Source organism: Pseudomonas sp. Irchel 3F6 (assembly GCF_900187595.1).
GTDB classification, from domain to species: Bacteria; Pseudomonadota; Gammaproteobacteria; order Pseudomonadales; family Pseudomonadaceae; genus Aquipseudomonas; species Aquipseudomonas siliginis.
Genome location: NZ_FYDP01000001.1, coordinates 644,020 through 700,478 on the forward strand (window position 1 = coordinate 644,020; position 56,459 = coordinate 700,478).

Sequence of the window (56,459 nt, forward strand, 5' to 3'; positions counted from 1 at the left end):
ACCGAGACCCTGAACCAGTTGACGAATGCCGCGGCAGCTGCGCAGCAGGTCGAGCAGGACAAGCGCATGGCGCTCGAGCAGCGGCTGGCGGCCAGTGAGAAAACCCACTTCGAGAAAATGACCAATGCACAAAACGATCAGGCTCGCCTGCGCGATCGCCTTGCCACTGCTGATCTGCGGCTGTCAGTCCTCATCGACGCAAATTCAGCCGGTAGCTGTGACGTGCCAAAAGCCACCGGCGCCGGCGGCGTGGATCATGCAGCCGTACGAGCCCGACTTGACCCAGCGCATGCTCAACGAATTATCGCCATCACCGACACCGGTGACCGCGGACTGATCGCGCTGCAGGCGTGCCAGGACTATGTGCGAAACTTGCAACATTGATGGCCCTCCGCCACGCTTGCAGGGCCTTTGGTCTTGAACCATCATTCCTTTTTGATGATGGCGATATGTACGTGGACAAGCGACTCGCAGGGCTTTCGTTTTTGATGACCCTCGTTTGGGTTACGGTCGTCCTGGCGGTGATGTATTGGATGTCGCAGTGAATACAAAGGGTGAATCGTTGTGGAAGGCGTAGTGATGGGCGACAAAATGCAGCGAGAGGCCGATCGCCTGCTGGCGCAGATCGTCCGGACGGATTCGATGATCACGGCGGTAAAGGCGGGAGCACGGGCAGAAGGCTTCGTGCTTGGGCTGGAAACCGCCGGCGCCCTGCGCGCTGGCGATGCTGAAAGGCTCTATATCATTTTCGAATCTGCGCTGGTGGAGCACCTGAAGACACTTTCTCAGCATTAAATCATTCAGCTTTTTCATCAATCGGATTGATCAATCCGCTTTGTTGATTGCGTACATTGCCCACGGCGCGATCGACCTTGAACCATTCGAAAGCCTCTGATGGCTCGCCCTCATGCAGCACCATCTGTTCGGCGCGCTCTTTGGGCGTGGCTGGGTCCAACCATTCCCGCGCGAGCTCTGGCGGAAGAGCGACCGGGCGGCGGTCGTGGATGTCGACCATGCCGCCGGCGCTGTAGGCGGTGATGATTACAAAGCCGTCGTGCTCGCCGGGGCCGTGCTCTTCGTTCCGGTACTGGCCGATCGCGGCGCAGAGGATCGGGGACTGGTCGCGATGCCTGATCAGGTAGGGCTGCTTCTTCGGCCCACCTTCGTCTACCCACTCGAACCAGTTGTTGATCGCGATGATTGCCCGGTGCGGCCAGATCGCGCGGAAGAACGGTCCGTGGGCGACTTTCTCCACGCGGGCGTTAATTGGCGCGGCGCGGTCTTTCGCCCAATGCGGGCGCCATCCCCAGCGAACCATGTCCGCGTGCAGAAACTCGCCTTCCTGGTGGAAGAGGGCCAATTGAGTGGTCGGCGCGGCGTTGTACCGCTCAAAGGGCTGCTCGCCGGTCGAGTTGATTAGCGCGTTCGGCATGCTGAGCGCTGCCACGAAGTCGTGGATTCCGCTGTACTGGGAAAGTCGTCCGCACATTGCGCCTTAACAATTCCACGACGCTTTCGAGTTCTGCAGGTTATTTAATTTCCAGTTCTGTTTTCTTTCCGCCAGGTTATCGGTCGAGTAGCGGTACCGGGCAATCTGGATCGAACCACTGGAATCTTTTCTGGGCTGGGTCCGGGATGTAGGTTTGGGTGGATAGATCGAACACCGGCACGATCCAATACACCGCCTCGGATGAGCGCATCAAGGAGGAAATCAATTACGTTCAAGACACCTCGACCTTTCGCTAGTCGAGTCCTTGAGGCCTGTTACTTACAGATTCTCACAGCGTGGGCCGGTTTCTCAGTCGAGCGTAAAACGAGGGTTCATCGCTCAGGACGTGATGCTTTCGGATTCTTCATTGGTAACGGGTGAGATCATCGAGGGCGAAACGAAGGATAACATTACGTCAATTCTCTCCCTTGATTCGCTCGGTCTCGTTTCTTACTTGGTTGGCGCGGTTCAAGAGCTTTCATCGAAAAACCATCAGCTCGAAAGCCGAATCAGGGCGCTTGAACAAGTCCAATAGATTACCGTTTTGATACGCCCGCCATCAACGAGCAGGTCGAAGTGATACGGGGATGGGCGGCAGCTTGAGTGGGTTATTAGGCCATATGTACCGCCGCCCCTCACCTGAAAATAGAAATGACAACAAAATATTGGGCGAGTACCATCCACTGAATTTGAAATCAGGGATTGAGCATGGACACAAGAAGCAGACAATTTTCCGTAGGCTTAGATATAGCTCGAGTGGTAGCTTGCATACTGGTTGTAGTTGTACATATATCCGCAAATGATTTTTTTGTGTTCAGTGAAAAATGGTTTTCGGCCAATTTCTTTGATTCTCTGGCTAGGGCTTCTGTACCCATATTCTTCATGATTACAGGAGCATTGCTCGTATCGAGAGATGAGGGGGTATTTCCATTTTATAAGAGTCGGGTTGGTAGGGTTCTTCAACCATTGATATTCTGGTCAGTCATTTATGCTGCGGTATATTGGAAAGAATATCCAGGGATTTTCGGCAGCATTAAGTTGCTACTGACTGCGCCTTCGTATGGGCATCTTTGGTATTTTTACTCTCTTCTCGGCATTTACGTATTACTGCCTTTCTTGGGGAAGATATTTAGAAATTCAACTAATAATGAGCGGTTGATGTTTCTCGGTGCTTGGGTCCTGTGTAACTGTGTTTGGGGTACGTTAGGGCAGTTTGTAGTCCCCGGATTCGATCCCATAGAGCTATATTCGCTGTTCAGCTTTACTGGGTATTTCGGTTTTGTCTTCCTCGGAGCCTATCTCTTTGACAGAAACCAAAACAAAGGCGGCATGGGATGGCTGGCACTAAACATCTTCCTAGCTTTTGTTGGGTCCGCAGGCACGTGCTATCTGACATATCTCGTTTCCGTACGAGCCGGTCACCCTTTGCAAACCTTCTATGTTTACCAGTCACCACTCATAGTCCTCGCGGCTTGCGCTGTTTTTAATATTGCTTTGATGATTCGATCGGTTCCTGCTTTCATTAGGCCGATCGTTTCTGCGATCTCTGCTTGTTCACTTGGGATATATGCATTTCACCCGCTCGTGATGGACGTCCTAATACGATATTTCGATCTCAACAATCCTGATGTTTCCGGATGGATAACGATCCCGGGATTGGTTTTCCTTACAATGGCAATTTCGCTTGTTATTGTGTGGGGGTTCCGAAAAATATCAGTTTTTAGAAGAGTCTTTTAACGACTGAATTAACGTTTGAGTACCCGCCATCGAGCGGGTATTTTTTTGCCCGGAGAAAAGTTATGCCAGTAACCGAGAAAGACCGCGACATCCTCGCCCGCACGATTTGGGGCGAGGCGCGAGGCGCGAGGCGCGAGGCGAAGGCACGGCCGGCCAGATCGCCGTGGCCTGGACGATCCGCAACCGCGTGTTCGACGGCAAGGAGAAGTCGTGGTGGGGCGAGGGCTACGCCGGCGTTTGCCAAAAGCCGTGGCAGTTCAGCTGCTGGAACAAGACCGACCCGAACTATCAGTTCCTGATCGGCGTGAAGCAGATCCCGTTCCGCGAGCTGGCGCAATGTCGAATCGCTGCTGACCAGGTGATCGACGGCAAGGTGCCGGACCCAACCGGCGGCGCCACGCACTATTATGCCACCAGCATCAAGGCTCCGGCCTGGGCGGCGAAGGCCAAGCAGACACTCAAGCTCGGGCACCACGTCTTCTTTAAGGATGTGCCGTAGCCCGAATCTGGCTCACTCTTCCTCCTCGCTCTCGCGAAGCTTCCTGAGCAGGCGCTGGTTTTCATTGAACAGATGGTTTCTGCTGTGCTCGACGTCGGCGAATCTTCGCCTTTCGCTCAGCAAATCCCCCTCGGCGTACTGAAGCTTGGCCTTGAGAGAATCCCTATCCTGCCTGAGTGCATCATTGTCTCCGACCAAGCCTTCGATATTCGCCAACGCTCGCTCCAGCTTGAGAGTGAGTGCTTCGAATTCGTTCTCGTACATCCGCAGCTGGTGTCGGCAGGTTTCGAGCGGGGTCGGGTTGCCGAGCCAATCGTCGGTGTCTTCTATATAGAGCGGGTCCACGGTGGCGCCTTACTGAATACTGTTCGTATATACAGTAATCGAGGCTGTGCCAGCGGGCGAGGGTAAGGCGACGAGCTGTCAGTCGGGCGTCATCAAAACAGCCAAGGTCATTCTGATGAATTCTTCATTCCGATCGAGCGCGGCCAGAGAGCTTCGGACATTTTCGGCGACATCGGCTGATCCGCGCTGCTCGACCCAGAGGGTGAGCTCCATGATGGCGGCTTCAAGGGCGAGCTGGTTTTCATTTATTTTGAAGAGTAGGGAAGGGAGCAGATCAGAGTTTGGCATTGGTTTCCTCCTTGGACGAAACCAGAGTAGCAGGGGGATTCAATGTCGGCAGAACGCCGGAGAAGGGCAAAGCGCTGGATTATGCAAAGTCGGCATAGTGCCAGCTACTCAGTGTCCGATAGGGTTTCAATTTTTACGTGAAATTAAGGCCCTTTTTTTGGGCCGCAATCATTTTTCGGTATGCGAAAACATTGGGGCGAATCTCAGTCTTTCGACTCTAATTGCGGCCCAAAAAAACGCATCAAAGCCGCAGCCCGCTTGATTCTGGCGCGGGACTTAAAATCCCCCGCTCGTAAGGGCGTGCCGGTTCGATTCCGGCTTCGGGCACCATAAATATCAAGGGCTTGCATGACATATGTCATGCAAGCCCTTATTTTTTGTGCCGTGGGAATGTTTTCCACGCTCCTGACTGGCCATTCCGTCGCCGTCTGGTGCCTGAAGTTCCACTCCTTTCTTCAGCGTCGACTGCATCCATCAGCGAGTAAGTGTTTCCGGCGCTACCACCCATACGCTACAGGGCATTTTGTACAACAGATGCTCGACCGTGCTGCCAACCAGTCTGCCTATTCCTCGATGAGTGACGCGGCCCATTACGATCACATCGATGTCGTAAGCATCGGCATAGCTGGAAAGCACCTTGGCGGGATCGCCCACAATCATGTGCTGGTTTTCTGCCGGAATGTTGTTGCGTGCAGCCAGCGCCTGGAAAGCTTCGCCTTGGGCGTCGAACAGTTTCTTGGCTGCGCTGGAAGAAAAGATCGCGGACGCGTTATTGAAGCCGAATTCGGCAGCGCTGATCGATGACAGGTCATGAGCATAAATTACGTCCAGGCTGCCATTGCAGATACCGGCCAGTCTTGCTGCTTCGCGCAGGATCCGGTCGTTGAGGCCCTGGTATTGGCCATCACGATGGAAGGGGTCGACCGCCGCGACGATTCGGCGTGGCAGTGCGTTTTGAGCGTGGCTGACAAAATGCAGCGGCACCGGGCATTCGCGCAACAGGTGGATATCCAGCGGCGTGAACATCAGCCGCGACAGAAATGATTCGTGCTCCAGAGCCTTTACAAGCGCGGCCATCGGCTGTTCCTTCAAATGGATGAGGATCTCCTTCAAAGGATTGTCCACCCAGACGACCTCGGTGGTGACGGTCACTCCGATCTTGCGCAGCGGCCGGGCCTGGTCTTCGAGCCATTGATGATGGCGTTCGACATAGCCCAGACGCATCTGCTCCAGGGCTTGCTCGTTGACCATTCCTGCGGTCGCCAGGCCCTCCAGATAATCAAACGCGACAATATGCAGTGCGGCATCCGACGCTTTGGCCAGTGCGGCGGCGCGGTCGAATGCGGGACTGTTTTTCATCAGCGGCGACACGACCAGCATGAAACGCGATTGCTCAGACATGACAGAACTCCCGAGGTAGTCACCCAAGCATTGCGCTGCATGCCAGGAGTGAGTAGTGGCGCATGCGCTTATCCTGGAGCGAGCCAGCAGGGCGGGGTTGATATTTATCAACCATACATCAGCGCGTGGTCGTGAGCGGATGTACGGTCGAGCAAGACCACTGATCCTCGGATAGTTGACCATTATCAACTACGACCCTGTCGCCGCGGCTCAAGCTCTGCTCTGCACTCACCTGTCGGCGGAGGGAAAGTCATCATGGCCACCATGAAAGCCGCAATATTCGTTGAAAAAAACCGCATCGTGCTCGATGACAAGCCGATTCCCGAGGTCGGGCCGCTGGATGCGTTGATCCGCGTGACCACCACCACCATTTGCGGCACCGACGTACATATCCTGCGCGGCGAATATCCAGTGGCCAAAGGGCTGACCATCGGGCACGAACCGGTCGGCATCATTGAGCGATTGGGCTCGCAAGTACGCGGTTTTATCGAAGGGCAGCGAGTGATCGCCGGTGCCATCACCCCAAGCGGGCACAGTTACGCGTGCCTGTGTGGCTGCGGCTCGCAGGACGGCCCCGACACCCGGCACGGCTTCAAGGCCATTGGCGGCTGGAAGTTTGGCAACACGATCGACGGTTGCCAGGCCGAGTACGTATTGGTGCCGGATGCACAGGCCAACCTGTGCCCGATCCCCGATGAGTTGAGCGATGAGCAGGTCCTGATGTGCCCGGACATCATGTCCACCGGGTTCTCGGGGGCGGAGCGGGGCGAGATCGCCATCGGCGACGCTGTCGCAGTATTTGCATTGGGTCCCATCGGCCTCTGCGCCGTGGCCGGAGCGCGCCTGAAGGGCGCCACCACGATTATCGGTGTCGACGCGGTGCCCGAACGCATGGCCATGGCGCGCCAACTGGGCGCGACCCATACCGTCAATTTCAAGGACGGCAATGTGGTGGAGCAGATCATGGCGTTGACCGATGGCCGTGGCGTGGATGTGTCCATCGAAGCGCTGGGCACCCAAGGCACGTTCGAGTCGGCATTGCGGGTGCTGCGCCCGGGTGGGCGCTTGTCCAGCCTCGGGGTGTATTCCAGCGATCTGCACATCCCGCTCGGCGCGTTTGCCGCCGGATTGGGCGATTACAGCATCGTTTCCACCCTGTGCCCCGGCGGCAAGGAGCGCATGCGGCGCCTGATGGCGGTGGTGCAGAGCGGCGCCGTCGATCTGTCACCGCTGGTGACTCACCGTTTCAGGCTGAACGACATCGAGCAGGCGTATGAGTTGTTCGCTCATCAACGCGACGGGGTCATGAAAGTCGCAATCACTCCTTGAAAGCACCTTGGCGTGCCGCTGAAACCGGGGTTTGCATGAACATCAAGATCGCTGAAAAACACGCTCCCCATGGCTGGGTCGTGCACATGGATGACTGGGATGTGGGCTTCAGGAGCCTTAAGGCTGCGCAGGAATTTGTCGAGGTGCTTGAGGCCCGTATCAACGCCCCTCACGAGTGGCCGAATGCGTTTGCCCAGCCGTTGCCAGCGAGGCCGGCAACGGCTCGCCGCATCAGCGCAAGTGCTGAATGCTCGCCATAAGCCAAGTGCAGAGCAGGGTGCGCAAACCCTGCGGGACGCTACCCATCATGAATGAGGTTTTTGATCTGTCCGGCGCCGCTGCGGCGTTGGGGATCGGCATGCTCATCGGTCTTGAGCGTGAACGGCACAAGGGCACCGGCGATGCGCGACACTGCGCCGGTTTGCGCACGTTCGCCATTACCGCGCTGTTGGGGTATGTCGCGCTACAGGTCGGCGGTGGCCTGCTGCTGGGGATCGTCGCCGGCTGTGTCACATTGCTGACCAGTGTCGCCTACTGGCGCAGTCAGAGCGACGATCCCGGGGTGACCAGCGAGGTGGCGTTGATCGCGGTGCTGATCCTGGGCGCGTTGTGCGCAACTGCGCCGGCGCTGGCCATTGCCCTTGGCGTGGTGATTGCGGGCCTTTTGGCGTATCGCCAGACGCTGCATCACTTTGCCAACAGCCAGTTGTCCGACACGGAAATGCGTGATGGCCTGATCTTGCTGATCGCCGCGCTGGTAATACTGCCATTGGCACCGGACCGATATATCGGCCCGTACGCCGCGATCAATCTGCGCACCATTTGTACCGTGACGGTGTTGCTGATGCTGGTCGGCGCGTTCGGCCACGTTGCCGTGCGCGCTTTGGGCTCGCGCTATGGCTACGTCATCAGCGCGATTGCATCCGGCTTCGCCTCCAGTACCGTGACGATCGCGACCATGGGCCAACGCCTTGCCCATGAGCCGGGCAATATCCGCATCCTCAGCGCGGCCGCGATTTTCTCCAATCTGGCAACGGTGATACAGGTCGGACTGATCCTCATGATGGTTGATCCGAATCTGCTGAACAGTATATGGACGCCTCTGCTTTTCGGCCTGATCGCTACGTTGTTGTACGGCGCCTGCCTGATGTTTCCCGACCCCACGCGAGGGAGCCGCAGCAAACCGGTCGATACGGCAGGGGCGTTCAATCTGAAACTCGCGGTCATCGTGACATTGACGCTTACCGGCATCACATTCGTCTCCTCGGCCATGCTCAGCAACTTTGGTCAGGCAGGCTTGTGGCTTACCGCAATGCTTTCGGGCTTTGCCGATGCGCACTCTGCCACAGCGTCCATCGCAAGCCTGGCCAAGGCGGGCCAGGTGCCTTATGACTCGATAGTCGTGCCAGCGCTGATTGCCGTCAGCAGTAACTCGTTGAGCAAATGCGTGGTGGCGTGGGTCAGCGGCGGCAGGCGTTTCGCTGCCTGCGTGATCCCGGGCCAGGTATTGCTGACCTTGGCCATGTGGGCGGGCACTGTGCTGTTTTGAGCGCAATCGGTGCTCTTGCTGACAAAGATCAAGCTGCCAATGGACACAGCATTCACCCTGAAGACTGTTTGTTCTGGCTGGCCGCATGCCGAGGTATCCCATGTCACAGACTCCGCGTTTACTGTTGATCACTCCTTCAGCCATGGAGCACACGCCAGCGTTCGAGCGCGCGGCTGCGCTGGCCCAGGCCATGCAGTTGCCGCTGCACATCGTGGCCTTCGATTACTTGCAGGCGCTGGCAGTGGCAGGGCTGTTTGCCCCCGAGCAGATCCGCCTCGCCCGCGATGGTTATCTGCGCACTCACCGGCAGTGGCTCACAGAGCAGGCGTCGTTGCTGGCAAGGCATCAGATCATGGTCACCAGCGAGGTGATGTGGGTTCAGGATCCCTTCGCCGAGATCCTGCAGTTCATCAACGAGATGCCGTTGCTATTGATCATCAAGGATGTGCAGCACGAGTCCGTGCTGGAGCGTATTTTCTACACCCCGCTGGACTGGCAACTGTTACGCGATTGCCCGGTGCCGGTGCATCTGGTGACCGACGACACCCATCCGCGCCCACGCCGTGTGCTGGCCATCGTCGATGTCTTGCGCAGCGAAGAGCAGGACTGCGTGTTCAACGATCAGATCATCGATGCCGCCGCCCAACTGGCCGCGCAGTGCGATGCCAGTCTTGATGTGGTGCATGTTTACGACTGGACGGCGGTTTACGCCACGGACATGGGGTTCGGCGCATTGCCGTTGGCCACCGGGATTCATGAAGCGCTGGGCACTGCGCAGCATGAGGCATTTACGGCCCTGGCCGAGCGCCACGGCGTGCCGGTCTCACGCCGGCACTTCATCGAGGGCGCACCGGTGCGCAGTATCTGCGAGTTCGCCATCAACAAGCAGATCGACGTCATTGTCATGGGCACAGTGCAGCACCACGGCTTGAGCAAGTTGTTAGGCACCACCGCCGAACAGCTGCTGCATCGGGCACCTTGCAGTGTGCTGGCGATCAAGCCGCAACCCACACTGCAATCCTGAAACACGAACGCCCCGAGGTGAATCGTTGGCCGACTCACCTCGGGGCGATTCATTTACAGGTCAAGACGATGAATGACCTGGCGTGCGTCGTCCGGATCATTGTGGGTCTCGAAGCCCAGGCTTTTGGCCAGATCGCGCATCGCCGAGTTACTGGCGGCATCGACCGAGTACATCTGGCGGAATCCGTTGTGGCGGGCTGCCTTGATCAAGTGTTCCATCAGCAACGTGCCCAAGCCCAGGTGCTGCCATTCATCGGCGACCGTCACCGCGCACTCGCATTGATGGGCGCCTGTGCCGGCGTAGCGGCTGATGCCGATTTCGATCAACTTGCCGTTCTCGTGAACCAGTGCAATGAAGGCGGTGCGCTGTTTGTTATCGGTGTCCATCAACTGGTCGAGCAGAGCGGTGCCGGGTTCGCCGATCTGGGCGAGAAAACGCATGTGCCTGGATTCGGGGGACAGGCGCTTGATGAAGTCGTATTCGCGCATGCGATCCTTCTCCGTGAGCGGCCGGATCAATACATGGCGACCGTCCTTGAGCGCCTCAATCCAGTATTGACCGGAAACCGCTGCATAAGCGGCCACGGCCTGATCGTTGTGGTCTTTGACGGTGAGCATGGTCATTCTCCATCCGGTTCGAGAGGCTGGCGGGCGGTTGGAAAACCGTCCGCTTGCCTCCCTTCTACGCGGTTGCCCATGGCGACATCTGATCTACATCAGACAGCTGCCATGCGCCTCGTTGATTGACCCGGGTTTGATGTAAATCAACGCCCGGCCAGGGCGAGCGGGCGCAGTCTTGAAGCCTGCCGGCCCACCGCGCCGGTGCCGAGCGGAGGTGTGTGATGGGCCAATATGAACGTCTGTTGCTGGTCGCCGACCAGACGCTGCATCAATCGGCTGCGATGCTGCGTGCCATCGCGCTGGCCAAGGCGAGCGGGGCGGCACTGGATGTGCGGGCCTTCGTCGAGCCGGTGCCGATCACCCATCTGTGGGAGGAAAAAATCGATGACGTGGATGCTCAGCGCTATCAGCGGCGCTACCGTCGCTGGGTGGCCGATGAGCTCGAGCAGCTCAGCAACCAGGGGCTGGACGGCACCGTTGATGTGGTCTTCTCCAGCCATCCGCTGCTGGACATCCTCAAGACCGTCCATGTGCTCAAACCCGACCTGTTGATCAAGGATGTGCGACTGGAACCGGCGCTCAAGCGCGTGTTCATCACGCCGCTCGATTGTCACCTGCTGCGTGAGTGTCCGATCCCCGTGCATCTGGTCAATCAGATTCGCTATGCGTTGCCGCATCGTGTCGTCGCGGCCGTTGATCCGTTTGATCCAGATACCCAAATCAATGGCTTGAACGACGTCATCATACGATCGGCGAACGCTTTGGCGTTGCAATGCGACGTGCCGTTGCACCTGCTCTGCGCCTACGATTTGTCCGCCGCTTTCAACGGCGATGCACCAATGATCAACGGTGGCTGGAACGAAGATCTGGCGAACGAGCTGCGTCAGACACTGCATCAGGCTTTTGTCGCCCTTGCCGATCGTCACGGTGTGCCACCTGAGCGTCGACACTTCGTCATGGGCCATCCAGTGCAGGTCATCAATGAGTTCGTCGAGCAGTACCTGGCCGACGTGGTGGTGATGGGCACGGTTCATCGCGTGGGCATCGAACGCGTGATCGGCAGCACCACCGAGCGCGCCTTGTATTCGGTGCCGGGGAGCATTCTGGCGGTGACGAAAGAGCCTGTGCGTTGAGCATGATCGCAGCGTAGCGAGCCAGCCTGTTCGCTGGCTCGCTAGGGTATTGCATAGATCTTGAACAGCTTCCTGGCCGCATCGCCGGCGCCGCCCAGATGTTTGTCGAATGCCTGTTCAATTTCGCCGGATTGGTACATTTCACTCAGCGCCGTGTCGACCAGCAGACGGAAATCCTCATCCTCTCGATCCACTGCCATCGCCGTCGGTGCGTACTCGAAAATCCGCTCCACCAGCACCAGGTTGCCCGATGGATAATTTCTGGTCAGCAGATGCTTGAGCATCATGCGTTCAGCGAAAAACGCATCGGCTTTGCCATTGGCAACCAGATTCAGACCGGCTTCTGCGTTCTCTACGGTGACCAGCGTGGCGACCACACCCAGCAATCGCATCTGCTGTTGTATCCACGTCTCGGTGACCCCGCCGGCGATGGCGGCATACGTCTGATTGGCCAGACCACGGTTCACCGTGGCTCGCCACGTTGGCCCGGTATGGGCCACTTTGCCGTTCAGCACATTGAGCAAGGTTTCGGAAGCATCCTGGCGCACCACGGCCGAGAGACCGGCGGTGTAAATCGGCACCGAGTAGCTGACGACCCTGCGCCGCGCCAGCGTGGGTGGGGTCGGCGTACAAAGAATGTCGATCTTGCCGGAACTGACGGCGCTCATCTCGTCGTTGAGCGAGACCGGTTGGTAATTGATTTTCAACGCCGGCAGATTCAGATCGATCCTGACCTTCTCGGCTATTTTCAGACAGAGATCGATGGCATAGCCGCTGGCTTTATCGGCGGCCTGATCACTGAAAGGCATGAAGTCAGGCACGTAGCCAAGGGTGATCGCTTGACTGGCCCGGATGCGCTCCAGCGTGTTGCCATGGGCGATTACCGGTAGCAGCGTAAGCATGCAGACGAGCAGCAGGTGGTGGGCTCTGGTCAGTTTCACGTTCATGCGCGCGGTTCCTCGAATTCAGATTTCTGTGCTGTACCGAAGACTTCGATCAAGGGTTATCAGGCCGGGGGCCGACAGGCGCAGGGGCATCGACAAAACGTTTGGCAAGGAAACCGTAAAGCAGGTAGCCGAAAACCAGGACCAGGATGCCGCCGAATACCGCGTCCTTGCCGCAGGCATACAGCGCATACAAGGAATAGACCACGGCAACCACTAACAGCAGGGTATTGCGCGTGTATACGGCTGCGCTGACTCTGGCTTTGTACATCATCACCAGCAGCCCGGTGGCTGCCGTCACGTAGGGAATCAGGTTGGTCACCGCGGCGAGGCTGACAAGTTTTCCAAACTGCGCGCTCGCGTTCGGCGAAATGGTCGACAGCGCCATCAAGGTCTGCAATACGCCGCAGACCAGCATCCCGACGATGGGGGCGTTGCGTGCGCTGACCTTGCTGAACAGTTTTGGAAACATGCCCTGATCAGCGGTCACTTTGGCCGTTTGCGCCAAGGTGAACTGCCAGCCCAGCAGCGAGCCGACACAGGCCATCACCGCGAGCGCCATGATGATGTTGCCGACCAGGGGATTGAACATGTGCGCATAAACGAGCGCGAAAGGCGCAGATGAGTTGGCCAGTTCGGCGTTGGGAATAATGCCCTGAATGACCGTCGTCGATAGCACATAGACCACCGCTGCCCCCAGTGTCCCGAACAGACAGGCCAGCGGTACGGTGCGCTTGGGGTTTTCCACCGCATCTGAGGCCTGGGCTGCCGACTCCATGCCGAGAAACGCCCAGAGCGTCAGGGGAATCGCTTTGCTGATGGCCTCGGATATCGGCAGTTGATTCGGGTTCCAGGCGGCGATGATCAGATCGGGTTTGAACCAGAACCAACCGATGATGCTCAAGCCCGCTACAGGAATGATTACCCCCCACACCGTAACCGCACCAATCCTGCCGGTGATGCCTGGGCCGCCGAAATTCGCCACGGTGGTCAGCCAGAGCAGACCGACCGTTCCAACGAATAAAGGAATGGCGCCGCTTCCCAGCCAAGGCATGAACGATGTCATGTATCCCACTGCGGAAATGGCCACCGCCACGTTGGCGATGGCCAGCGACAGGAAGTACAGGTAAGAGCACAGAAAAAAGCCTGACTTTGCATGCGCCTCTTCGGTGTAGGCAGATAACCCGCCAGAGCGCAGGCAGAAGATGCCGCACTGGGAAAAGCAATACGCGATGGCCATGGAGCCGACAGCGGTGACGATCCATGACAACAATGAAACAGCCCCGAGTTGGGCCATGCTCGTCGGCAACATGATGATGCCTGAGCCCATCATGTTCACCGTCACCAGTGTGGTGAGCCCCATGAGGCTCATTTTCTTGCTTGAGTCGGCCATCGGAGTTCCCTCGATTTGCGCAACGCATCACCGCTCAGCCGACGCACGAGGTTTTGCCGGCATCGGCAGTACGCAGCTTTTCAAGCGACGTTCAACGGTTAGAAAGACAGGTGATTTCAAGTGCATCGAAACAGCGCGCCCATCGCTTCGATATGGCTTGCCCGAGGGATGGCGAAGGCATGGCAGGAACTCATGGACGGGCTCAATGCTGCTGGCGGTTGCAGCCCGACACCATCTGCTTGAGGCCGTCCATGTTGCGGATTTTTACGTCGCGTGCGGTGATTTCCACCAAACCCTGATCGCGCAAGTGGGCAATGCCGCGGCAAATGGTTTCGAGACGCAGCCCAAGGTAGGAGCCGATTTCTTCACGGCGCATTTTCAGCACGAACTCTTTCGAGGAATAGCCACGGGAGCTGAGGCGTTGTGAAAGGTTGACCAGGAAAGCCGCGAGGCGCTCATCTGAGTTCATGTTGCCCATGAGCATCAACATGCTGTGATCGCGCACAATTTCCCGGCTCAGCAGTTTATTCAGATTGTGCTGCAGCGATGGCAGGCTTTGCGCGAGTTTTTCCAGCTGTGCGAAGTGAATCGGACAGACCTCGCTGTCCTCCAGCGCATACGCAGTACACGCGTGTTGATCGATACTGATGGCGTCGAGCCCGAGCATTTCGCCGGGAATATGAAAACCGGTCACTTGCTCGCGGCCGTCGACGGAGACCACGCTGGTCTTGAACGAGCCTATTCGCACGGCGTACAGCGAGCGTAGCGGGTCCCCCGTCCTGTAGAGAGCAGCGCCTTTCTTCACCTTGTATCGCTGCACGATCAGTGTGTCGAGTCGATCAACCTCCGGGCCAGTCAGACCGAGCGGCAGGCATAACTCCACCACACTGCAATTGGAACAGGCAGTTTTAAGAATCGGCGGGGGCGAGTGGGCTTCAAGCATGGATAAGCAGCCTCCAGTGAGTGTGATAAGCATAGAAGTCTTCGCAGCGCACGTGCCTTTCGTTTGGCGTGCCAGCGTGATTACGGACGAACGGCGGGGAGGGGAATCACAAAGGCAACGGCCTCTGCGCCGCTCTTGTGTCGCAGGCTTGATGGGGAGACTTGATGCATATCAAGCGTGGCGGTTGGCAGAGTTGCAGAATCGTCCAATGGCGCTGACTGGAAATACACGTGATGTTCAGGCTCAAACGCATTCTGTTGATCGCACCCGCCGAAATGACCCGCACCCCGGCGTTTGATCGCGCCCGGGCGCTCGCTCGGGCCAGTGGCGCGTTGTTGCACATCGTAGCGTTCGATCATGTCCAGTCCCTGGCGTTGGCCGGCCTGATCGACCACGACGCCATGGCGCAAGCGCGTGAAGGCTATTTGCAGATGCATCGCCAGTGGCTGGAGCAGCAGGCCCGGTTTCAACGTGGCGCCGGCGTGCAAGTCAGCACCGAAGTGGTCTGGGCCAGGGCCACCCCGGCGCATGTGCTTGAGTACATCAATGACATTCATGTCGATCTGGTGATCAAGGATGCTCACCATGTTTCAGCGCTCAATCAAACGTTTCATCCGCCATTGGACTGGCTATTGGTACGAGATTGTCCCGCCTGCGTGCATCTGGTCACCGAGGCCGCACATCCGAAACCCTTGAAGATCCTGGCGGCCATTGACCTGTCGCATCTCGAGGATCTGACCCAAGGGCTCAATGACCGGATACTTGGCGTTGCATCGACATTGGCAGCTAAATGCGATGCATCGTTGCACTTGTTGAACGTCGCCAATTGGTCAGTGGTGGGTGATGCGGCGATGAGTGTGCCGAACTTGAGTCTGGATCACAGTTTGCGCGATGCGATCAACGACACTCAGCAGGAAGCCTTCGATACGCTGGCCGAGCGCTATGGTCTCGATGAAGAGCATAGCCACCTGCTCTCAGGTGTCCCGTACCGGGTGATCGAAGACTTCGCCCGGCAGCACGCGTTCGACCTGCTGGTGCTCGGTATCTGTCACCATCAAGCGCTCGACGGCTTCATCGGCGGCACGGCCGAATGCCTGATGAACCGGGCTTCTTGCAGTTTGTTGATGGTCAAGGCAATGCCTGCCACAGCCTGCCCGGTCATCGCAGCAGTTGATGGTAATCGGTTGGGGATAATCCATCAGTGACTGCGCCCGCCGTGTGCGTATTGCCATTGTTGCCAGGCGTGCCGATATTTCTCATCGGCGCGTTTCCTCGCTTCAGTGAACTTGTGCATGGTGTCTGTAGAAAACGGCTCTTCAAGGACGGCATAGGCCCGTTCGCTGGGCCGATCGGCTTCGTGAAACAGTGCGCCACTGTCATCGATCGCGTCGGGGACATTGGCGGTTGTCATGGCTGAATCATTGATGACCATATCGTGAACCTCGCAAAGCAAGAATGAGGGTGGGTTGCGGACCTGCCACCCTGTGGCCGCATCTGTAACTTTCACGCGTTCGAGCAGCTTGTGACTGTCCCTGATCCGAGATGCGGGCGCAGCCGAGTCATGAATCTATTTCGATCCAGTTTGTCGTCGCAGCGATTGATCCAGATCAATGTCGCTCGCCAGTTTCATCGCCGCTTTGTCGGTTTTCCAGGCGCTTTCGCAAGGGTGGTGGACAAGCCTCGATATTCAGGTTTTTCACTGTACCAGGACCCCTGCAGCGTACTGGCGGTCTAGCGCAAACGCTGGTGCACCTTACAAAGTCAGCGTTCCGGCCCACAACATCCGGCCAGCGTAAATCGCGGCGGCCCAGATGATGATCAACACACCCGTTTCCGGACCGCTGAGCGGCTGACCCTGACGTGTTTTCAGCGTGCCCAGGTAAATCAACGAGCCAGGCGCGTAGAGCAGAGCGCTGAGCAGCAGGTATTTGGGGCCGGCGGCATACAGCTGAATCAATCGGATGATTATTCCCCTGCCGGAATCGATAACGTCGCCCTCAAACCTCCCTCTGCGCGGTTTGTCAGTTCAATCCGTCCGTTCAGTCGCATAGCGATGGTGTTGACAATGGTCAACCCCAACCCGGCTCCATGCGCCGTGCCACGGCTGTAGAAACGCTCGAACAATCGCTCTCTGTCCGATTCATCGATTCCCGGCCCTTGATCGTCGACCGTCAAATGACAGAAGCCATCGGACTCGCTCAGGTGCACGGTGATCGCACCGTGTTCGGGGGAGAAATTCGCCGCGTTGGTGATCAGGTTATTCAGCGCAATGTCGATGGCGGCGGGGTCGGCGAGGACATGAAACGGTTGGTCGCTGACCTCGAAGATCAATTCAAGGTGTTTGCTCAGCAACCATGGTGTCAATTGCACCAGGCTGTTGCGTACTGTTTCGCTGAGATCAATGCGTTGCAGTGGCGGCGGGTTGGGTTTGGGTTCAAGACGCGCCATGGTCAGCAGCTGATTGACCAGTCGGCTCGTGCGGTCGACTCCGGAGATCAGAAACTCAAGTGACTCACGACGCTCCTCTTCGGTACCGGCCTCCTGCAGATTTTGTGCATGCACCCGCAGCACCGCCAGCGGCGTGCGCATTTCGTGCGCGGCATCGGCGATAAAGCGACGCTCCCGGCCGAGCACTTCCTGAATCTGCGCGAGCATGCGATTGAGCGCTGCCTGCATGGGCTCCAGCTCACTGGGCAGGGGCGTCAGTTGCAGCGGCTCAAGTGAACCACTGTGACGGGCGCGCAGAGTCGCCGCCATGTCTGCCAGGGGCTTGAGTCCCCAGCCTATGGCCAGCCAGACCATGGCGGCGAGGATCAGGCTGCCGAGCATGTTCGGCCACAGCGTGTGGCGTACGATGCGGTCGACCAGGTCGGTGCGCACATCGTCGCGCTCGCCGACCCAGATGCGCAGGCCGTTCTGCTTGTCTTCCAGCATGAACGCTCGCCATTGCCGACCTTTCAGATCGACGACGTCGCTGAAGCCCGTTCTCGTCGGCGGCGCAGTGAAGGAGGGCGCACTGGCGGTGTGTACCAGCACCTCGCCTTGCGGGTTCCACACCTGGAAGGCGATTTTGCTTTCGTAAGGATGTCCGTCAACCCGGGGCTTGGCTTCCCCGAGAGCCTGATTGAAGGCCTGATACAACTGCGCGTGCTCGGTACTCGCCATCGGCATACGCATCACGCCCTGCAGCAGGCGTGCGTTCTGCGCCAATTGCGCGTCGTAGACCTCGGCGATTTCGTGGTTGCTGTCATGCACGTTGAAGAGGCTGAGTATCGCCAGGCCGGCCAGTAACAGGCCGATGATCAGGGTCAGCGTGCGCCGGCGGATCGAGGTCATCGACGCTCCTCCACCAGATAACCCACGCCGCGGATGGTGCGGATCAGGTCGGTGGAGAACTTCTTGCGCAGGTGATGAATGTGCACTTCCAGGGTGTTGCTTTCCGCTTCTTCGTTCCAGCCGTAGAGCAACTGGATCAATTGATCGCGAGTCATCACCCGCCCCGGCGGCGACAGCAGTTCGTGCAGCAGCTGATATTCCTTGGGGGTGAGCGCGACCGGCTGGCCTTGATAACTGACCTGCTGGGTGCCGGGGTTGAGGCTGATGCCGGCGTGTTCGATCAGCGCCTGGGCGCGCCCGGCACTGCGGCGCAATAAGGCGCGCAGGCGGGCTTTGAGTTCGGCGAGGTCGAACGGCTTGACCAGGTAATCGTCAGCACCGGCGTCGAGTCCGGCAATGCGGTCTTCGGTGGCATCGCGAGCGGTGAGAATCAACACCGGCAGGTTCGAACCGCTGTCGCGCAGGCGGCGCAACACTTCGAGGCCATCCATGCGTGGCAGGCCGAGGTCCAGCACGGCGACGTCAAACGTTTCGCTGAGCAGCGCGTGCAAGGCGCTGCTGCCGTCCTTGAGCCAGTCGACGGTGTATCCCTCACGGCCCAGCGCCTGATAGATGCCTTCACCCAGCGCCACGTCATCCTCGATCAGTAATAAACGCACGCGCACTCCTTTCAGTCGAGTTTCTTGTTCACGTCCACCAGCAAGGCGTCGATCTCTTTACGACGCCCGGCATCGGCACTTTCGCGGCCCGCACGGGGTGCGGCTTGTCTGGCCTTGATCAGCGCTGCCTTGGCTTCAGCGTAGCGCTTCTGACGGTAGAGATGGTCGCCCCAGAAGTACAGACTGTCGATGCCATCGGGGTTGAGCTGCAGGGCTTGTTTGAGCAATTGCTCGGCCTTGTCGCTGTCGCCGAAGCCGATCGGCCAGCCCGGTACCCGATCGTACAATGCAGCGAGGCTGGTGTATGCCGAGCCTTGCAGGGCTTTAGGGTCAAGCGTCAGGGATTTTTCCAGGTCCGCTTTGGCGTCCTTGGCTTTGCCCAGGGCACCGAGCCCGCCCTCGGCACCGGCCCAACTGCTGGTGACGATGCCTTTCCAGATCCAGGCTTCGGCCACATTCGGACGTTGCGTGGTGAACGCGTTGGCTTCGCTGGCCAATTGCTCGAACGCCGCGGCGCGCTGCTTTTCCGCGACCTCGTATTGAATGTGCGCCCAGTTCTGCTGGATGCCGGTGAGACGTTGCTGATCAGCCGGCTCAAGCGCCCAGACACTTTGACTGAGGGCGGCAAACAGCAGGCATGTGGAGAGTTTTTTCATGGCTTTGAAGCCTCGTTGTCAGGTTTTTCACTGAGACGGCGGATCAGTGGCAATTGCTTGCGCAGACCGCGATCCACCAGATGCGGAAGTAAGCTGTTCAAACGGACGAAAAATCGCTCCGGCCAGCCTAGGTAGAGATCACGACGGTCGCCGGCAATCGCATGCATCACTGCCGACGCCACGGTCTGCGGATCGTCAACGCTGGCCTTGAGGGCATCGTTCAAGGCTTGCGCAGCGGCGCTGTTCATCGAGGTGCGGGTGGCCCGGGGCGCGACATACAACACGCTGACCCGCGTGTCGGCCAGCTCGCGGCGCAACGCCTCGGAGAATCCGCGCAGGGCAAATTTGCTCGCGCAATAGCTGGCGTAACCGGGGTAGCCGATCGAGCCATAGGTCGAGCCGACGTTGACCACCATCGCACTGTCAGCCTGCTTGAGCAGCGGCAACAGCATTTTGGTCAGGCAGATTGGCGCGCTGATGTTCACCGCCAGCATCGCGTTGATGTCACTGTCATCGAGCTGTTCGAGCATGGCGAAGTGATTGACCCCGGCGGCGTTGATCAGCAGGTTGATGCCGCCGATGGCGTCGGCGGCGGCCAACACTTTGCGCCGATCGCTGAGGAAGGTCAGGTCGGCGGCGACCCAGCACAGGTTCTGCGGATACCGCTCAAGCAGCGGCAACAGCGCCTCCTGATGCCGCGCCACGGCCAATACCCTGGCACCGGCGGCGCACAAGGCACTGGCGATGGCCAGGCCGATGCCGCCACTGGCACCTGTCAGCACCACGCGGGCTTCATGCAGCTGCATATTGGGCCTCAGCGTCGCGGGGCAGATCACGGAACATGTCGGTGTAGAGCCGATAGACGACTTTCGAAGCATGAATGACCGCCGCTTGATCGTCAGGGTCTTCCAGCTGATTCATCAACCGCCGATAGGTCTGCATGTGCTCGATGTCGAGCGCGCCGTGGGAGCTCAGATAGCTGAATGCCGTTTCCGGCAGCGCCAGGCGATCGCGAATGCTCCCCGCCGCGTGGGTCGCCAGGGCAATGCTGGTGCCTTCGAGCACGTTCACCATGCCGAACAGACCCACCGGATTGCCCCGGGCGATCAGGTCGTAGAGAAAACTGACCATCAGCTCGATTGACAATGACGGCTGGCCATCGCGCACGGCGTCGCGATCACCACCACAGGCGGCAATGTCGTTGAGCACCCATTGTTCGTGGCCGTATTCATCCTCAATGTACTCGCACACCGCTTTGCGCAGCCATTCCAGGCGCGTCGGCAGGCGTGCACCGCAAGCCATCATCAGCGGCACGGTGTGGCGCACGTGGTAGTAAGCCTGGGCAAGAAAAGCCCGATAGCTGTCGAGGCTGACCTTGCCTTGCAACGCATCGACGATGATCGGCAGGTTGAACAGCTCGTGGCGTTCGCGTTGCGTGGCTTCTTGCAGAGTGTCGAAAAAACTCATTATGCGGATTCCTCGGAAGTGGCGGATTCGGTCAGTTGCGTGCGGTACTGCGCGATGATGGCGTCGCGGCGCGGCCGGCCATTGGCGGTGAGCAGGCCGTTGGCGGCGGTGAAGGGCTGCGCCAGGCGCGTCCACTGATGCACCTGGGCGTAATCGGGCAACGCCTCGTTCGCTTCGGCGACGGCAGCGGCCAGCTCGGCATCGGTGCAGTCCGGACGATGCGGCCAGAGCAGGGCGTGGTTGTGCGGCATCGCCTCGCCATAGACGAACGCTTGAGCGATGTGGCGGCGCTGGGTCAGTTCCGACTCGACCCATTCCGGGTTGACGTTTCGCCCGTAGCTGGTGACGAATTGGTGTTTTTTGCGGCCCTTGAGATAGAGAAAACCTTCCGGATCGAACTCACCGAGATCGCCACTCGGCCACCATTGATCGGTATACGCCGGCTCCCCCAGATAACCGAGCAACACCGAACCCTTGATCAGCACTTCACCGTCCTCGGCCAACCGCACCTCTATATGAGGCAGAGGGCGCCCGACGCTGCCCGGACGGCGCGCGCCGGGGCGATTGAGGCATACGACCGAGGCGCACTCGGACAAGCCGTATCCCTCGTAAACCGCTAACCCGACCTGTTGCGCGCGGTGCAGCAGATCCGCTGACACCCGCGCGCCACCGACCGCGGCGAAGAGCAAGGTTTGCGGATCGAAAGCCTCCTGTTCAGCGGCGCTGACCAGAACTTGCAGCAGCTGTGGCACGAGTATCAGGCTCTCCGGCGCACGCTTGGCCAGATAACCGAGCAGGCGCGCAACATCGATGCCGCTGGCACCTTGAATGCCGAGGGTTGTCTGGCTTGGCAGGCTCAACACCGCACCGGCGTATAGCGCGGCATAACAGCCCAGGTTCTCCAGCAGGATCGCCAAAGGCAACAGCGCCAGATGGTGCTCCGGTCCAGCGGTTGCGCTTGCCTGATCAAGCTCCCGGGCAACTCGCAGGAAGCTGTCGGCGCTCAGGCACACCCCTTTCGGCGTGCCGGTGGTCCCGGAGGTAAACGTGAGTTTCGCGGTGCCCGCCGGCATGCGACTCGGGCCATTGAACGAGCGACACCAGAATTCACCTCGTAATTCATAGCCCGCCGCCAGCAGCTCGGCTTGCAGTTCCGGCTCGGCGATCACCCGTTCGGCCTGGCTCTGCTCCAGACAATGGGCGCGCTGCGCGGCACTGAAAAACGGTGGCAGCGTTACGCAGGTCAAGCCTTCGAACAACACAGCCAGATCCCAAAGCATCGCGTCGACGCCGTTGTCCAGCGCCAGCGCAATCACCTGCACCTGCTCATCGCGCAGGCGCTCCTGGCGATACAACACCTCGGCATACAGCGTGGCGTAATCTATTCTCAGCGTGTCGCCCCACAGGGCTGAGGCGTTGTCATTGCGTCGGGCATGGTCGCGCAGGGTTTCCTGGAAGCGCTGCAATTCAAGCGACATGGCAGGCTCCTTCAACGGAAGTCGGCAAACCCAGGCGAGTGAACAGGCCAATATTGCGCAGATGAACAAATCCCGCGCGAATGTTGCCGACGTGCACCCAGGGTTTGCTTTCGTAATAACTGCCCCAGTGTTGACGCTCGTCACCCAGTCGCTGTGGATCAGCGGCGCACAATGTCACGGGCTTCAAACCGAGGCGATGGAAGCTGTTGACCAGTCCGATGTTGCCGGTGAAGGTCACCCATTCCAGGCCGCCCATGGCCAGCAGATAGGTGATGGCGATGATGCTCAGGCGCGCACTGCCGGTATCGCTGGCGGCGAGGTTGCCGACTTCGACAATGACCTTGCGATCCACTGCACGACCGGCGGCGGCGCTGATCAACGGCTCGATCGGTTCATCCAGATAGCGCTCGAGAAACAGTGCCTCCAGATGCGCTCGACGGACCCCGGCCACTGCGCACAACTGGCCATCGCTGTTGTGCATGCCGAACAGCTCGGGCATGAAATGGCGGATTTCGGCACCGTGAGCCGTGCGAAAACGCTGCTGGATAAAGGCTTCGAAGGGCGCGCGCAGCTCGTCCTCCGGCAACGCGTTTCTCAGCGTCATCGGCAACGATTCGGCCTGGCCGAAGTGCAAGGGCAGCGGGATGTTCCAGTCGAATTCGGGCATGGGCAGAACGCCTCCCTCAATGGGTTTGAGCGCAGTATCCAAGCCATTTCTTAACGAAGTCTGAAGATGAAAAACCGTTAACCGCAGCGCCGATCTTCAGACTCCCTTAAGGCTGGGCAAGCATGGTTAGCCTTGATTCAGGGCAACCGGATCGATAATTTCGAGCGAGATGATCGTCGCTCCACAACAATCACGAGGCGTTTCCTATGATTCGCGACACCGCTGTAACCCGTTATGGAAAACTCTCAATCATCCTGCATTGGCTGATGCTGGCGTTGTTCGTCGGTGTGTATGCGTGCGTCGAAATCAAAGGCTATATGCCCAAAGGCAGCGAAGCACGCGGCCTGCTGATGGGTATGCATGGGCTGTTTGGCGCAAGCATCTTCGCGTTGGTGTGGATTCGTCTGATCGGCCGATTGACCCCGCGTCCACCGATCACCCCCAAACCGCCGGCGTGGCAGACCGCAGTTGCGCACCTGACGCACCTGGCGCTGTATGGATTGATGATTGTCACACCGCTCCTCGCGTGGTTGATGCTCGCGGCGGGCGATAAGCCGTTTCCGTACTTCGGCTTCCATGTGCCGGCGCCGGTGGCTATTGATCCGGACCTGGCCAAACAACTCAAGTACTGGCACGAATGGATTGGTAGTGCCGGCTACTGGCTGATCGGCCTGCACGCGTTGGCGGGGCTGTTCCACCATTACTGGGTGAAGGACAACACGTTGCAGAGGATGCTGATTGAGCGTACCCGCTCTTGAGGCAAGCATCTTGCGCTGTTCGCTGAAGGTAATGCTCGCCGTAACTGAAGCGCATGGCTGCGGTGGAGTTGAAAATCCGGAACTGCCAGCCCTCGCCGATGCCGAAATAGCATCGACAACGAGGGCAAAGCCATGACTGAAGAAAATACCGAAGTGCCGCAAGAAGTACCGGATCAAACCACCCCGGCGCATTCCACCGAAGAAGAGCGCGAGCGCTTGAAGGACTTCAACAAGGACGGCATCCCGCCGGGCAGTTGCTGATCAGCGGTCACCGTGGCTGCGTCACCAGTTCCCCGCTGATCGCATCCATCATCGCCGGGTGCTCCTCAGCGGCCACGCGCAAATCCTCGGTGACCCGCAACTCCGCACCTGTCGGTGAATAGGTGGCTGCCGCCGTGAAAGGTGCGGGGTTGGCCGGCACCGGGCGTTTGCCGCGGCGCCAGAAGAAAAAGCTGACCATGCTCAGGTTGACCACCGCAAATACCCAGAACAGGCCGTTGGCGCCGAACGAGTTCATCACCGGCGAGATCATCATCGGACTGATGGCCGAGCCCAGCGAGTTGATCAGCAGCAAACCCTGAATCATCGGCACCAACGCTTCGGCCGGCGCGCGGTCGGCCGCGTGGCTGACGGCCACCGGGTACAGCGCGAAGACGCCGCCACCGAGCAGAAACAGCATCGCCGCGAGCATTGTCGAAGACAGCGGCAGCAGCACAATCACCAGCGATAATGCCGTGCATGCCACCGTCAGAAGCGTCAGCACCTGCAAGCGATCCGTGCGGTCGGACCAGCGTCCGACCGGATACTGCAGCAGCATCGCGCCGAGGATCGTCCAGGCCATCATGCTGCCGACTTCTCCGACGTCCAGACCTCTGCGTTGCAGATACAGCGGCAACAAGGTGTAGATCGCCGCGATGGTCACCCCCGAGCCGAAACAGCCGACCAGCCCGGTCGGCGTCACGCCCAGCAGTTGCCGGGGCTTGAGCGGTTCGACCTGATCGAGCAGCGGCGATACGCGCGGCAGGATCACGATCGGCAGCACCGACAACGCAGCAAGCATGCCGGCGACCATGAACGGCGCGCTGTCACTCATGCCAGTGATGGTTCCCAGCGTCGCCTGGCCCAGAACGCCGGCGCCATAAAGGACGATCATGTACAGCGCGAGCAAGCGCCCGCGAATCTTCTCGTCACCGGCCAGCAGCAGCCAGCTTTCGATCACCAGAAATACACCCACCGTGGCCCAGCCATTGATCAGGCGCAGGACCAGCCAGCCCCAGGTGTCGTAGAACAGACCCTGCAACAGGATCGTGACGGCAATCAGCGAGGCGAAGCTGCCGTAGGCACGAATATGGCCGATGCGCAGAATCAGCCGGTCGTTGAACACCGCGCCCAGCGTCAGGCCGATGAAGTAGGCCGACGAAACAACTCCGATCATCGTCGCCGAGGCACCGGCGGCGTCCAGGCGAAGGGTGGTCAGGGAAGACAGAAAACCATTGCCCAGAGCAATAATGAACAGCCCGAGCAGGGGCGCCAGCGCCATGGCCAGCAAACGCGGAGACATAAAAACCTCAAGAAAATCGAACAGCGCAACGTGCGCCACTGCGCGTGCGGTTGCCAGGCTGGAACAGGTGTTGTGCAGGGGGTCTGCCGATCGGGCAGGGCGGTGGCGTCGGACGACATGGCCAGCCCTGCAAGTTCGCGTCTGTGACCAGACGCGCGATGCGAGAGCGCGGGATTCTACGGCTTACGCAGGATTTGCCAATAGCTGACGGCTGCGACGTTAGGACGCAGGCTGTTTTGAGGTTCGAGAGGAGGCTGAAAACTAATCATCGGGCTGAGCTCCGACAAGGGCCATGCATGCAAAAGCTATGCAGGCCCTTGCTCGTTTCAGCGCCTAAGTATGCGATATCAACAAATCACTGATGATGCAGATCGAGCCATCCTCTGGCGGGGTGGCGTCGGTGTAGTCGATCTGGTTGTAGACCCCGCCGTGGAAATTGAACACCTGCGAATTCCAGGTTGAGTCGAGCTGCAAATCACCTGATGTACCGACAACGCCGTTGTAGTCGACGGTGACTCGAGCTACGCCGGCAGAGTTGGCGCGAATGGTCACCTTGAATTTCGCGCCCAGCGGTACGCCCTTGAGCACCGTGGTGTTGACCGGGGTGGGCTGGTTGAAACTCTGGCGGAAGCCCATGGTGATGTTGCCTTTCTGCCAGAACACCTTGATGGCGGGGCTGTCGTCGTTTTTCACATGCATCTGCGAAATAACGACTTTCTGCGCAGAGTTGACCTTGGTCACGGTCATCTCCTGATAGTTGAGGTGGTCAGCGGCACTGGCCAGCGACCAGTAGAACGATTCCTTCCATTCACAGCGGGTGCGGTGGGTGCTCTTGCTTGAGGCGCCTTTGGTCGGCGCGGACAGTTGCAGGGATCCGTCGGGCAGCACCGTGACGATGCTCGGGAACTGCGCAATGGCCTCGGCGCCGTTGAGTTCCAGTGCCACCGGATTGGTTGCCGAGACGGGTACCGGGGTGGAGAGGGTGAGATTGCTGATGTTTACGGCCATGGTTTGTACTCCTGACGATAAAAATCATTAGCGACCCAAGCCTTCGGTGGATTGGCACATCTGTCTGCGCGGACTTTCACCATCTCTTGGGCACAGCACCATAGCGGCGCATGCGGCCGCCGCGAAAACACAAAGGGCAACGATTACGCCGGCAGCCTCCAGCACAGCGCCGAAAACCGGCGTGCCAGCGGTCTGACCGAGCGCCAGAAGCAGAAACGGAATGCCCAGTCCCAGGTCCGGGCGGTCCGGCAACAAACGAATGCCTTGCAGCAGATAAACGCCTGAAGAAACGATGTAGGCCGCGCCAAACAGGCACATCGCGGCGAGGCCCGATCCGGCGGAAACTGATGCGGCAGAAAGGCCCAATGTCCCGAGCGCGATCACGGCAAGCGCCAGATGCTGCATGCGTGCGACACCGAAGCGGCCAGTGAGCACGCCGGTCATGCAGCCGCTGATTCCCGCAGCGCCCAATACGATCCACGCCCACGCAATCGCCTGATCGGAGAAACCAGCCTTACTGCGCAAAATATCGGCGCCGAATGTCCAGATCGCCGTGCTCGCCAACCCCATCAGGAATGCACTGGCGCACAAAGGCAGTACGCCGGGTCGACGCAGCATTGCCAGCGAGAAGTTCTGCGCGACGTCACGCTCGACCCGGCGCGGTACCGCAAACCAGAGCCAGAGCGTAACGCCGATGCCGATCAAGGCAAACAGGGCATACAGCTGGCGCCATTGCCCGGCCGCCAATATCGCCGCAAAACCGGAAAAAACGATTCCCGCCGCTGTCCCGGCATTGATAAAACCATTGGCCCGCGGGCGATCCGCATCATCAAGACGCGCTGCCACCGCGCTGGCCAATGGCGGCGAAGTCAGACCCGTGCTCAATCCCGCCAGCGCCACACCACAGCCCAACGTCAGCCCCGACGAGGCCACAACCACCAGGCCCATCCCCAGCGTGGCCGCTGCACCGGCCATCACCGTCAACCCGCGCGGACTGATTTTGCCATTGCAGACAAACGTCGCAACGATGCCCACACAGTAAGCGGCGAACGCACTGCCACCGATCCATCCGGCAGCGGTCACGCTGAGCGTCAGATCCTGACGAATCTGTGGTAGCAGCAGTCCATAGGCGAAGCGCGCCAGGCCATAGGACAACGCCGTCAGCGCGAACGCTGCCGCGACAAGATTGAGGCTGCGCCGGTCAAGACTCACGGTGAAATCGGATTGCTGGCAGGAAAGGTTGTCTCGACCGCATGCTCCGGTCTGGACCAGATGCGATCGGAGTTGGAGGGATCATTAGCCATGAGTGTCCTCGAGGATGTCTGTTGCTGGAGTGGTTATCGATTCTGATAACGGACTTGCACTTGGGTTTGATGATTTTCCAACACAGCCGATGGATGGTAGAGCAAAGGGCGAGGGCAGCTCTCGGTTGGCTGGGCGCACATCAACCTTTGCGAGCAGGATCGAGGGGTTTTTGCGGGTATCGAGGGGCGGGGGATGGCGCTTGGAGAGAGGCGAGTTAGTGCAGGACGGCACGCCGGAAGAACTGCGCGAGCGTCAGGGAGTTTTCCGCGCGCGGTGGCGGATGCAAGCGAGGGTACAAAACCGTTGAACACAGCACTACTGCGCTGAGCGCGTCCAGACCCGCACGTAATCGATGCGAAACACCGACGGCAGGTCAGCATCGTCGACCACGCCGAACCAGTCCCACATCGCTTCACTGTCGAAGACGATTTGCATCGGGAAATGCCAGTAGCTGTTCTTTGCTTCCCGGACGAGTACGCCGTCGACATACCAGCGCAAGGTCTCGGGTTGCCAGTCGAAACCGTAGACATGAAAGGTACTGGCCAGCCGCCAAGGGGCATTCCACGTGCTGCCGGAACTCAGGTGTTGATCATTCTGCGGTCTGGCCCAGACATGGGCGTTCATGTTGTACCGGCGGTCGAACGCTTCGTTGCGGGTTTTGCCGCCGATTTCGAAGATGTCGATTTCCGTGGCGTTTTCCGGCAGCCCGGTCCACGCCAGCCAGAACGCACTGGAGCCGGCAGAGTTCATCGGCTTCGCCCGGGCTTCGTAATAGCCGTACATCCCCCGTTCATGGGTACGCACCATCGCCGAACTGTAGTCCTTGTAGCCCAAGGCGACGTATTTCTCGGGGAGGGTCTGTTTGCGGAAGGTGATGTTCAGATTACCGCTGCCGACCTTGGCGTTCTCCGGCAAAAACAGCGCCGGTTTGCGCCCGAGGGAATCGGTGCCGGTGGCGTTGTTGACGTGCCAGCGTTCGGCATCGAGGGCGCTGCCGTTGAATTCGTCTGACAGCCGCGTATCGCGTGTCCAACCGCCGGCATTGGCCTGGTCCGATAACGGCAGATCGGGCGTAACGTGCGTCGGGGTCGGTCCTAGCGGACCGATGCGGGTCCACGCGTCGACCTGTTGCGGCATGGCGACCGCCCATTTCTGCGCCAGATACTCGAACACATTGCGGCGTTCGTCCTGGCTGCTGAATGGGCGGTCATAAACCAACACCTCGGCGATGTCGCCTCGCAGAATCTCCGAGGTGCCCACCACATTGCGCGCCACCGCGAACGGGCCGATCGGCACGTCACTGGTTTCCAGCAAGGCCAGGGCTGGCTCGTAGGCGCTGGTCTGCTGCACACTGATGCCGAAATTCGGTGCGACGTTATCGTTGTCCGCCAGTTGCGGCCGCGAGCTGAACAGGCGCTGCCAGGCCTTGCCGCCGGCCTGCTCGGGCAGACGCCGCGAGACGATAAAGACTGTCACCGGGCCTTTGCTTGTGCGGATCGCCTGGCCCATGAACGCCGCCGTGCCGCTGAAACGCACCACGCCGTGGCCGTTGAGGGCGTTGTCGACGCGCGTGGGCAATGTCGTCGCCGCGCGATTGTCGACGACGACTTCATTGCCCTTGCCGGATTTGTCCCGCCAGCGCACGACCTGATTTTGCCCCTCCAGAGTCATCGAGGCGGGATCATTGCCGTCCAGCCACAGCACCAGTCCATCGGTGACCGGTCGTGGAATATTGGCGCTGACGCCAGCACTCAGCAGCAGCAAAACCAACAGCAAGCATGGTGATCTGTTCATGAGTCGTCCCTAACATGGATGTGCGCCGGTTCAGCTGCCCACCGCCAGCAGCGGCGCCGGTTTCGGGCGGTAGCCCCATGGGTTGCTGGTCTGCCAGCGCCAGCTGTCGATGAGCATTTGCGTCAGCTCGCGTTGTGCCCGCCAGCCCAGCTCGCGCCCGGCCTTGCTCGCGTCGGCGCGGCACTCGGCGACATCACCGGCGCGGCGGGCGGCGAACCGGTAGGGAATGCGCAGGCCGGTGACGTCTTCGAAGGCGCTGATGATCTGCAATACGCTGTAGCCGGTGCCGCTGCCGAGATTCCATACGTGCAGGCCATGCTCGTCGCCTTGCAAAACCTGCAGCGCCTTGAGATGACCTTCGGCCAGATCCAGCACATGGATGTAATCGCGAATACAGGTGCCGTCGACGGTTGGATAGTCGTTGCCGTAAACGGTCAACGCCGCGCGCTGGCCGCTGGCGACCTCGGTCAGGCACGGCAGCAGATTGTTCGGTCGACCGCTGGGTGCTTCGCCGATCAGCCCGCTCTGGTGCGCGCCGATCGGGTTGAAGTAACGCAGCACAGCGATGTTCCAGCGTGAATCGGCGAGGGCAAGGTCGCTGAGCAATTCTTCGATCATCAACTTCGAGCGCCCGTAGGGATTGGCCGGTTTGCCGGTGCCGTGGTCTTCGATGATGGGCATGCGGGCGGGCTCGCCGTACACCGTCGCCGAGGAACTGAACACCAGATTGAACACGTGGGCGCGGGCCATCGCCTGACACAGGTTCAGCGTGCCGAACACATTGTTGGCGTAGTAATCCATGGGGCGGCGCACGCTTTGCGCAACGGCTTTGAGGCCGGCGAAATGCAGCACTGCATCAATCGCGTAGGTGCTGAAAATCTCTTCCAGCAGCGCGGCGTCGCGGATATCGCCCTCGATGAAATCGACGTGCGAATGACTCAACAGCTCCAGCCGTGCGACTGCTTCGCGGCTGCTGTTGCACAGATTGTCGAGGATCAGCACCGAGTGTCCGGCTTCGATCAGTTGCAATGCCGTGTGCGAACCGATGTAGCCGGCACCGCCCGTGATCAACGTGGTTTTGCGCATGACGACGTACTCCATTGCGAGGAAATGCAGCTCAGCGGGCGGTGAACACCAACTTGAATTCTTGCGGCCAGCGCGGGTGCAGCAGGCTGTAGGCCAAGGCATAGGTCAGCGTGCCGATGGCAATGTCGCCGGCCAGGTGCGCATAACCGGACAGGCCGGTCTGCCGCGACAGCCACATCACCACGACGACCATCACGAAAGAGGCAAGCAGGCTGCGGTAACTGGACTGAAAGAAGCTGCGCCAGTCGTAACCGATCGCGGCGTGCAGGCCGCGTACCTGCAGCGGCGTGATCAGCAGCATGCGCAGCAGCAAAGCCAGCGCCGCCGCCATGCCGCCGTAGGTCGCGCCGAGCAGATACACCAGCGCCAGCGCGAGCAGGGTGGTGGCAACTTCGGCCTTGAGCGTCAGGTGCGTGCGATTGACCGCCACCAGCGCAGTAGTTGCATACAGCGCCAGATTGCCCAGCGCCGCCGTACAGGCGAGCACTTGCAGCAAGGGAATCGCGTCGGCCCATTTCGCGCCGAAGATCAGCAGGATGATGTCTTCGGCGGTCAGGGCGATGCCGAAGAACAGCGGCGTGAGCACGAAGCCGCTGATCGCCGTGGAATCGCTAATCATCCCGATCAGCCGCGCCGGTTCGGCACTGCGCCGGGCGAACACCGGCAGGGCGTAACTCATCAAGCCGTTGCAGATCGCCGAGCGCGGCAGGTCGATGATGCGCATGGCCAGATTGAACATGCCCACCGCGTGCGCCCCGGCAGTCAGGCCAAGAATCAGATTGACGCCGCGTTGCAGGGTTTGCGAACTCATGACATTGACGCAGACCGGCAGACCGGCGCGCAGCACTTCGCCCAGCACTTGGCGGTCGATAAGAAAGGGAATGCGCCGACGCTCGCTGCGCATCAGTACCAGTGTGGAAACGCCGTCCATGATCAGCGCCTGGGCAACCACCGCCCACGGGCCGAAACCCAGCATCGCCACGGCCACACCGCCAACCCCGCCCGCGACTTTACCGAGCAAGGTACGCGAGGCCAGCAACTTGAAATTGCCACTGCGGCGCATTTGCGCCACATACACCCGCGCCATCAGGGTGAAAAGAATTTTCACCGAGGCCACGGCGGTCATCCAGCGCAGCGCGGTGGACGGCGTATACAGCACGACCGCCAGCGAAACCGACGCAATCGATAGCAGACTGACCAGCACGGCAAACCAGAACACGCTGCTGATGTGTTTGTCCTCGACACGTTGCAGGCGCACCAGCGGGTCTTCCAGCATCGACGAGAATAGAATGCCGACCACTTCGACCACGGCGATGATCAGCGTGCCGATGCCCAGCTCCGTCGGCGTCAGCAGATGCGCGTAGACGACAAAGGTAATCATCGACAGAAAGATCAGGCCGAACTTCTCGGTGAAAATCCATACGAGGGTCATCAGGCGACGGTTGGCCATGGCGCGATCCCTGAAATTCAGCGGCTGTTGCCCAGGCTTTTCAAGCAGGCGTAGAGGTAGCGCAGGGTCGGTTTGCCTTGGAAGAAAAACAGCGTCTGCCACGAATGCCCGAGCATCTGCCGGAACACCTCGATAACCCGTCGATGATCGCCGCGCCGGGAGAAGGCATTGAGAAATTCCGCGTGATTGGCGAGGACGAAATAGATCCGTTGCTGTTTGTTCAGCCGCGTGCCGTAACGCGCCAGGTACAGCTGGATGAAGCGCAGCTTGTGCGGGTAATACTTGTGCGGTTGCGCGGTGATGTTGGCGGCATTGACGGCGCGCCAGTGGAGGATCTGCGGCACGCTGTGGATCTCGCTGATTTCCGCGATGCGCGTCCACAACAGGCGATCTTCAGCGAAGCGCAGGCTCTGATCGAAGCCGCCAATGGCGACGATGATCTCGCGCAGGACGAGTACGCCGGAGGTGCCGTTGATGATGTTCTCGCGCATGAAGTCGGCAAAGTGCTCGCCGTGTTTACAGCGATCCTCCAATTGGCGTTTGCCATCACTGAATTCGCTCATCTGAAAGCAATCGATCAAACCGACTTTGCGTCCCTGTCGGGTCAATTCCGCGTGCAGTGCCAGTTGTTTTTGCAGTTTTTCCGGATGCCAGCGGTCGTCGGCATCAAGGAAAGCGATAAAGGTTTCTTCGGCGCTGAACACGCCGCGATTGCGTGCACTGGCCGGGCCTTGGTTGGGCTGCTGCAACAGCACGATGGGGAAGGGCGCGGCGTACTGCCTGACGATCTCTGGCCCGGCATCGCTGGAACCGTCATCGACGACAATGACTTTGTCCGGCAGGCGGGTCTGTGCGCACACCGAGTCCAGTGTGCGTTGAATGCTGGCGGCGGCGTTGTACAGCGGAATCACCACGCACACGGTGACTGCCGAGGGATCATTCAGCATGGGCGTTGCTCCCGGAAAGTGCCGCGCATTGGCCGAGCATTCGCCGCTGGCAGCGGCTGCGGACGGGCGACGAGGTGATGGCGGAAGGTCAGGCTGAGCACGCAGAAAATCAGGAACTCACCCGAGCGGTAGTTGGGAATCACATAGGCGACGTAATTGGTAACGACGAACAGGCCGATGATCACCAGCGCACAGGCCTGATAGCGCGCCGACTGATCCGCCGTGATTGCCCGATAGCGCTTGCTCAGGGTCTGGGCAAACATCAGCAGCAGGGCGATCAACTGGATCAAACCGCCGTTGAGCAGGGTTTCAACGTAGCCGCTGTGCGCATTGCCGATATAGCCCCAGCGCGTGATAAACGCATCGGCATCGGCACTGGCCCAGAACGCGCCGAAGCCGTAGCCCTTGAGAAATTGCGCATCGATCAGCGGCTGCAACAGCTCCCAGATCAACGTGCGGTCAGTGAGTGACGGGTCGCGGCCGACCAGTTCCAGCAGCATGGCGTAGTTGGCGTAAAGCACCCCACACAAGAGGAAGAACACCAGCGTGGCGGCGGTGAAGGCCAGCAGTGAGCGGTTGATGCGCAGCCGGATCAGCGTGATGAAGTAGGCGTAACTGGCGGTGCCGGCGACGATCAGCGCAATCGCCGTGGCTGACTGCGCCAGACCGATGGCGATCAGCGCGAACAGCCCATACAGCATGGCCAGCGGGTTGCGCTGGCGGATCATCGGCAGCAGCAACAGGATCGCAATCGCGTTCAGGCGTGCGCCAGCGTTCTTTTCCGCGAATACCCCGCGAAAGGCCCCGTCACGGATGCCGCCGGAAATAAAGGCGATGTCCGGGCGAATCACGGCGAAGATCAACCCGACTAGCGCCGCTGCACCGATCACGCAGCCGAACAGAAAAGCGATCCGCTCGATGCTGTAGCGCCAAGCGATAAAACCGGCAAAGAACACCACGCTGAGCAGCGCAACGAAACGCTTGAAACTGAGCATCGGCTCGCTCGACCAACTGATCGACGCCGCCACGCAGCCGAGAAACAACAGCAAAAACAGGTTCTGCCGGTAGAAACTCTTGCTGAGGAACACTTTGTGGCGAATGAAGAAGAACAGCGGCACCAGCAACGTCAGCAAGCCGCAGACCTGATTGGCCAGATTGCCTTCCAGATCCTGCTGGGCATCGTCCAGCGTGCTCACATTACCCAGGCGCAGAAAGAAGCCGATCACTTGCGTATAGAACAGCACGCCAAACAAGGTGAAGGCGTCGGCCAGTGTCGAATAACGCACTTGCAGGCGGTTCATCTCAGTGCCTCCCGAGTAACGCCTTGAGGTAGGTCTGCACCGCGCGGCCGCTGACGAAGCGCGCGGCGGCATCAATTCGCCGCTGGCGATGCAGGGCTCGTGGCGCGGCCATTTGTGCGCTGATTGCGCTGGCGAGCGCGGCCGGATCGTCCACCTCGACCAAGGGGGCGACGGCGCCATCGCCGAGGATTTCCTGCGGGCCGTACGGGCAGCGGGTCGCCACGACCGGCGTGCCGGTCGACAGGGCTTCGACCAACGCGTTGGGGCTGCCCTCGAAACGCGACGACAGGACGAAACAGTCCGCTCGGGCAATCTCGGCGATAGGGTCACTGGCGTATCCCGGTAGATCGCAACGCTCTGCGACGCCGAGCGCTGTCGCTTGGGCCAGCAGTTCGCCGCGCAGGGCGCCTTCGCCGAAGATGATCAGCCGCGCATTGCCTTGCGGCAGGCGGGCGAAGGCGTCGATCAAAGTGTCGAAGCCTTTTTGCTGCGCCAGGCGTCCTACAGCGACGATCACCGGAGTGGTTTTGGCCTTGAGCCAGGGATGGCTGGGCGCGGCGGCGGGTTTGTCACGAAAATCGTTGTCGAGCACCGGGTTGTCAGCGGTCGTCACATCGCGCGCGCGGGCGATGGTGGTGTCGACCAGATCCTCGGCGACGCCTTGTGACACGCAGATCACCGGGTTGGGAATCAGCCGGTACAACCACGGCGCCAGCCAGTAGGCGAGCTTGACCGACAGCGCCGGGTTGACGTGTTTGTCACGCGAAAAGGCATTGCGCTCGCTGACATGCAGCCGCGCCAGCGTCCCGGACAGCGCGGCGGCGGCAATCGCCACGACGTTGACGTGTGTGAGGGCGGCCAGTTGCGCGTCGTACTGATTGCTGCGTAAAAACCGTGTCAGTGCCGGCACAGCCGCCGCGCTGCGCGGACTGTCGAGCAGCACTTGCCTGACCCGCGGATCGAGCGCCGGCTGATTGATGCCGGCACCGGTGAGCATCAGCAGCGTGACTTCGTTGCCGGCCTCAACCAAGGCACCGGCGAGGCGCACCATCATTTTCTCCGCGCCGCCGGCGCCGAGGTCCTGGAGGATGATCAGCAGCTTTTTCATCGGTTCCACACCTGGTAATAAGCCTGCGCGGCGTACTGGCTGGTATAGGGCAGGATCGCGTCGCTGACTGAGCGTCGGGGCGGCGGCTCGGGTTCGCGGCTGGCCAGACTGTCGAGCAGCGCCTCGGCCAGGGCTGGCACATCGTTGACGACGACCAAACGCCCGAGGCGTCCATCGTCGAGCAACTCGCGCGGCCCGCTGCCGCAATCGGTGGACATCACCGGCGTACCCAACGCCAGCGCCTCGACCAACACCGTCGGCAAACCTTCGTGCAATGAGCTGAGCACCAGCAACTGCGCATGGCGGATCAGCGGATAGGGATTGCGCAGATGCCCGGTGAAATGCACCAGGCGTTCGATGCCCAGCCGTTGTGTCTGCGCTTCAAGCGCTGCGCGCAACGGGCCGTCGCCGGCAATCACCAGATACGGCAGCGGGCGTTGTTGCGCCGCCAGCGCGTAGGCGTCGAGCAGCAGCGCGAAGCCCTTGGTTTCCACTAGCCGGCCGACCCCCAGCCAATAATGATGGGGCACGCCACCGGGCAACGGCGCCTGTGCCGCGCGCAACAGTTGCTCGCTGATCACCGCGTTCGGGCAATAACGGATGCGCGGCTGGCCCCACGGCATCAACCCGGCAAGGGACTGGCGCAGACCGTGGGACACCGCGACCACCTTGCCGCTGCCGCACAGGTACAGCGCGTACAACAGACGCAGGCTGGCGCGCCCGGTGTTCTGCTCGGCGCAATCCAGCGCGGCGTGGCGGGTGTAGATGACTTTGCAGGCACTGCCCAGGGTGGCGAACCAGGTGCAGAGATTGGCCTGCTCCTTGGCGCCAATCAGGTGCGTCACGCTTTCGCGGCGAATCAGCCGGCGCAACAGCACGATCGACTTTAGCCAGCCCGCGAGCCCACTGCCGCCACCGGCCATGCTCGGCGCGCCGTCGACGTTGGGCGAGTCGCCGTTCATGACGAAAAAACTCACCCGCCGTCCGTCCGCCAGAAACTGCTCGGCGAGGCGTTGCTGCACGCACTCGACGCCGCCGCCAGTCTGGTAATCCTTGAGCGTGAACAGAATATGCATCGGCACAATCCTCATGGGGCAGTGACATTGATTGCCACTTGCTGGCGCAGAATCAGTTCGGTCAGGCGCAGGGCATTGCTCGGGTAGTCGAGCAGGTAGCGCTTGATCGTGTGCGGCTCGCGGTACATGCGGTAGAAGGCGCGCAGGTGCAGGCGGTTGATGGCGTCGGGGTAGTAACGCTCGCCGGCATCGGCTTCCTGACGAATGAAACCGCCGCAGGTGAACGCCACGCCGCTGAAGCCACCACGCAGCGCATCGAGGACAAAGCGCTCCTGCAGACCGGCACCGAGCCCGACCAGCAGCAGGTTGGCCCGCCGTCGACGGATATCAGCCTGAAGCGCGGCGCCTTGCTCGGCATCGAAGTACCCGTTGTGCGCGCCGACCAGTTGCAGGCGCGGGTACTGCATGCCGAGCTTTTCCACGAAACGATCAAGCTCGGCCTGCCGCGCACCGACCACATAGACGCGTTTGCCGCGCTGCTCGGATTCACGCAACACCGGATCGGCAATCGAGGTGAAATCGAAACTGACCCGCTGCACCGCGCGCCCGGTGATGCGCGACATGAACCCGGACATCAGCATGCCGTCGCAGAAATACGCCAGCGACGGCGGCGGCTGGCGGATGAAACTGCCGATCGAGGCGAAGTTGAGAAAGGAGAACGCCCGGTTGGATTCCAGCAGGGCCGGCGAATAACGGTCGAGCAATTCCAGGCGGATCATGACGCGAGATCCTGTGCTTCAGCGGCGCAGGTTGGCCGGCCGACGCTGATGTAGGTGAAACCGCGTGCGCTGAGGCGTTGCGGATCGAACAAATTGCGGCCATCGAAGATCAGCGGATTTTTAAGCTGGCGGGCGAGCAGTTCGAAGTCCGGCGCGCGAAACGCTTGCCACTCGGTGACGATCACCAGCGCGTCGGCATTTTTCAGCGCCGCCTCTTTGGTGCCGGCCAGCGTCAGGTCATCGCGCGGGCCGTAAAGCTGCTGCGCCTGTTCCATGGCTTTCGGGTCGAATGCCTGCACATTGGCGCCGGCTCGCCACAACGCCTCCATCAACACGCGGCTGGGCGCTTCGCGCATGTCATCGGTGTTGGGCTTGAAACTGAGGCCCCACAGCGCGAAGGTCTTGCCTTCCAGCGCACCGTTGAAGTGCTCGGCGATCTTGTGGAACAGCGTGCTTTTCTGCTCGTTGTTGCGCGACTCGACTGCGCGAAGCAGGCGCGCATCGATGTCGACGCCGTGGGCGGCGTGGATCAGCGCGCGCACATCCTTGGGAAAACACGAACCGCCGTAACCGATGCCGGGATAAATGAACTGGTAGCCGATGCGCGGATCCGAGCCGATGCCATGGCGAACCATTTCGATGTCGGCGCCAAGCTTTTCGGCAAGCCCGGCCATCTCGTTCATGAAGCTGATCTTGGTTGCCAGCATGCAGTTGGCGGCGTACTTGGTCAGTTCGGCGCTGCGCACATCCATGACGATGATTTTTTCGCGGTTGCGATTGAACGGTTCGTAGAGCTCGCGCATCAGCGCTTCGGCGCGCGGGCTTTCGGTGCCGATGATGATCCGGTCGGGGCGCATGCAGTCGTCGACCGCGCAACCTTCCTTGAGAAATTCCGGGTTGGAAACCACATCGAAGGTCAGCGCAGCGCGGCCGCTCTCGGCGAGGATTGCACTGATGCATTCGCGTACCCGGTCCGCCGTGCCCACCGGCACCGTGGATTTGTCGACGATGATCTGCTCGCCGCGCAGGTGTTCGCCGATGGTACGGGCGACGCTGAGGACATGTTTGAGATCCGCCGAGCCGTCCTCGTCCGGCGGCGTGCCGACCGCGATCAGCAACACATCGCCGTGCTTTACCGCAGCGACCAGACCACTGCCGAATTGCAGACGGCCGCTGTGATGATTGTCCCGCACCAGGCTTTTCAGACCCGGCTCGTAGATGGGCAGAGTGCCGTCGTTCAAGGCCTGCACCTTGGCCGCGTCGACATCCACACACAGCACGTTGTGGCCGACCTCGGCCAGCGCGGCGCCCTGGACCAGTCCGACATAACCGATACCGAATACACTCACATTCATGGGAAAACCTCATGCGTGGCGGGGTGGGCCAGAGCGCTGGCCGCTGTCAGTAGATGTTTTTCGAGAACAGGGTGAAGGGCGTCTTCAGGAGGATCTTGATGTCCAGCCACAGCGACCATTGATTGATGTAATTGAGGTCTTGAGCGACCCGGCGCTGCATCTTTTCCACGGTCTCGGTTTCGCCGCGATGCCCGGTGATCTGCGCCAGACCAGTGATGCCAGGCTTGAGCCGATGCCGTGCCATGTAGGCGCGCACCTTGCCGGTGTAATAGATGTTGTGGGTGACCGCGTGCGGACGCGGCCCGACCAGCGCCATGTGGCCGAACAGCACGTTGAACAGTTGCGGCAATTCGTCGATGGAGCTGCGTCGCAGAAAGCGTCCCAGCGGTGTGACGCGGTCGTCGTCGCGGGTGGCCTGACGCACTTGCTGATCGTTGTGCACGCGCATCGAGCGAAACTTCCACACGCGAATCACTTCGCCGTCGCAGCCATGGCGGTTCTGCTTGAACAGCACCGGCCCCGGCGACGTCAGCTTGACTGCGATGGCGACGCCGAGCAGCAGCGGACTGAGCAGAATCAGCGCTACCGCTGCGACGCTGCGTTCGAACAGGTCCTTGCAGAACAGGCTGCCGGGGTGCGAGGTAAGCAGGCTTTCGTTGAGATAGATCGCCGGCATCCGCTCGATTTCGGAGATCGAATGATTGAGCAAGACCATGCTGCCCAGATCCGGAATCCACACCACGTCGACGTTCATGTCGAGCAGATTGATGTACAACGCTTCGATCGTCGCCGCCTCGGCCATCGGCAGCACGATGTACACGCGCCGCGCCTGCAAACGGGTGATGATTTCGCGGATGTCCTCGACCTCACCGAGCAGCGGCAGGATGCTCGGCGCCGGGCCGCTGTCGGCTTTCGCAGCGACAAACCCGAGCAGTAACGCGCGATCCGGGTCGAGGAGTTTGCGCGCCAGGTCATGGGCGGTCGGGCAGGTGCCGATGATCACCGCGCGGCGCTCGTTGCAAATCATTTTGGTGTACATGCGCACGAACAGATGCAGCGGCAGAAACGTCGCCGCCTGGGCGAGAAAACCGACCACCGCCCAGACAATCACCACCTGCCGGGAGAACAACGCGCTGGTCTGGGTGACGAAGGCGATGCTCATCAGCAGTCCGAGCAGAATCAGCCAGCCGGCCAGCAAACGTCCGAGCCCGACCAGCAGACCATGGCGCTTGTGGTAGACCTGCACCAGGCCGTAGACCGGCATCGAGCCAAGCACCGTGAGGATGATCAGTAGCCGGTATTCACTGGGCAAGGCGCCGATGCGCCAGTGCACCAGAACAATCAGCAACAGATTGACCAGGGTCATTGCGCACAACCATTGCCCCCAGAATGTGAGGCCGCGACGGTGTGCCATTTGCGCGGAATATTGCGAGGTCATCGGCGCGATCTCCGATTCGTCGAACAGGGAAGGACAGGCTGCGGCCGGGCGGCACGGCCCGAAGGATCAGCGCGGGGCGAAGTCGTAGTCGTAGAAGGAACGGGAATGGCCATGGCCGTACTTGCGCGCCTTGCGCAGATCGACCTGATTGAGCACCACGCCGAACACCGGCGCTTGGCTCTGCTGCAACACGGCAATGCTCTTGCGCACCTGGCCGACCGGCGTGCTCTGCGCCTTGACCACGTAGATCACCGCATCGGAATGCTGCGCCAGCAACAGCGCGTCACTGACGATTTCCGCTGGCGGCGAATCGATGATGATGTGCCGGTAGCGCGACTTGAGAATCTGCAACAGCCGACCGAGGCGCGGTGAGCTGAGCAAGTCCTGCGCGGGGGCCACGGCGTTGCTCGAACTGCTCGAGGCTTTCAAGCGTGGTGCCTCGAACGGGTCCAGCGCTGCGGGCGTCAGGCAGCCGGCCGGGAGCATGTCCAGATTACCGACACTGCGAATGCAGTCTTCCAGCCGCGCGCTGCCGGCCATGAGGTTGGCGAGGCCGGGGCTCTGCGGCGGGAAATCGAAATTCAGCGACAGCGTCGGCTGCCGCATGTCGGCATCGATCAGCAGCACCCGTTCCAGTGGCGCCAGTGACGAGGCAAGGTTGTTGGCGATGGTACTTTTGCCTTCGCCCGACACCGAGGAAGTGACGAGCACCACCTGCGCCGGGCGTTCGTTGTTCTGCAGCATCAGCCAGGTGCGCAGGTTGCGGATGGTTTCGCAGAAGCGCGGGTGGTCGTTGTCTTCGAACAACCGCGCCAACTGCCGCCGGCTCTTCTTCATCACCAGCGGCACGACGCTGAGCAACGGCACATTGAGCAGACTCTCGACGGTGTCGTCGGTCTTGAAGGTGTTGCTCAGCGTATCGAAGAGGAAGGCGAGGGCGACGCCAACCACCGCAGCGACCAGCGCAACAATCGCGAGAATCAGGTTCTTGCGCGGTTTGCTCGCTTCCAGCGGTGCGATCGCCGGGTCGACGATGCGCGCCTTGGCCGAATCCATGTCCGAAGTGGCGGCGGTTTCCTTGAGGCGGGTGACGAAGGTTTCGTACAGCGCCCGGGTGCTGTCGACTTCACGCTGGAATTCGCGCAGCTGGAATTCCTTGCGCGAAATGTCCTGAATCTGCGCTTTGTTGCTGTTGAAGGATTTGCGCAGGGCGTCTTCGCTGGCCACCGCCAATTGGTATTGACGCTCGATGCCGGCGACCACTTGCTGCACTTGCAGACGCAGACTGTTGGCGGCGGTGCGCTGTTCGGAACGGGCGGATATCAGCGCCGGGTGTTTCGGCCCGTAGCGGCCCGACAACTCCTCGACTTTGGCCTGAGCCTTGGCCAGATCAGCCTGGAACTGCTGAATCAGCGGATTGCTCAGCACTGCCGGCACGCTGGACAAACGACTGATGTCGCCGTTGCTCAAGGCTTGCGCCTGACGGAACTGGCTCTCCGCTTCGGCACGATCGCGGCGCGCATCGATCATGCGGTTGCCGGTCATCTGCAGCTCGTTGGCACTGATGGTGGCGACACCGTCTACATCGACCAGACCCTGTTCCTCGCGATAGGCCTGCAACTTGTTTTCGGCGACGCGCAGGTTGTCGCGCAACTCGACCAGGCGGGTGTTCATCCAGCTGGTGTTGTTTTGCGAAGACTTCAGGCTGGTGTCCTGCTGGCTGTCGATGAAGCCTTGCGCGAGGGCGTTGGCCACCGCCGCAGCGAGTGCCGGGTCGGGCAGTTCGACGTCGATCTCCAGCAATTGACTCTTGCCGACAAACTTGACGCTGGTGTGCAGCATCAGGTTTTGCGTGACGTCGTTGAACACTTGCTCTTCGGTCGCTGGCGGCTTCGGCGGCGGCAGCAGATCCAGCCATGGCAGCCATTGGTCGCGATTTAGCTCCGCTAGCCATTGGCGCGGGGTGAACCAACTCTGCGCCTGCTGGCGTGGATCGGTGATCGGGTTAGTAGTCAGGCCAAGTTTGCGCACGGCGCGCTCGGCCAGTTCCCTCGATTGCAGCAGGGCTTGCTGGGTCTGCAAGTAATCAGTGGTGGTGGCGCCGCCGGATTCGGCGGCCTGCTGAAAACTCAACACCGGTGGCGTCTTGTCCTTGATCAGCAACGTCGCACTGCCGACGTATTGCGGCGTGATGAACGACAGCGCCACCACGGCCAGCGCGCAACTGAGCAGCACAAGCCAGGCGATGTTCCACTTCGCCGACCAGATCACCCGCCACAGATGCAGCAGATCAAGGGTGTCCGACTCGTCGGCGGCTTGCGTTGGCAAGTGGCCCTGGAGCGGACGTTCGAGGTAGGTGCTTGGGCTGTTGTCCATGATCAGAAAAAGCCTTGTGCAATGGAAATGGTGTCGCCGGGGGCGATGACGGTGGTGCGCGAAATGTTCTCAGTGACCGGTGGGCCGCCACTGCCGCGCAGGATCGTCACGCGTTTCATCGAGGCGCGTTCGGTCAGGCCGCCACCCAGGGCGATGGCTTTTTCCAGGGTCAGGCCGGGCTGAAACGGATAGCTGCCGGGCTTCTGCACCTCGCCGTTGATGTAGAACGGGCGGTACTCGATCTGGCTGAGGCTGACTTTCGGATCGACCAGGTAGCCTTGCTTGAGGCCGTCGACGAGCTTTTGTTCGACCTGATTGGGCGTCAGGCCCTTGGCGACGATTTCGCCTAAAAACGGATAGGAAAAGGTGCCGGCATCGTTGAGGCGGATCTTCTTGAAGCTCAGTTCCGGCTCGCCGAACACGATGATGCGCAAGACATCGCCAGCGGCCAGGCGGTAATGGGTGTCGGTGTCCGCCGCCTCGACCGTGGGCACTGTCCAGAGCAGCAACAACAATAAAATCAGGCGCGTGTGCATGGCCCAACCCTCCTAAAGACTGACGTCGAACGTGATCTGGAAAACATTGCGGGTGAAGCTTTCATTGTCGGCATCGGAGTCGTTGTCGCGGTGGCGGTAGGCGACTTCGACGTCCAGCCAGCGGCGCATTGCGTAATTCACGCCGAGTTTGTAGTCCTGCAAATCGTCGCTGCGGTCCTGGCCTTCGTAGACGTAATGGCCCATGCCGACTTCGGCAACGCTGGTGATGCGTTCGGTCCAGCCGTGACGCCAACCGATCTGGGTGAAGGTGGCTTTCACCGCGTCGGAGCCGTCGTCGCCTTCGGCCATGGCCTGGCGGGCGAGGAAGGTGAAGGTCGAGTAGGTGCGCGGTTTCCACGCCAGATCCACTTGCCAGGTCGGGTTGCTCAGATCGTCGGAACCGCTCTGGTCGAAATTCTTTCGCTCGTAACCGACGCGCAGCTTGCCGGTGGTTTTCGCTGTCATGTCCCATTCGGCTCCGGCCAGCACTGCATCGGAGCGGCTGCTGCGCGGGCTGTTCGATTGCAGGTAGTCGAAGCGGGTGTGGTCGTATTCGAGCAAACCACGGGTTTTGCTGCCGAGGCGGTGATACCAGGTGCTGGTCAGGTTGCTGGTGTTGCGCTCCTTGTCATCGTTGATGCCGTCGGCGTTGTCATAGCGAAGCTGTGCGTAACTGGCGCCGAGGTCGATCTGGTTCAGCGCACTGCGCGCGCCGAAGGTGTAGACGCCGCCGACGCGCTGGCTCTCGATTTTGTCGTTGATGCCGTCGACGGCGGTCGAGGTGGTGCGCTCGTACTTGCGTGCCTCGGCTTCGAGTTTCAGCCGATGCCGGTCGGTGAACTCCATGATGCTGTCGGCGCGCAGACGCTGGGCGGTGTTCGAAGCGTCCGAGGCGCTGTGATAGATGTAGCGGGTCGGCTCCCAGATCACCCGCGTGGCACTGTTGCGATCTTCAGCCTTGAGCTCGAAGGCCGGCGCCAGGCGGGTGACCATGGTCGATTCGACATCGTGTTCGACTTCACGAAAGTTGTCGTCGTAGCTTTCCGACAAGGCGAAGGTCGGGGTGAAATCGAAGCCGTACACATTGATCGCTTGCGGCTCAACGCTCCACGCGGCTTCGGGGGCACAGCAGGCGACGACTAAAACCAGGGAACAGCGAGGCTTCAGAGCCATGGATCACGCTCCTGATTAAGGGGGTCGGGGTCAGGGCGAAGCGGATCCGGACTATTGTCGCTGGCGTTCGAGGTAACTCAGCGGGACGCTGACGTGCTGTTGGCGGTTGAGGAAATTGAGCAGGATCATTACTCGCTCATCGCCCTGCATGGACAGGAACACGCCTTCGAGCGGGGACAGTGGACCCTGGACGATTTGCAGAGGTTCGCCGGGCTTGAGTGTCGGTTCCGCAGGAAAGCCGATCGACTCCTGACTGCGCTCACGCAATTGCGCGATCACGTCTTCATCGACCCGGGCGGGCACATGGTTGAATTCGACGATGCGGCTGACACCACGGGTCGAGCGAATCGGTGCCCAGTTGTCGTCGCGGCTCAGTTGAATGAACACGTAGCCGGGAAACAGCGATTCCAGTGTTCGTTGGCGTTTGCCACGAATACTGCGCTCGCTCATCAGCTGCGGCCGGAAGGTTGAATAGTTCTGTTGCTGCAGATTGAGTTGTGCCCGTTCATCCTGGCGGGGCTTGCACTGCAATAAATACCAGTTAGAGCCGTTGCGGCAAACCGTTAGCATGCTGGAGTACTCCATACATAGCGATCGTTTAAGCAGGGCGGCCGATAGCGTGGGACGAGCCGTCATGCTTGCTAGTAGGTAGTAGGCTGATCAAGGCAAAGTGCCGAGCCAGATGCATCAATGTTTATTGGCAGAAGAAGTGTTTCAAAAATGAATCAACTTGGTTGGTTATTGTTATATCCGTGGCCGTCTTGGCTATAACGAATCGGCGCGCTTTCATTCAGGCAAAGCTACCGCACGGTTCGCAGTTGCGACCTTCAGGATCCAATTACATAAGTAGCCGGAGAGCAGAAAAGTGCGCGGCGGCGCGAGCTCTTCGGGCAGTGCTAAGTTATCGGCCAGTCTTTGCAAGCTGTCAATTAATAACAGTCAAAAAGACTGCCTTTCATCCGCTGATAATGGCCGTGTTTCGTAAGTCATTGTTTGTGAACGGTGAAATTTATTCGTCGGATTTTTTAAACTTTTCGAAGTTATTGAAGTCGCGGGTGTTAGATGGCGTCCGTGATAGCAAATTAGTTTCAATCTTACATCTTTCGATTCATCGGCAGTTCGACTTTTAAATACCTCGCGTCGGATGCTGCTGGCCAGGGTAACTAGGGTCGTCTATCAATAGTTGCCGTTGTTGGCCGGTAAATGTTCGGTGCTGTGTATCTCCTTAAAGTCCAACCGGTGAGCCGAGGTGATCATGAGTGTTCTGGTGACAGGTGCCGCAGGTTTTATCGGTTATCACACGGTCATGCGTTTGTGTCGCGAGGGGCTCGAGGTTGTGGGTATCGACAATCTCAATCCTTATTACGATGTCAAACTCAAACAGGCGCGTTTGCACAGATTGCAGACGCTGGCCAATTTCACTTTCCATCGACTGGACATTGTTGATCAGGCGGCGTTGAACGCGCTGTTACAGCACGGACACTTCAAACAGGTCATTCACTTGGCCGCCCAGGCCGGTGTGCGCTACTCGCTGGACAATCCTGATGCGTATGCGCAATCGAATCTGGTCGGGTTTCTCAACGTTCTGCAGGCATGCCGTCGTCATCCGCCGGAGCACTTTATCTACGCCTCGAGCAGCTCGGTGTATGGCGCCAATACCAAGATGCCGTTTGCAGAAGACGACCCGGTCGACCAACCGGTTTCGTTGTACGCCGCGACCAAGCGTGCCAACGAATTGCTCGCGCACAGTTACTGCCATCTCTACGGCTTGCAAGCCACCGGCCTGCGTTTTTTTACCGTCTACGGTCCCTGGGGTCGACCGGACATGGCGCTGTTCAAGTTCACCGAAGCGATGCTGCAGGGGCGCGCCATCGACCTTTACAACCAAGGCGAAATGGCGCGGGATTTCACCTACATCGATGACATCGTCGAAGGGATTTTGCGACTGCTCGACAAACCGCCCGCACTCAGCGCCGAGCGTGGTACTAACCGGCTGTTCAATATCGGTCGCGGCAGTCCAGTAGCGCTATTGAGCTTCGTCGAATGCCTGGAGCAGGCATTGGGCATGAAGGCCCAGCGCCGTTATCTGCCAATGCAGGAGGGCGATGTATTGAAGACCTGGGCCGACGTGTCGGCGCTGGCGCGCTGCATCGACTTCAGCCCGCACGTGCCGATCGAGCAGGGCGTGCAAGCATTCGTGCAGTGGTATCGCGAGTTCTATCAGGTCTGATTCAGTGCAGCGTAACGGCCCTGCGACTTTCCCCGATGCGGATCCGGTCGAGGGCGCGGTTCAGCGCATCCAGCGCATCGAGCAGCGCCTTGGCCTCGGCCTCACGCCCGTCGCCCCACAGGCGTTCGGCCATTTTGTTCAAGGCCAGAATGGCGCGTTCGATGTCGGCTGCACTGGCGGTGTTCTCAGGGGCTGATGGTTTTTTCGGCATTCACGGTTCCTCGGCGGTCGGCAAATCACCATACCGCCAAGGCGCCGAGCAATACAGCGACAAGTGTCCCCGATCAGCAGCGGACGCAGTTTGGTCAGCGATTAGCCTCAGTCAATCCCGCCTCGATAAACCGCACCGAACTCTCCAGCGCCTGCTGCCCCTCGGCCAATATGCCCGCGTAGAAATGCCAGGCGTGAAACATGCCGGGCCACACTTCAAGATTGACCCGGACGCGGTTGTCCGCCAGGTGATTGGCCAGACGCATCGCGTCACTGAGCATCAGTTCGTTTTCGCCGATCTGCACCAGAATCGGTGGCAGTCCGGTGACGTCGGCGAACACCGGCGAGGCTAGCGGATGGTTGGCCAAGGTGTCGCCGAGAAAGGCTCGCGCGAGGATGTCCAGCACTGGCTTGGAGTTTAGCGGGTCAAGGCCTTCACGATTGCTCATGGAAGCGCCGGTGTGTTCGAGGTTGGCCCATGGCGAAATTGACGAGCCCACCGCAGGCAATGGCAAACCTTTGGATTTTGCCGCGACCATCACGCTGACCACCATCGCGCCACCCGCCGACTCGCCAGCGAAGGCAATCTTGCTGGCGGCGATGTTCTGCTCAAGCAACCACTCATAGGCGCGCAAAGTGTCATCGATGGGGGCGGGGAACTGATGCTCGGGTGCAAGGCGGTAATCCGGCATATACACCCGCGCGCCGAGCATTTTTGCGTAGTTGCCGCCGATGCCGTGGTAGCCGTCAGGTCGACCGACGATGTAGGCGCCACCGTGGATGTACATCAGCACCGCGTCGGTCTTGAGCTCATCCGGAGTCACCAGCGTAGCGGGCACGCCGCCCATGTCGACTGTTTCAAACCTCACGCCAGCCGGCGGCTGATTCTGCCCGAGCATTTTTGCGTAGGCATCGCGGATGTCGCTCATCTTTGTGGTGGTATCGGTGCCCTTGAGCACGGGTACCAGATCGCTGAGGCTGTTGGCCCAGGTTTGCACGGCTGCTTTTACTTCAGTGTTCATATGACCTCGATCAGGCGTTGGTGATGGATTAACTAATCGAGATGTTATGCTCATGATTGGGGAATAGGGTTCCCCATAACCGGTGCCAAGCCGCTTGAATGCCAAATCCGGAGGCCACATGGAACTGCATAACCTGAACGACATCGCCGCCTTCGTCGCCTCGGTGGATGCCGGAAGTTTTACGGCGGCGGCCAGGCAACTCGGGCTGACTCGCTCGGCCGTCGGTAAATCGATCGTGCGGCTCGAATCGCGTCTGCAGGTCCGTCTGCTCAACCGCACCACCCGCAGCCTGAGCCTGACCGACGATGGTCGGGTGCTGTATGAGCGATGCGTGGGCATCCTGCAGGATCTGGACGAGGTCGAAGAAGCTTTGGCGTTCCGCCGTTCGACGCCCAGCGGCCGCTTGCGCATGAGCCTGCCGGTAGCACTGGGCCGGCTGCACGTTGTGCAGCACATCGAGCGCTGCCTGAGAGACTGGCCGTCGCTCGCCATCGACGCGACGTTTTCCGATCGGCTGGTCGACCTGATCGACGAGGGTTTCGATCTGGCGATTCGCATCGGTCCGCCCAAGGAAGACTCCGGACTACTCACGCGCACGGTGGCTTACCAGCAAATGATCACCTGTGCCTCGCCCGATTATCTGAAAGAACATCCGGCACCGCAGACACCCGAAGATCTGGCCGGGCATGCGTGCCTGCACTTCGTCAGCGGCGGCCGATTGCTGGCGTGGAATTTTCGCGTCAATGGTCAGCCTGTGTCGGTCATTCATGCCGGGCGGCTGCAGATGGACAGCGCTGAAGCCTTGCATCAGGCGACTGCCGCCGGCCTCGGTATCGCGACGTTGCCATCCTATGTAGTCAACGATGACTTGCGCAGTGGCAAGCTCGTGCAGTTGCTCGCAGATTACGCCGAGGCTGCCGAGCCGATCCGGGTGATTTATCCGAGCAAGCGACACCTGTCGCCGAAGATTCGGCTGTTCATCGACAGGCTGGTGGAAGCGTGGTCGCCGGCGCCTTGGGACTGATCAGCCCGCCATAGGAGCTGTGCCGCAAATTCACAGCAGGTGTGCTTTTTCAGCTATATCCAGCCAATCTTGGCGAGCCGTACTCTTGCAAACAGTGGCGCAGAAACTTGCGTTTCATCGCCACTGTAATCCGACGATGTCTGTGCTCGGCACGGATCATTTGAAGGAACAATAAAAACAATATCTGCGGGAGATGAATCCAATGAGACTCGCTCAAGAGGAAGCCGTGGCCGTGGCGGCTACCGCGAAAAGCTGGCTGAAAGCTGCCGGCATCCTGCTTTGCCTGTCCACTCCGGTTGCCGCGCTCGCGGACATCAGGATCGGTGCGCTTTATCCCCTGAGTGGATCCCTGGCGTTACTGGGCGACGAGAGCTTCCGTGGCCTCGAACTGGCCGTCGCCGAACGAAATGCCTCGGGCGGTTTGAAGGGCGAGCCGATCAAATTGCTCAAGGCCGACGCAGTCGATGCGGGACAAGCGGTCGGTGCCGCGCGCCGGCTCACCTCTGTTGAGAACGTCACTGCTGTATTTGGCAGCTATTCCTCGGCGCTGTCATTTGCGGCCACGCAGGTGACGGAGATGGCGGGGGTGCCCTTTTTCGAATTGGGTGCGGTGTCCGACCACATCACTGAGCGTGATCTGAGCTACGTGATGCGCAGCAACCCGACCGCCAGGAATTTCGCCGAAGGCACCATCACCGCCATCACGGACATTGTCAGCCCATCGCTCAAGGTCGATCCGAAACAATTGAAGGTCGCGATCATCCACGAGGATGCGCTGTACGGTACGACCATCGCCGGGTTTCAGAAAAAAATCGCTCAGGAGCAAGGTCTGAATGTGGTCGAGGTACTACCGTATTCGGCCAAAGCGGTCGATCTCTCATCGCTGATCCTGCGTTTGAAAGGCGCCCAGGCGGATGTGGTATTGCAGACCAGTTATCAGAACGACACGACGCTGTTTTTCCGCCAGATCCGCGAAGCCGGTTTCAGGCCCAAAGCCGTTATCGGCGCCGGCGGCGGCTATTCCATGCAGGACACGGTCAAGGTCGTCGGCGCAGCCAATATGGAAGGCGTGCTCGATGTCGATTTTCCACAGTTCCAGACCAATGAAAACGGCGCTCCCGGTATCGGTGCGTTCGCCAAGGCATACAAGGATCGCTACGGCAGCGAACCGCGCTCGGGCCACAGCCTGATCAACTATGTCGGGGCGAAGATATTCCTCGATGCCATGGAAAACAGTACTTCGCTGGACGCCGATGCGATCCGTGCCTCGGTGGCAACCATCGATATTCCTCTCGGCGGCACGGCTGCCGGCATCGGTGCCAGGTTTGGCAAGAACGGCCAGAACCAGCGCGCCAATACGGCAATCATGCAGTGGCAGAACGGACTGCTGAAAACCGTTTACCCCCAGGCAGCCGCCGTTGCCCAAGCGCGTTTTTCCGACCAACCCTGATACCTGAACCCCGCAATCTGCTGAAGCTTGATCATTGAGCTTCACGGGTTCGTTCGCTCGCAAAGAGGGCGCCAACCGTGGAAATTTTCATCCAGCTCCTGTTGAACGGCTTATTGCTCGGTGGCACGTTGGCCATCATCAGCATCGGCCTGACGTTGATTTTCGGCATCGTGCGTGTGGTCAACTTCGCCCATGGCGAGTTTCTGATGATCGGCCTGTATGCCGTGTACTTGCTGAATTCGCACTTCGGCATCCACCCGTATATGGCGATCATTCCTGCGACGATCCTGTTGTTTGCCGCTGGTGCGGCAATGCAGCGTTTCATCATTCAGCCGTTGCTTGGCGCCGAGGGACATATCCAGATTTTCGCCACCGTGGGCGTCTCGATTGCCCTGATGAACGGCGCGTTGCTGATCTTCGGTGCCGACGTCATGACGGTGAAGAACATCAGCGTCGGTACCACGACCGTCAGCTTCGGCGCCTTTCGCGTCAGCAGCGGTCAGTTGATCACGTTTGTCGCGTCGCTCGCACTGGTCGCGGGGCTGCACTGGTTTTTGCAGAACACATTTCTCGGCCGGGCTGTCCGCGCTACTGCACAGCATCGCAACGCGGCGCAACTGATGGGTGTCAACGTCAAAAACATCTATGTGTTTGCCTTCGGCCTGGGTTGCGCCTGCCTGGGCGTCGCCTCGGGACTGATCGCTCCACAATATCCGGTCTTTCCAACCGTTGGCACTTTCTTCGTGCTGACGGCGTTTGTGATTGTGGTGCTGGGCGGCCTGGGTAGCCTGTCCGGCGCACTGATCGGTTCAATGCTGATCGGCATCGTCGACAGTCTCGCCGGTTACTACATCGCGCCGGACCTCAAGGAGGTCGTCTACTTCACGATTTTCCTGGGCATCCTGGTGTTTCGTCCGACAGGTCTTTTCGGCGCCGGTCGCGGGTCTGAGTGAGGAAGATGGTCATGAATATTTTGCACCCGCGTGTCTATGTCAGTGCACTGGCCCTGGCGCTGTTACTGATCATTCCATTGAGCGTTGGCTCGCCGTTCGTTTATCACCTGTTCATCCTCATATGCAGTTATGCGGCACTGGCCAGTGCCTGGAACATCGTCGGCGGGTTTGCCGGCCAGCTGTCGTTGGGGCATGCCGTGTTCTATGGGGTGGGCGCTTACACGACGACGCTGCTGATGATGAAACTGGGCATCAGTCCATGGATCGGCATGTTCGCTGGCGCAATCCTGTCGTCGATTGTCGCGGTGCTGATCAGTTGGCCGTGCTTCAGATTGCGCGGGCCGTTTTTTGCCTTGGCGACCATTGCGGTGCTGGAGGTCGTGCGTCTGGTGGCGATCAATCAGCATGACGTGACCGGTGGTGCGGCAGGGCTGGGCGTACCGCTGAAGCTCGGTTTCGAGTGGATGTTGTTCCGCCCGCGCTGGCCATACCTGCTGATTGCCTTCGCCTTTCTGCTCATCACATTGGCAGTGTCGTGGAAGATCAAGAATTCCCGACTGGGTTATTACCTGATCGCCGTGCGTGAGCGTGAAGACGCCGCCCATGCGGTGGGCGTGAACTCGGTCAAGGTCAAGCTGATCGCCGTGGTGTTGTCCGCATTTATCACCAGCCTGGTCGGCAGCTTTCACGCGATGTACCTGACCTTCATCGAACCCGGCTCGATGTTTTCTCTCGAGATGTCGATTCAGATCGCCATGTTCGCGTTGATTGGTGGACTGGGCACGGTATCGGGACCGCTGATCGGCACTTTGCTGGTGCTGCCGCTGGCTGAACTGGCACGCGGCTGGCTTGGCGATCTGGGCAGCGGGGTGCACGGTCTGGTCTATGGCATCGTGCTGGTCGTGGTGGTGCTGACTATTCCGCAAGGCGTGGTGGGGCGTTTTGGGGCCCGGATATTTGCCTGGATCGACTCATTGCCCGGCGGCCGTCGTTCGATGGCAAATACAAAAGCACCGATCGGGCCGACCTTGGCGCAAGCCCACTCGGCCACCCACGGTGAGCCGGTTCTGGTCGCAGAAAACCTGCACAAGTTCTTTGGCGGACTGCACGCCACCAACGATGTTTCGCTGAGCTTGGCCGAAGGCGAAATCGTGGGTGTGATCGGCCCGAACGGCGCCGGCAAAACTACGGTGTTCAACCAGCTCTCCGGGTTTCTTCTGCCATCCAAAGGCCAAGTGAAAGTGCGCTTGCTCAATGGCGACTGGGTCACCCCGAACAGCCCGGCCGAGTTCGCCCGGGCAGGCATTGGCCGGACCTTTCAGATCGTGCAGCCATTCGCTGATTTGAGTGTCTGCGAGAACATCATGCTCGGTGCATTCATGCACACCGCCGACGCGAGGGAGGCGAGGGCGATCGCCGAGCAAGTCGCCGAGCTGACCGAACTCACCGCGCTGCTCGACACCCGGGCGCGCAACTTGACGGTCGGCGGCATGAAGCGCCTGGAAATGGCCCGCGCTCTGGCGACCCGCCCGCGCATCCTGTTGCTCGACGAAGTCATGGCCGGCCTCAACCCGACGGATGTTGCCAAGGCCATCGCAGTGATTCGCCGGGTGCGTGATTCGGGCGTCAGCGTGTTGATGATCGAGCACCTGATGCAAGCCACCATGAGCCTTTCTGACCGCATCGTCGTGATCAGTTCCGGCACGCTGCTGATGCAGGGCGCGCCTCACGATGTGATCAACGATCCTCAGGTTATCGAAGCCTACCTCGGTAAGGAGTACAGCCATGCTTAAACTCGACAACGTCCACAGCGGCTATGGCGGTACGGAGATCCTTCGTGGCGTGTCGTTCGAGGTCAATGCCGGTGAGGTGGTGACTATCGTCGGCGCCAACGGCGCCGGCAAAACCACGACCCTGCGCAGCTTGTGCGGCATCGTCACACCGTCCCAAGGCACGATCGAATTCGAAGGCCAGCGCATCGATGGCAATCGCCCCGATCAGATTGTCGACGCGGGCCTGACGCTGATACCGGAGGGGCGCCAGTTGTTTCCCTTCATCAGCGTGCGCGACAACCTCTTGATGGGCGCCTACAAACGCAGTGCACGAGCGGGCTACAGGCAGCGTCTGGACAATATTCTCGATCTGTTTCCGAGGGTGCGCGAACGCCTTGATCAGAACGCCGGGACACTGTCGGGCGGCGAACAACAAATGGTCGCCATCGCCCGGGGCCTGATGGCCGAGCCGAAATTGTTGATGTTTGATGAACCGTCGCTGGGCCTGTCGCCGCTGCTGGTGTCGCAGGTCTTCGAGATCATCAACAGGATTCTCCAGTTGGGCACCACCGTGTTGATCGTCGAGCAGAACATCGTTCATACGCTGCGCATTGCTCATCGCGGTTACGTGCTGGAGAACGGCGAAGTGGTGCTCAGCGGCACCGGCCAGGAACTGCTGGAAAACCCGCACGTCAAGCGTGCTTATCTGGGGCTCTGACCCAGTCCATTCATCTGCAAGTGAGAACAGCTCATGACTCATTCCAGACACGCCGGGCGCACCGTAATGGTCACCGGCGCCGGGGGCGGCATCGGTGCGGCGATCGCGCGGTTGTATTGCGAAGAAGGTGCAGCCGTGGCGCTGCTCGACGCTGATGCCGACAAGGTGCAACAGCAGGGCGTGGCGTTGCTTGATGCGGGTTTTGCGGTCGCGTGGGCGCAGGCTGATGTCGCGAGTTTTCAAGACTGCGCTGCTGCCTGCGAGCGCTTGCAAGGTGAGCTCGGCCCCATCGATACCCTGATCAACAACGCCGGCATTTCGCCCAAACACCACGGCGCACCCGCGCCGATCTGGACCATGGCGCCGGAGGAGTGGCAGCGGGTGGTCGATATCAACCTCAATGGCTCCTTCAACCTGGTGCGAGTGCTCGCGCCCGGCATGGTCGAGCGCCGGTTCGGGCGCATCGTCAATATGTCTTCGGTGGCGGGCAGCGCGTTCTTGCCGATTGTCGCAGCGCACTACAGTGCGACCAAAGCCGCAATCATCGGCTTTACCCGCCACCTGGCCGGCGAACTCGGGCCGTTCGGTGTCACCGCCAATGCGCTGGCACCTGGACGAATCGAAACGCCATTGCTCAAGACCGTATCGGCCCAGGCCAATCAAACCGTGGTCGACGAGACACCGCTGCGCAGGCTGGGCACACCGCTTGAGGTGGCGAGAGCGGCGTGTTTTCTCACGTCAAGCGAAAGCGACTTCATTACCGGCCAGGTGGTTGATGTCGCGGGCGGCTGGTTGATGCGCTGATGACTTCTTGCGAGGACGTTTGTCATGGTTAAAACGATGGGATTTCCCGGGCGCTACGAGCAGGGTCCGAATGCATTGCAACAATTGGGCAGAGTGCTGAACGACATGGGCCGATCACGGCCGCTGGTGCTTTGCGATGAGTTTGTCGCCCGGCATCTATGGCCGCAGGTTGGCGCCACGTTGCAGGACCAGGGATTGGAGCCATTGCACATCGAGTTTCCCGGCGAGTGCACGCGCGCTGCGATTGCGCAGTTATCCGAGCAGGCATTGCTGCACGCCCCCGACACGATCATTGCGCTGGGCGGTGGCAAGACCATCGATACGGCGAAGGGGCTGGCGGCCAATCTCGACGTGCCGATCATTGTCTGCCCCACGATCGCTTCAAGTGACGCGCCAACGAGTCGGCTGATCGTGCTTTACGACGAAGAGCACAAAGTGGTGGGCGTGGAGTTTCTGAAGATGAATCCCGCTGCGGTGATTGTCGATACAGAGGTCATCGTTCAGGCGCCGGCACGGTTCTTCGCGGCCGGGATCGGCGATGCCATCAGCAAGAAATTCGAAGCCCGACAGTGCTACGCCGCCGGCGGCCACAACTCTTTCGGCACACCGCCGCTGCACACGGCATTGATGCTCACCAACCTGGTTTTCGACACGCTGATGCAGTACGGCGTCCCGGCATATCAGGCGGTGTGTCGACATGAACTCACCGATGATGTCGAGCGGGTCATCGAAGGCACCGTGCTGATTAGCGGTGTCGGTTTCGAGAGCGGTGGTTTGTCACTGTCCCATGCCCTGGTTCGGGGGCTGACCGCGATACCGGCGATGGCGTCGATGCTGCATGGCGAACTGGTGGCGTTCGGCACGCTGGTGCAGATGGCGGTGGAGGCGCGACCGGCCGAAGAGATTGAACAGGTCGCGCGTCTGCTGCACGCGGTGAAGCTGCCCGTGACGTTCGCTGAACTGGGTCAGCGCACGCCGTTGACGACGGCGCAGATCAATATTCTCGTGGACGCAACCTTATCGGCGGTTTACGCCAGAAACATGCAACCGCCCTTGAACTACCAGCGCCTGGTGGAAGGATTGGCGGCGGCTGACAGCCTTGGTTCACGGCTGGTCAGAGTCTGCGCGAACCCGCCCCGACACTGTGATCCTGCGTCACAACAGGTGTGACCAAGTAGCTGTTTTCTCCCGTACAGCGACGCCATAACCTTTCCCTCAAGCGAAATCCTGGCGCAATCAAGTGCTGTGAATTCGTCAAAAAAACCGAGAGGCCTGACTATGAATACTCCTGTTAAACCTGATGAACTCGCCATTGCGTATCAGTTGCCGCAAGTTCCATTCATGACGCCCGACATGGTGCATCCGGGCGTCATGACGCAGTGGCTCGAAGACGATGCGCTGTGGGTGCCGGTAACAAAATCTGTCTCCTTCAAGCCATTGCTGCTCAACACCAGCGGCGGCTATTACATCAACCTGTTGCGGGTGCGTCAGGCCGGCGTGCTGTCGCGTCACCGCCATACCGGCGGCGTGCATGCGATCGTGCTCAAGGGTCGCTGGTACTACCTGGAGCATGACTGGGTCGCGGAGGAGGGGTCTTTTGCCTATGAGCCGCCCGGTGAAACGCATACCCTGTTCGTCCCCGAGGATGTGAGTGAAATGATCACCTGGTTCCACGTGCAGGGTGGCTACACTTACGTCGATCCGCAGGGCGTTGCCGTGGGTTACGAAGATGTGTTCACCAAGCTTGAAGCCGCCCGAGCGCATTACAAGACGCTGGGTTTGCCGGACGACTACATCGAACAGTTCATTCGCTGACCCGGCCCCCAGGAAAAAGCGCGCTTCGGCGCGCTTTTTCATAAGCGTTGAGACAACATGCCTTCAAGCTTTTCGCCAGGACCGGCCATGGACAATTATTCGCAGCTGCTCGCTTTTATATGGTCTACCGAATGTGGAAGTTTTTCTGCTGCCGCGCGCGCCCATCACCTGACGCCATCAGCGGTCAGCAAACTGATCACCCGCCTGGAAGATCGCTTGCAGGTCCGGCTGTTCCAGCGCGGCTCACGCGTGCTGACGCTGACCGAGGAGGGCGCCGCTTACCTGCGCAGCGCCAAAGCCGTCGTTGAAGCCATGAACGAGGCGGACTCGCTGGCCGAGGCGTTGCCCTCCAGGGTCAGTGGCACCCTGCGCATCCACACCATGACCTCTTTCGCCAAACACCAGATCGTGCCGTGGCTACCGGAATTTCTGGATTTGTATCCCTCACTGGACGTTGAGATCCAACTCGGCGCGCAATTCGTCGATCACTTCGAGCAAGGGCTCGATATCGCC

General features: G+C 60.1%; 57 protein-coding genes and 1 pseudogene (2 of these 58 only partly in view). 22 read left to right on the top strand and 36 right to left on the bottom strand.

Annotated features, from left to right (window positions below; genetic code table 11):
• Positions 1 to 384 carry the 3' portion of a lysis system i-spanin subunit Rz gene (locus CKW30_RS02865; protein ID WP_095180296.1) on the top strand. It extends 108 nt beyond the left edge of the window, so 384 of the gene's 492 nt are visible here — the last part of the coding sequence; its start codon lies beyond the left edge, outside the window; the stop codon is at positions 382 to 384.
• 195 nt (positions 385 to 579) lie between these two features.
• On the top strand, positions 580 to 795 hold the full coding sequence (locus tag CKW30_RS02870; RefSeq protein WP_221264806.1) for a hypothetical protein: 216 nt from the start codon (positions 580 to 582) through the stop codon (positions 793 to 795).
• A 1-nt stretch (position 796) separates the two neighbouring features.
• On the opposite strand, the gene CKW30_RS02875 is transcribed toward CKW30_RS02870, so the two are convergent.
• Positions 797 to 1,489 carry an SOS response-associated peptidase family protein gene (locus CKW30_RS02875; protein WP_095179798.1) on the bottom strand — a complete coding sequence of 231 codons (693 nt, stop codon included), beginning with the start codon at positions 1,487 to 1,489 and terminating at the stop codon, positions 797 to 799.
• A gap of 708 nt (positions 1,490 to 2,197) precedes the next feature.
• Between CKW30_RS02875 and CKW30_RS02885 the strand changes: the two genes are divergently transcribed.
• Together CKW30_RS02885 and CKW30_RS02890 are read left to right on the top strand one after the other, a co-directional pair.
• Positions 2,198 to 3,226, top strand: a complete 1,029-nt coding sequence (locus tag CKW30_RS02885; RefSeq protein WP_095179801.1) for an acyltransferase — start codon at positions 2,198 to 2,200, stop codon at positions 3,224 to 3,226.
• Between the two features lie 62 nt (positions 3,227 to 3,288).
• Positions 3,289 to 3,725 (top strand): annotated as a pseudogene (locus CKW30_RS02890) (cell wall hydrolase).
• 12 nt (positions 3,726 to 3,737) lie between these two features.
• Here CKW30_RS02890 and CKW30_RS02895 read toward each other — a convergent pair.
• From CKW30_RS02895 to CKW30_RS02910, 3 genes are all read right to left on the bottom strand, one after another.
• Positions 3,738 to 4,070, bottom strand: coding sequence for a hypothetical protein (locus CKW30_RS02895; protein WP_095179803.1), 333 nt, complete (start codon positions 4,068 to 4,070; stop codon positions 3,738 to 3,740).
• Positions 4,071 to 4,148: 78 nt separating this feature from the next.
• Entirely contained in the window at positions 4,149 to 4,358 is a 210-nt protein-coding gene (locus CKW30_RS02900; protein ID WP_095179804.1) for a hypothetical protein, read from the bottom strand.
• 474 nt (positions 4,359 to 4,832) lie between these two features.
• Positions 4,833 to 5,759 carry a universal stress protein gene (locus CKW30_RS02910; RefSeq protein ID WP_095179806.1) on the bottom strand — a complete coding sequence of 309 codons (927 nt, stop codon included), beginning with the start codon at positions 5,757 to 5,759 and terminating at the stop codon, positions 4,833 to 4,835.
• A 255-nt stretch (positions 5,760 to 6,014) separates the two neighbouring features.
• Here CKW30_RS02910 and CKW30_RS02915 point away from each other — a divergent pair, with 255 nt between their 5' ends.
• From CKW30_RS02915 to CKW30_RS02930, 4 genes are all read left to right on the top strand, one after another.
• Positions 6,015 to 7,088: an NAD(P)-dependent alcohol dehydrogenase gene (locus tag CKW30_RS02915; RefSeq protein WP_095179808.1), complete on the top strand. Its 1,074-nt coding sequence runs from the start codon at positions 6,015 to 6,017 to the stop codon at positions 7,086 to 7,088.
• Positions 7,089 to 7,123: 35 nt separating this feature from the next.
• Positions 7,124 to 7,348, top strand: a complete 225-nt coding sequence (locus CKW30_RS02920) for a hypothetical protein (protein ID WP_095179810.1) — start codon at positions 7,124 to 7,126, stop codon at positions 7,346 to 7,348.
• A 47-nt stretch (positions 7,349 to 7,395) separates the two neighbouring features.
• Positions 7,396 to 8,637 carry a DUF4010 domain-containing protein gene (locus tag CKW30_RS02925; protein ID WP_095179812.1) on the top strand — a complete coding sequence of 414 codons (1,242 nt, stop codon included), beginning with the start codon at positions 7,396 to 7,398 and terminating at the stop codon, positions 8,635 to 8,637.
• 100 nt (positions 8,638 to 8,737) lie between these two features.
• Positions 8,738 to 9,661, top strand: a complete 924-nt coding sequence (locus CKW30_RS02930) for a universal stress protein (RefSeq protein ID WP_095179814.1) — start codon at positions 8,738 to 8,740, stop codon at positions 9,659 to 9,661.
• A gap of 53 nt (positions 9,662 to 9,714) precedes the next feature.
• Here CKW30_RS02930 and CKW30_RS02935 read toward each other — a convergent pair whose 3' ends face one another.
• Positions 9,715 to 10,278 (bottom strand): GNAT family N-acetyltransferase, encoded by a 564-nt coding sequence (locus tag CKW30_RS02935; protein ID WP_095179815.1) that lies wholly within the window; start codon positions 10,276 to 10,278, stop codon positions 9,715 to 9,717.
• A 224-nt stretch (positions 10,279 to 10,502) separates the two neighbouring features.
• On the opposite strand from CKW30_RS02935, the gene CKW30_RS02940 reads away from it, so the two are divergent.
• The gene (locus CKW30_RS02940; RefSeq protein WP_095179817.1) at positions 10,503 to 11,414 is read left to right on the top strand and encodes a universal stress protein; all 912 of its coding nucleotides are present in this window, start codon (positions 10,503 to 10,505) and stop codon (positions 11,412 to 11,414) included.
• Positions 11,415 to 11,455: 41 nt separating this feature from the next.
• On the opposite strand, the gene CKW30_RS02945 is transcribed toward CKW30_RS02940, so the two are convergent.
• The 3 genes from CKW30_RS02945 to fnr form a co-directional block, all read right to left on the bottom strand.
• A complete protein-coding gene (locus CKW30_RS02945; protein ID WP_095179818.1) occupies positions 11,456 to 12,361 on the bottom strand; it encodes an amino acid ABC transporter substrate-binding protein in 906 nt (301 codons plus the stop codon).
• A 49-nt stretch (positions 12,362 to 12,410) separates the two neighbouring features.
• Positions 12,411 to 13,751, bottom strand: a complete 1,341-nt coding sequence (gene potE, locus CKW30_RS02950) for a putrescine-ornithine antiporter (RefSeq protein ID WP_095179820.1) — start codon at positions 13,749 to 13,751, stop codon at positions 12,411 to 12,413.
• 202 nt (positions 13,752 to 13,953) lie between these two features.
• On the bottom strand, positions 13,954 to 14,694 hold the full coding sequence (gene fnr / locus CKW30_RS02955; protein WP_095179822.1) for a fumarate/nitrate reduction transcriptional regulator Fnr: 741 nt from the start codon (positions 14,692 to 14,694) through the stop codon (positions 13,954 to 13,956).
• Between the two features lie 233 nt (positions 14,695 to 14,927).
• Here fnr and CKW30_RS02960 point away from each other — a divergent pair, with 233 nt between their 5' ends.
• On the top strand, positions 14,928 to 15,899 hold the full coding sequence (locus CKW30_RS02960) for a universal stress protein (protein ID WP_095179823.1): 972 nt from the start codon (positions 14,928 to 14,930) through the stop codon (positions 15,897 to 15,899).
• Here the strand turns inward: CKW30_RS02960 and CKW30_RS02965 are convergent.
• The 9 genes from CKW30_RS02965 to CKW30_RS03005 all read right to left on the bottom strand — a co-directional run bounded on the left by CKW30_RS02965 (position 15,893) and on the right by CKW30_RS03005 (position 22,957).
• Positions 15,893 to 16,105, bottom strand: coding sequence for a hypothetical protein (locus CKW30_RS02965; protein ID WP_256584142.1), 213 nt, complete (start codon positions 16,103 to 16,105; stop codon positions 15,893 to 15,895). The genes CKW30_RS02960 and CKW30_RS02965 overlap by 7 nt on opposite strands.
• A 342-nt stretch (positions 16,106 to 16,447) precedes the next feature.
• Positions 16,448 to 16,651: a hypothetical protein gene (locus tag CKW30_RS02970; protein ID WP_224787232.1), complete on the bottom strand. Its 204-nt coding sequence runs from the start codon at positions 16,649 to 16,651 to the stop codon at positions 16,448 to 16,450.
• A gap of 8 nt (positions 16,652 to 16,659) precedes the next feature.
• Complete coding sequence (locus tag CKW30_RS02975; RefSeq protein WP_095179826.1) at positions 16,660 to 18,030, bottom strand: ATP-binding protein; 1,371 nt, start codon at positions 18,028 to 18,030, stop codon at positions 16,660 to 16,662.
• A complete protein-coding gene (locus CKW30_RS02980; RefSeq protein ID WP_016774538.1) occupies positions 18,027 to 18,689 on the bottom strand; it encodes a response regulator in 663 nt (220 codons plus the stop codon). Before CKW30_RS02980 ends, CKW30_RS02975 begins: the two co-directional genes overlap by 4 nt.
• Before the next feature lie 11 nt (positions 18,690 to 18,700).
• Entirely contained in the window at positions 18,701 to 19,345 is a 645-nt protein-coding gene (locus tag CKW30_RS02985) for a tetratricopeptide repeat protein (RefSeq protein WP_041478760.1), read from the bottom strand.
• Positions 19,342 to 20,151, bottom strand: a complete 810-nt coding sequence (locus CKW30_RS02990; protein WP_095179828.1) for an SDR family oxidoreductase — start codon at positions 20,149 to 20,151, stop codon at positions 19,342 to 19,344. Before CKW30_RS02990 ends, CKW30_RS02985 begins: the two co-directional genes overlap by 4 nt.
• Positions 20,138 to 20,812 (bottom strand): TenA family transcriptional regulator, encoded by a 675-nt coding sequence (locus CKW30_RS02995; RefSeq protein WP_056785591.1) that lies wholly within the window; start codon positions 20,810 to 20,812, stop codon positions 20,138 to 20,140. Before CKW30_RS02995 ends, CKW30_RS02990 begins: the two co-directional genes overlap by 14 nt.
• A complete protein-coding gene (locus CKW30_RS03000) occupies positions 20,812 to 22,290 on the bottom strand; it encodes an AMP-binding protein (RefSeq protein ID WP_095179829.1) in 1,479 nt (492 codons plus the stop codon). Before CKW30_RS03000 ends, CKW30_RS02995 begins: the two co-directional genes overlap by 1 nt.
• Positions 22,280 to 22,957 carry a thermostable hemolysin gene (locus tag CKW30_RS03005; RefSeq protein ID WP_056785596.1) on the bottom strand — a complete coding sequence of 226 codons (678 nt, stop codon included), beginning with the start codon at positions 22,955 to 22,957 and terminating at the stop codon, positions 22,280 to 22,282. Before CKW30_RS03005 ends, CKW30_RS03000 begins: the two co-directional genes overlap by 11 nt.
• A 206-nt stretch (positions 22,958 to 23,163) precedes the next feature.
• Here CKW30_RS03005 and CKW30_RS03010 point away from each other — a divergent pair, with 206 nt between their 5' ends.
• Complete coding sequence (locus CKW30_RS03010; protein WP_095179831.1) at positions 23,164 to 23,715, top strand: cytochrome b; 552 nt, start codon at positions 23,164 to 23,166, stop codon at positions 23,713 to 23,715.
• Between the two features lie 132 nt (positions 23,716 to 23,847).
• Positions 23,848 to 23,976, top strand: a complete 129-nt coding sequence (locus CKW30_RS27430; RefSeq protein WP_095179833.1) for a hypothetical protein — start codon at positions 23,848 to 23,850, stop codon at positions 23,974 to 23,976.
• Positions 23,977 to 23,983: 7 nt separating this feature from the next.
• Here CKW30_RS27430 and CKW30_RS03020 read toward each other — a convergent pair whose 3' ends face one another.
• From CKW30_RS03020 to rfaH, 17 genes are all read right to left on the bottom strand, one after another.
• Entirely contained in the window at positions 23,984 to 25,300 is a 1,317-nt protein-coding gene (locus tag CKW30_RS03020; protein WP_323620709.1) for an MFS transporter, read from the bottom strand.
• A gap of 309 nt (positions 25,301 to 25,609) precedes the next feature.
• Positions 25,610 to 26,284, bottom strand: coding sequence for a polysaccharide lyase family 7 protein (locus CKW30_RS03025; protein ID WP_056785602.1), 675 nt, complete (start codon positions 26,282 to 26,284; stop codon positions 25,610 to 25,612).
• A gap of 27 nt (positions 26,285 to 26,311) precedes the next feature.
• On the bottom strand, positions 26,312 to 27,496 hold the full coding sequence (locus CKW30_RS03030; protein WP_056785604.1) for an MFS transporter: 1,185 nt from the start codon (positions 27,494 to 27,496) through the stop codon (positions 26,312 to 26,314).
• Between the two features lie 408 nt (positions 27,497 to 27,904).
• The gene (locus CKW30_RS03040) at positions 27,905 to 29,383 is read right to left on the bottom strand and encodes a family 16 glycosylhydrolase (protein ID WP_095179841.1); all 1,479 of its coding nucleotides are present in this window, start codon (positions 29,381 to 29,383) and stop codon (positions 27,905 to 27,907) included.
• 30 nt (positions 29,384 to 29,413) lie between these two features.
• Positions 29,414 to 30,469 carry a UDP-glucose 4-epimerase GalE gene (gene galE / locus CKW30_RS03045; protein WP_095179843.1) on the bottom strand — a complete coding sequence of 352 codons (1,056 nt, stop codon included), beginning with the start codon at positions 30,467 to 30,469 and terminating at the stop codon, positions 29,414 to 29,416.
• 31 nt (positions 30,470 to 30,500) lie between these two features.
• The gene (locus CKW30_RS03050) at positions 30,501 to 31,919 is read right to left on the bottom strand and encodes an oligosaccharide flippase family protein (RefSeq protein WP_095179844.1); all 1,419 of its coding nucleotides are present in this window, start codon (positions 31,917 to 31,919) and stop codon (positions 30,501 to 30,503) included.
• Between the two features lie 17 nt (positions 31,920 to 31,936).
• Positions 31,937 to 32,866: a glycosyltransferase family 2 protein gene (locus CKW30_RS03055; RefSeq protein ID WP_095179846.1), complete on the bottom strand. Its 930-nt coding sequence runs from the start codon at positions 32,864 to 32,866 to the stop codon at positions 31,937 to 31,939.
• Positions 32,860 to 34,167, bottom strand: a complete 1,308-nt coding sequence (locus CKW30_RS03060) for an O-antigen ligase (protein WP_095179847.1) — start codon at positions 34,165 to 34,167, stop codon at positions 32,860 to 32,862. The genes CKW30_RS03055 and CKW30_RS03060 overlap by 7 nt, the downstream gene beginning before the upstream one ends.
• A gap of 1 nt (position 34,168) precedes the next feature.
• Entirely contained in the window at positions 34,169 to 35,275 is a 1,107-nt protein-coding gene (locus tag CKW30_RS03065; protein ID WP_095179849.1) for a glycosyltransferase, read from the bottom strand.
• Positions 35,272 to 36,351, bottom strand: coding sequence for a glycosyltransferase (locus tag CKW30_RS03070; RefSeq protein ID WP_095179850.1), 1,080 nt, complete (start codon positions 36,349 to 36,351; stop codon positions 35,272 to 35,274). Before CKW30_RS03070 ends, CKW30_RS03065 begins: the two co-directional genes overlap by 4 nt.
• An 11-nt stretch (positions 36,352 to 36,362) precedes the next feature.
• Entirely contained in the window at positions 36,363 to 37,070 is a 708-nt protein-coding gene (locus CKW30_RS03075) for a WecB/TagA/CpsF family glycosyltransferase (RefSeq protein WP_095179852.1), read from the bottom strand.
• On the bottom strand, positions 37,067 to 38,425 hold the full coding sequence (locus CKW30_RS03080; protein ID WP_095179853.1) for a UDP-glucose/GDP-mannose dehydrogenase family protein: 1,359 nt from the start codon (positions 38,423 to 38,425) through the stop codon (positions 37,067 to 37,069). The genes CKW30_RS03075 and CKW30_RS03080 overlap by 4 nt, the downstream gene beginning before the upstream one ends.
• A 46-nt stretch (positions 38,426 to 38,471) precedes the next feature.
• Positions 38,472 to 39,863 (bottom strand): undecaprenyl-phosphate glucose phosphotransferase, encoded by a 1,392-nt coding sequence (locus CKW30_RS03085; protein WP_095179855.1) that lies wholly within the window; start codon positions 39,861 to 39,863, stop codon positions 38,472 to 38,474.
• A 66-nt stretch (positions 39,864 to 39,929) separates the two neighbouring features.
• Positions 39,930 to 42,239, bottom strand: coding sequence for a polysaccharide biosynthesis tyrosine autokinase (locus tag CKW30_RS03090; RefSeq protein ID WP_095179857.1), 2,310 nt, complete (start codon positions 42,237 to 42,239; stop codon positions 39,930 to 39,932).
• 2 nt (positions 42,240 to 42,241) lie between these two features.
• Positions 42,242 to 42,775 (bottom strand): polysaccharide biosynthesis/export family protein, encoded by a 534-nt coding sequence (locus CKW30_RS03095; RefSeq protein ID WP_056785638.1) that lies wholly within the window; start codon positions 42,773 to 42,775, stop codon positions 42,242 to 42,244.
• A gap of 12 nt (positions 42,776 to 42,787) precedes the next feature.
• A complete protein-coding gene (locus CKW30_RS03100) occupies positions 42,788 to 43,948 on the bottom strand; it encodes an outer membrane beta-barrel protein (protein ID WP_095179859.1) in 1,161 nt (386 codons plus the stop codon).
• A 51-nt stretch (positions 43,949 to 43,999) separates the two neighbouring features.
• A complete protein-coding gene (gene rfaH / locus CKW30_RS03105) occupies positions 44,000 to 44,518 on the bottom strand; it encodes a transcription/translation regulatory transformer protein RfaH (protein WP_056785643.1) in 519 nt (172 codons plus the stop codon).
• Between the two features lie 685 nt (positions 44,519 to 45,203).
• Between rfaH and CKW30_RS03110 the strand changes: the two genes are divergently transcribed.
• A complete protein-coding gene (locus CKW30_RS03110; RefSeq protein ID WP_095179861.1) occupies positions 45,204 to 46,178 on the top strand; it encodes an NAD-dependent epimerase in 975 nt (324 codons plus the stop codon).
• Between the two features lies 1 nt (position 46,179).
• On the opposite strand, the gene CKW30_RS03115 is transcribed toward CKW30_RS03110, so the two are convergent.
• Together CKW30_RS03115 and CKW30_RS03120 are read right to left on the bottom strand one after the other, a co-directional pair.
• A complete protein-coding gene (locus tag CKW30_RS03115) occupies positions 46,180 to 46,389 on the bottom strand; it encodes a hypothetical protein (RefSeq protein WP_095179863.1) in 210 nt (69 codons plus the stop codon).
• Between the two features lie 94 nt (positions 46,390 to 46,483).
• Complete coding sequence (locus CKW30_RS03120; RefSeq protein WP_177434188.1) at positions 46,484 to 47,410, bottom strand: alpha/beta hydrolase; 927 nt, start codon at positions 47,408 to 47,410, stop codon at positions 46,484 to 46,486.
• Positions 47,411 to 47,528: 118 nt separating this feature from the next.
• Here CKW30_RS03120 and CKW30_RS03125 point away from each other — a divergent pair, with 118 nt between their 5' ends.
• The 9 genes from CKW30_RS03125 to CKW30_RS03165 form a co-directional block, all read left to right on the top strand.
• Entirely contained in the window at positions 47,529 to 48,434 is a 906-nt protein-coding gene (locus tag CKW30_RS03125; RefSeq protein ID WP_095179864.1) for a LysR family transcriptional regulator, read from the top strand.
• Positions 48,435 to 48,636: 202 nt separating this feature from the next.
• Entirely contained in the window at positions 48,637 to 49,884 is a 1,248-nt protein-coding gene (locus CKW30_RS03130; protein ID WP_016774568.1) for an ABC transporter substrate-binding protein, read from the top strand.
• Between the two features lie 77 nt (positions 49,885 to 49,961).
• Complete coding sequence (locus tag CKW30_RS03135; protein WP_024012825.1) at positions 49,962 to 50,837, top strand: branched-chain amino acid ABC transporter permease; 876 nt, start codon at positions 49,962 to 49,964, stop codon at positions 50,835 to 50,837.
• A gap of 11 nt (positions 50,838 to 50,848) precedes the next feature.
• Positions 50,849 to 52,630, top strand: a complete 1,782-nt coding sequence (locus tag CKW30_RS03140) for a branched-chain amino acid ABC transporter ATP-binding protein/permease (protein ID WP_218192294.1) — start codon at positions 50,849 to 50,851, stop codon at positions 52,628 to 52,630.
• Entirely contained in the window at positions 52,623 to 53,327 is a 705-nt protein-coding gene (locus CKW30_RS03145; protein ID WP_073474647.1) for an ABC transporter ATP-binding protein, read from the top strand. Before CKW30_RS03140 ends, CKW30_RS03145 begins: the two co-directional genes overlap by 8 nt.
• Positions 53,328 to 53,360: 33 nt before the next feature.
• Positions 53,361 to 54,131, top strand: a complete 771-nt coding sequence (locus CKW30_RS03150) for an SDR family NAD(P)-dependent oxidoreductase (protein WP_095179868.1) — start codon at positions 53,361 to 53,363, stop codon at positions 54,129 to 54,131.
• Positions 54,132 to 54,155: 24 nt separating this feature from the next.
• The gene (locus CKW30_RS03155) at positions 54,156 to 55,301 is read left to right on the top strand and encodes a glycerol dehydrogenase (RefSeq protein WP_095179870.1); all 1,146 of its coding nucleotides are present in this window, start codon (positions 54,156 to 54,158) and stop codon (positions 55,299 to 55,301) included.
• Between the two features lie 108 nt (positions 55,302 to 55,409).
• Positions 55,410 to 55,946 (top strand): 2,4'-dihydroxyacetophenone dioxygenase family protein, encoded by a 537-nt coding sequence (locus CKW30_RS03160; protein ID WP_024012829.1) that lies wholly within the window; start codon positions 55,410 to 55,412, stop codon positions 55,944 to 55,946.
• An 87-nt stretch (positions 55,947 to 56,033) separates the two neighbouring features.
• Positions 56,034 to 56,459: the 5' portion of a LysR family transcriptional regulator gene (locus CKW30_RS03165; RefSeq protein ID WP_016774575.1), read on the top strand. It continues 480 nt past the right edge of the window; the window shows 426 of its 906 coding nt (coding positions 1–426); it begins with the start codon at positions 56,034 to 56,036; the stop codon falls past the right edge of the window.

Bases quoted from the DNA above. Each gene is read 5' to 3' on its own strand.
- CKW30_RS03000 (WP_095179829.1), bottom strand. From the start codon at position 22,290: ATGTCGCTTGAATTGCAGCGCTTCCAGGAAACCCTGCGCGACCATGCC.
- CKW30_RS02900 (WP_095179804.1), bottom strand. From the start codon at position 4,358: ATGCCAAACTCTGATCTGCTCCCTTCCCTACTCTTCAAAATAAATGAA.
- CKW30_RS03095 (WP_056785638.1), bottom strand. From the start codon at position 42,775: ATGCACACGCGCCTGATTTTATTGTTGTTGCTGCTCTGGACAGTGCCC.
- CKW30_RS03155 (WP_095179870.1), top strand. From the start codon at position 54,156: ATGGTTAAAACGATGGGATTTCCCGGGCGCTACGAGCAGGGTCCGAAT.
- CKW30_RS02995 (WP_056785591.1), bottom strand. From the start codon at position 20,812: ATGAGTTTTTTCGACACTCTGCAAGAAGCCACGCAACGCGAACGCCAC.
- CKW30_RS03040 (WP_095179841.1), bottom strand. From the start codon at position 29,383: ATGAACAGATCACCATGCTTGCTGTTGGTTTTGCTGCTGCTGAGTGCT.
- CKW30_RS03010 (WP_095179831.1), top strand. From the start codon at position 23,164: ATGATTCGCGACACCGCTGTAACCCGTTATGGAAAACTCTCAATCATC.
- CKW30_RS03055 (WP_095179846.1), bottom strand. From the start codon at position 32,866: ATGCTGAATGATCCCTCGGCAGTCACCGTGTGCGTGGTGATTCCGCTG.
- CKW30_RS03085 (WP_095179855.1), bottom strand. From the start codon at position 39,863: ATGACCTCGCAATATTCCGCGCAAATGGCACACCGTCGCGGCCTCACA.
- CKW30_RS03160 (WP_024012829.1), top strand. From the start codon at position 55,410: ATGAATACTCCTGTTAAACCTGATGAACTCGCCATTGCGTATCAGTTG.
- CKW30_RS02985 (WP_041478760.1), bottom strand. From the start codon at position 19,345: ATGAAAAAACTCTCCACATGCCTGCTGTTTGCCGCCCTCAGTCAAAGT.
- fnr (WP_095179822.1), bottom strand. From the start codon at position 14,694: ATGCTTGAAGCCCACTCGCCCCCGCCGATTCTTAAAACTGCCTGTTCC.
- rfaH (WP_056785643.1), bottom strand. From the start codon at position 44,518: ATGCTAACGGTTTGCCGCAACGGCTCTAACTGGTATTTATTGCAGTGC.
- CKW30_RS02920 (WP_095179810.1), top strand. From the start codon at position 7,124: ATGAACATCAAGATCGCTGAAAAACACGCTCCCCATGGCTGGGTCGTG.
- CKW30_RS02930 (WP_095179814.1), top strand. From the start codon at position 8,738: ATGTCACAGACTCCGCGTTTACTGTTGATCACTCCTTCAGCCATGGAG.
- CKW30_RS02925 (WP_095179812.1), top strand. From the start codon at position 7,396: ATGAATGAGGTTTTTGATCTGTCCGGCGCCGCTGCGGCGTTGGGGATC.
- CKW30_RS03125 (WP_095179864.1), top strand. From the start codon at position 47,529: ATGGAACTGCATAACCTGAACGACATCGCCGCCTTCGTCGCCTCGGTG.
- CKW30_RS03075 (WP_095179852.1), bottom strand. From the start codon at position 37,070: ATGATCCGCCTGGAATTGCTCGACCGTTATTCGCCGGCCCTGCTGGAA.
- CKW30_RS02910 (WP_095179806.1), bottom strand. From the start codon at position 5,759: ATGTCTGAGCAATCGCGTTTCATGCTGGTCGTGTCGCCGCTGATGAAA.
- CKW30_RS02875 (WP_095179798.1), bottom strand. From the start codon at position 1,489: ATGTGCGGACGACTTTCCCAGTACAGCGGAATCCACGACTTCGTGGCA.
- CKW30_RS03005 (WP_056785596.1), bottom strand. From the start codon at position 22,957: ATGCCCGAATTCGACTGGAACATCCCGCTGCCCTTGCACTTCGGCCAG.
- CKW30_RS03150 (WP_095179868.1), top strand. From the start codon at position 53,361: ATGACTCATTCCAGACACGCCGGGCGCACCGTAATGGTCACCGGCGCC.
- CKW30_RS03100 (WP_095179859.1), bottom strand. From the start codon at position 43,948: ATGGCTCTGAAGCCTCGCTGTTCCCTGGTTTTAGTCGTCGCCTGCTGT.
- CKW30_RS03120 (WP_177434188.1), bottom strand. From the start codon at position 47,410: ATGAACACTGAAGTAAAAGCAGCCGTGCAAACCTGGGCCAACAGCCTC.
- CKW30_RS03060 (WP_095179847.1), bottom strand. From the start codon at position 34,167: ATGAACCGCCTGCAAGTGCGTTATTCGACACTGGCCGACGCCTTCACC.
- CKW30_RS03025 (WP_056785602.1), bottom strand. From the start codon at position 26,284: ATGGCCGTAAACATCAGCAATCTCACCCTCTCCACCCCGGTACCCGTC.
- CKW30_RS03145 (WP_073474647.1), top strand. From the start codon at position 52,623: ATGCTTAAACTCGACAACGTCCACAGCGGCTATGGCGGTACGGAGATC.
- galE (WP_095179843.1), bottom strand. From the start codon at position 30,469: ATGCGCAAAACCACGTTGATCACGGGCGGTGCCGGCTACATCGGTTCG.
- CKW30_RS03090 (WP_095179857.1), bottom strand. From the start codon at position 42,239: ATGGACAACAGCCCAAGCACCTACCTCGAACGTCCGCTCCAGGGCCAC.
- CKW30_RS03050 (WP_095179844.1), bottom strand. From the start codon at position 31,919: ATGGCCAACCGTCGCCTGATGACCCTCGTATGGATTTTCACCGAGAAG.
- CKW30_RS03110 (WP_095179861.1), top strand. From the start codon at position 45,204: ATGAGTGTTCTGGTGACAGGTGCCGCAGGTTTTATCGGTTATCACACG.
- CKW30_RS02990 (WP_095179828.1), bottom strand. From the start codon at position 20,151: ATGCAGCTGCATGAAGCCCGCGTGGTGCTGACAGGTGCCAGTGGCGGC.
- CKW30_RS03140 (WP_218192294.1), top strand. From the start codon at position 50,849: ATGAATATTTTGCACCCGCGTGTCTATGTCAGTGCACTGGCCCTGGCG.
- CKW30_RS02965 (WP_256584142.1), bottom strand. From the start codon at position 16,105: ATGACAACCGCCAATGTCCCCGACGCGATCGATGACAGTGGCGCACTG.
- CKW30_RS02945 (WP_095179818.1), bottom strand. From the start codon at position 12,361: ATGAACGTGAAACTGACCAGAGCCCACCACCTGCTGCTCGTCTGCATG.
- CKW30_RS03080 (WP_095179853.1), bottom strand. From the start codon at position 38,425: ATGAATGTGAGTGTATTCGGTATCGGTTATGTCGGACTGGTCCAGGGC.
- CKW30_RS03065 (WP_095179849.1), bottom strand. From the start codon at position 35,275: ATGAAAAAGCTGCTGATCATCCTCCAGGACCTCGGCGCCGGCGGCGCG.
- CKW30_RS03070 (WP_095179850.1), bottom strand. From the start codon at position 36,351: ATGCATATTCTGTTCACGCTCAAGGATTACCAGACTGGCGGCGGCGTC.
- CKW30_RS02960 (WP_095179823.1), top strand. From the start codon at position 14,928: ATGTTCAGGCTCAAACGCATTCTGTTGATCGCACCCGCCGAAATGACC.
- potE (WP_095179820.1), bottom strand. From the start codon at position 13,751: ATGGCCGACTCAAGCAAGAAAATGAGCCTCATGGGGCTCACCACACTG.
- CKW30_RS03130 (WP_016774568.1), top strand. From the start codon at position 48,637: ATGAGACTCGCTCAAGAGGAAGCCGTGGCCGTGGCGGCTACCGCGAAA.
- CKW30_RS27430 (WP_095179833.1), top strand. From the start codon at position 23,848: ATGACTGAAGAAAATACCGAAGTGCCGCAAGAAGTACCGGATCAAACC.
- CKW30_RS02885 (WP_095179801.1), top strand. From the start codon at position 2,198: ATGGACACAAGAAGCAGACAATTTTCCGTAGGCTTAGATATAGCTCGA.
- CKW30_RS03115 (WP_095179863.1), bottom strand. From the start codon at position 46,389: ATGCCGAAAAAACCATCAGCCCCTGAGAACACCGCCAGTGCAGCCGAC.
- CKW30_RS02935 (WP_095179815.1), bottom strand. From the start codon at position 10,278: ATGCTCACCGTCAAAGACCACAACGATCAGGCCGTGGCCGCTTATGCA.
- CKW30_RS02975 (WP_095179826.1), bottom strand. From the start codon at position 18,030: ATGACCTCGATCCGCCGGCGCACGCTGACCCTGATCATCGGCCTGTTA.
- CKW30_RS02940 (WP_095179817.1), top strand. From the start codon at position 10,503: ATGGGCCAATATGAACGTCTGTTGCTGGTCGCCGACCAGACGCTGCAT.
- CKW30_RS02915 (WP_095179808.1), top strand. From the start codon at position 6,015: ATGGCCACCATGAAAGCCGCAATATTCGTTGAAAAAAACCGCATCGTG.
- CKW30_RS02870 (WP_221264806.1), top strand. From the start codon at position 580: ATGGGCGACAAAATGCAGCGAGAGGCCGATCGCCTGCTGGCGCAGATC.